At 69.1% G+C, this 46,676-nt stretch carries 41 protein-coding genes, 2 tRNA genes, 2 pseudogenes and 1 riboswitch (1 of these 46 cut by a window edge); of the genes and pseudogenes, 21 read left to right on the plus strand and 24 right to left on the minus strand.

The genetic code is table 11. The features are described from left to right. A protein-coding gene (locus tag ACFPIJ_RS46670) for a glycosyltransferase (protein ID WP_380125945.1) crosses the window boundary here: on the plus strand, positions 1-1,536 show its 3' portion. It extends 918 nt beyond the left edge of the window; only the last 1,536 of its 2,454 coding nucleotides appear in the window; the start codon falls outside the window, past its left edge; its stop codon occupies positions 1,534-1,536. Further along, positions 1,526-2,476, plus strand: coding sequence for a glycoside hydrolase family 130 protein (locus tag ACFPIJ_RS46675; protein ID WP_380125946.1), 951 nt, complete (start codon positions 1,526-1,528; stop codon positions 2,474-2,476). Before ACFPIJ_RS46670 ends, ACFPIJ_RS46675 begins: the two co-directional genes overlap by 11 nt. Positions 2,477-2,529: 53 nt before the next feature. Here ACFPIJ_RS46675 and ACFPIJ_RS46680 read toward each other — a convergent pair whose 3' ends face one another. After that, the gene (locus ACFPIJ_RS46680; RefSeq protein ID WP_380125947.1) at positions 2,530-3,387 is read right to left on the minus strand and encodes a sulfurtransferase; all 858 of its coding nucleotides are present in this window, start codon (positions 3,385-3,387) and stop codon (positions 2,530-2,532) included. Between the two features lie 4 nt (positions 3,388-3,391). Continuing rightward, on the minus strand, positions 3,392-4,159 hold the full coding sequence (locus ACFPIJ_RS46685; protein WP_380125948.1) for an SGNH/GDSL hydrolase family protein: 768 nt from the start codon (positions 4,157-4,159) through the stop codon (positions 3,392-3,394). 150 nt (positions 4,160-4,309) lie between these two features. Between ACFPIJ_RS46685 and ACFPIJ_RS46690 the strand changes: the two genes are divergently transcribed. Then, positions 4,310-4,735: a CBS domain-containing protein gene (locus ACFPIJ_RS46690; RefSeq protein ID WP_380125949.1), complete on the plus strand. Its 426-nt coding sequence runs from the start codon at positions 4,310-4,312 to the stop codon at positions 4,733-4,735. Between the two features lie 75 nt (positions 4,736-4,810). Beyond that, positions 4,811-5,245 (plus strand): SufE family protein, encoded by a 435-nt coding sequence (locus tag ACFPIJ_RS46695; protein ID WP_380125950.1) that lies wholly within the window; start codon positions 4,811-4,813, stop codon positions 5,243-5,245. Between the two features lie 14 nt (positions 5,246-5,259). On the opposite strand, the gene ACFPIJ_RS46700 is transcribed toward ACFPIJ_RS46695, so the two are convergent. From ACFPIJ_RS46700 to ACFPIJ_RS46715, 4 genes are all read right to left on the minus strand, one after another. After that, on the minus strand, positions 5,260-6,561 hold the full coding sequence (locus ACFPIJ_RS46700) for a VWA domain-containing protein (protein WP_380125951.1): 1,302 nt from the start codon (positions 6,559-6,561) through the stop codon (positions 5,260-5,262). Beyond that, a complete protein-coding gene (locus ACFPIJ_RS46705) occupies positions 6,558-7,082 on the minus strand; it encodes a YbaK/EbsC family protein (protein ID WP_380125981.1) in 525 nt (174 codons plus the stop codon). The genes ACFPIJ_RS46700 and ACFPIJ_RS46705 overlap by 4 nt, the downstream gene beginning before the upstream one ends. Further along, positions 7,082-8,788, minus strand: coding sequence for a substrate-binding domain-containing protein (locus tag ACFPIJ_RS46710; protein ID WP_380125952.1), 1,707 nt, complete (start codon positions 8,786-8,788; stop codon positions 7,082-7,084). Before ACFPIJ_RS46710 ends, ACFPIJ_RS46705 begins: the two co-directional genes overlap by 1 nt. A 91-nt stretch (positions 8,789-8,879) precedes the next feature. Continuing rightward, entirely contained in the window at positions 8,880-9,641 is a 762-nt protein-coding gene (locus tag ACFPIJ_RS46715; RefSeq protein WP_380125953.1) for an arginase family protein, read from the minus strand. On the opposite strand from ACFPIJ_RS46715, the gene ACFPIJ_RS46720 reads away from it, so the two are divergent. The 4 genes from ACFPIJ_RS46720 to ACFPIJ_RS46735 all read left to right on the plus strand — a co-directional run bounded on the left by ACFPIJ_RS46720 (position 9,640) and on the right by ACFPIJ_RS46735 (position 13,891). Then, positions 9,640-11,400, plus strand: a complete 1,761-nt coding sequence (locus tag ACFPIJ_RS46720) for a tetratricopeptide repeat protein (RefSeq protein ID WP_380125954.1) — start codon at positions 9,640-9,642, stop codon at positions 11,398-11,400. The genes ACFPIJ_RS46715 and ACFPIJ_RS46720 overlap by 2 nt on opposite strands. Before the next feature lie 116 nt (positions 11,401-11,516). Continuing rightward, a complete protein-coding gene (locus tag ACFPIJ_RS46725) occupies positions 11,517-12,053 on the plus strand; it encodes a dihydrofolate reductase family protein (protein WP_380125955.1) in 537 nt (178 codons plus the stop codon). A gap of 126 nt (positions 12,054-12,179) precedes the next feature. Further along, the gene (locus ACFPIJ_RS46730; RefSeq protein ID WP_380125956.1) at positions 12,180-13,085 is read left to right on the plus strand and encodes an LPXTG cell wall anchor domain-containing protein; all 906 of its coding nucleotides are present in this window, start codon (positions 12,180-12,182) and stop codon (positions 13,083-13,085) included. Positions 13,086-13,327: 242 nt separating this feature from the next. Then, complete coding sequence (locus tag ACFPIJ_RS46735; protein WP_380125957.1) at positions 13,328-13,891, plus strand: Uma2 family endonuclease; 564 nt, start codon at positions 13,328-13,330, stop codon at positions 13,889-13,891. A 302-nt stretch (positions 13,892-14,193) separates the two neighbouring features. Here ACFPIJ_RS46735 and ACFPIJ_RS46740 read toward each other — a convergent pair. The 6 genes from ACFPIJ_RS46740 to gyrB form a co-directional block, all read right to left on the minus strand. Next, positions 14,194-14,266: transfer RNA gene (locus tag ACFPIJ_RS46740), tRNA-Ala, on the minus strand. Between the two features lie 26 nt (positions 14,267-14,292). After that, positions 14,293-14,421 (minus strand): DLW-39 family protein, encoded by a 129-nt coding sequence (locus ACFPIJ_RS46745; protein WP_239136238.1) that lies wholly within the window; start codon positions 14,419-14,421, stop codon positions 14,293-14,295. A 1-nt stretch (position 14,422) separates the two neighbouring features. Further along, positions 14,423-14,496 (minus strand) — tRNA-Ile (locus ACFPIJ_RS46750). Positions 14,497-14,624: 128 nt separating this feature from the next. Beyond that, on the minus strand, positions 14,625-15,491 hold the full coding sequence (locus ACFPIJ_RS46755) for a DUF3566 domain-containing protein (RefSeq protein WP_380125958.1): 867 nt from the start codon (positions 15,489-15,491) through the stop codon (positions 14,625-14,627). A 3-nt stretch (positions 15,492-15,494) separates the two neighbouring features. Continuing rightward, the gene (gene gyrA, locus ACFPIJ_RS46760; protein ID WP_380125959.1) at positions 15,495-18,005 is read right to left on the minus strand and encodes a DNA gyrase subunit A; all 2,511 of its coding nucleotides are present in this window, start codon (positions 18,003-18,005) and stop codon (positions 15,495-15,497) included. A gap of 28 nt (positions 18,006-18,033) precedes the next feature. Continuing rightward, positions 18,034-19,977, minus strand: a complete 1,944-nt coding sequence (gene gyrB / locus ACFPIJ_RS46765) for a DNA topoisomerase (ATP-hydrolyzing) subunit B (RefSeq protein ID WP_380125960.1) — start codon at positions 19,975-19,977, stop codon at positions 18,034-18,036. 450 nt (positions 19,978-20,427) lie between these two features. Here gyrB and ACFPIJ_RS46770 point away from each other — a divergent pair, with 450 nt between their 5' ends. Continuing rightward, positions 20,428-20,985: a hypothetical protein gene (locus ACFPIJ_RS46770; protein WP_327007218.1), complete on the plus strand. Its 558-nt coding sequence runs from the start codon at positions 20,428-20,430 to the stop codon at positions 20,983-20,985. Between the two features lie 9 nt (positions 20,986-20,994). Here the strand turns inward: ACFPIJ_RS46770 and ACFPIJ_RS46775 are convergent, their stop codons facing one another. The 5 genes from ACFPIJ_RS46775 to dnaA all read right to left on the minus strand — a co-directional run bounded on the left by ACFPIJ_RS46775 (position 20,995) and on the right by dnaA (position 27,579). Further along, positions 20,995-21,516, minus strand: coding sequence for a DciA family protein (locus ACFPIJ_RS46775; RefSeq protein WP_380125961.1), 522 nt, complete (start codon positions 21,514-21,516; stop codon positions 20,995-20,997). Continuing rightward, on the minus strand, positions 21,509-22,636 hold the full coding sequence (recF, locus tag ACFPIJ_RS46780; protein WP_380125962.1) for a DNA replication/repair protein RecF: 1,128 nt from the start codon (positions 22,634-22,636) through the stop codon (positions 21,509-21,511). Before recF ends, ACFPIJ_RS46775 begins: the two co-directional genes overlap by 8 nt. A 2-nt stretch (positions 22,637-22,638) precedes the next feature. Then, entirely contained in the window at positions 22,639-23,511 is an 873-nt protein-coding gene (gene gnd / locus ACFPIJ_RS46785) for a phosphogluconate dehydrogenase (NAD(+)-dependent, decarboxylating) (RefSeq protein WP_380125963.1), read from the minus strand. A gap of 18 nt (positions 23,512-23,529) precedes the next feature. Continuing rightward, entirely contained in the window at positions 23,530-24,660 is a 1,131-nt protein-coding gene (gene dnaN, locus ACFPIJ_RS46790) for a DNA polymerase III subunit beta (RefSeq protein ID WP_380125964.1), read from the minus strand. A gap of 924 nt (positions 24,661-25,584) precedes the next feature. After that, positions 25,585-27,579, minus strand: coding sequence for a chromosomal replication initiator protein DnaA (dnaA, locus tag ACFPIJ_RS46795; RefSeq protein WP_380125965.1), 1,995 nt, complete (start codon positions 27,577-27,579; stop codon positions 25,585-25,587). A 247-nt stretch (positions 27,580-27,826) separates the two neighbouring features. On the opposite strand from dnaA, the gene rpmH reads away from it, so the two are divergent. From rpmH to ACFPIJ_RS46855, 12 genes and pseudogenes are all read left to right on the plus strand, one after another. Beyond that, positions 27,827-27,973: a 50S ribosomal protein L34 gene (gene rpmH / locus ACFPIJ_RS46800; RefSeq protein WP_203849339.1), complete on the plus strand. Its 147-nt coding sequence runs from the start codon at positions 27,827-27,829 to the stop codon at positions 27,971-27,973. Positions 27,974-27,999: 26 nt separating this feature from the next. Next, a complete protein-coding gene (gene rnpA, locus ACFPIJ_RS46805) occupies positions 28,000-28,431 on the plus strand; it encodes a ribonuclease P protein component (RefSeq protein WP_380125966.1) in 432 nt (143 codons plus the stop codon). Further along, a pseudogene (gene yidD / locus ACFPIJ_RS46810) lies at positions 28,428-28,699 on the plus strand (membrane protein insertion efficiency factor YidD). The gene rnpA and the pseudogene yidD overlap by 4 nt, the downstream one beginning before the upstream one ends. Before the next feature lie 11 nt (positions 28,700-28,710). After that, the gene (gene yidC, locus ACFPIJ_RS46815) at positions 28,711-29,760 is read left to right on the plus strand and encodes a membrane protein insertase YidC (protein WP_380125982.1); all 1,050 of its coding nucleotides are present in this window, start codon (positions 28,711-28,713) and stop codon (positions 29,758-29,760) included. A 112-nt stretch (positions 29,761-29,872) separates the two neighbouring features. Beyond that, a complete protein-coding gene (locus ACFPIJ_RS46820) occupies positions 29,873-30,523 on the plus strand; it encodes a Jag family protein (RefSeq protein WP_380125967.1) in 651 nt (216 codons plus the stop codon). A gap of 336 nt (positions 30,524-30,859) precedes the next feature. Next, positions 30,860-31,010: pseudogene (locus ACFPIJ_RS46825) on the plus strand (IS30 family transposase); the annotation flags it as partial. A 790-nt stretch (positions 31,011-31,800) separates the two neighbouring features. Further along, positions 31,801-31,885, plus strand: a riboswitch (ZMP/ZTP riboswitch). A gap of 12 nt (positions 31,886-31,897) precedes the next feature. After that, positions 31,898-32,764 (plus strand): bifunctional 5,10-methylenetetrahydrofolate dehydrogenase/5,10-methenyltetrahydrofolate cyclohydrolase, encoded by an 867-nt coding sequence (locus tag ACFPIJ_RS46830; RefSeq protein ID WP_380125968.1) that lies wholly within the window; start codon positions 31,898-31,900, stop codon positions 32,762-32,764. A gap of 263 nt (positions 32,765-33,027) precedes the next feature. After that, complete coding sequence (rsmG, locus tag ACFPIJ_RS46835; protein WP_380125983.1) at positions 33,028-33,681, plus strand: 16S rRNA (guanine(527)-N(7))-methyltransferase RsmG; 654 nt, start codon at positions 33,028-33,030, stop codon at positions 33,679-33,681. Between the two features lie 360 nt (positions 33,682-34,041). After that, the gene (locus tag ACFPIJ_RS46840; RefSeq protein ID WP_380125984.1) at positions 34,042-35,364 is read left to right on the plus strand and encodes an AAA family ATPase; all 1,323 of its coding nucleotides are present in this window, start codon (positions 34,042-34,044) and stop codon (positions 35,362-35,364) included. Then, entirely contained in the window at positions 35,361-36,404 is a 1,044-nt protein-coding gene (locus ACFPIJ_RS46845) for a ParB/RepB/Spo0J family partition protein (RefSeq protein ID WP_380125969.1), read from the plus strand. Before ACFPIJ_RS46840 ends, ACFPIJ_RS46845 begins: the two co-directional genes overlap by 4 nt. Before the next feature lie 266 nt (positions 36,405-36,670). Continuing rightward, positions 36,671-37,504 (plus strand): hypothetical protein, encoded by an 834-nt coding sequence (locus ACFPIJ_RS46850; RefSeq protein ID WP_380125985.1) that lies wholly within the window; start codon positions 36,671-36,673, stop codon positions 37,502-37,504. A gap of 150 nt (positions 37,505-37,654) precedes the next feature. Further along, positions 37,655-38,332: a GNAT family N-acetyltransferase gene (locus tag ACFPIJ_RS46855; protein WP_327007229.1), complete on the plus strand. Its 678-nt coding sequence runs from the start codon at positions 37,655-37,657 to the stop codon at positions 38,330-38,332. 91 nt (positions 38,333-38,423) lie between these two features. Here the strand turns inward: ACFPIJ_RS46855 and ACFPIJ_RS46860 are convergent, their stop codons facing one another. The 7 genes from ACFPIJ_RS46860 to murJ form a co-directional block, all read right to left on the minus strand. Continuing rightward, a complete protein-coding gene (locus tag ACFPIJ_RS46860) occupies positions 38,424-39,590 on the minus strand; it encodes an N-acetylmuramoyl-L-alanine amidase (protein ID WP_380125970.1) in 1,167 nt (388 codons plus the stop codon). 135 nt (positions 39,591-39,725) lie between these two features. Next, the gene (gene trxA / locus ACFPIJ_RS46865) at positions 39,726-40,061 is read right to left on the minus strand and encodes a thioredoxin (protein WP_203848192.1); all 336 of its coding nucleotides are present in this window, start codon (positions 40,059-40,061) and stop codon (positions 39,726-39,728) included. 26 nt (positions 40,062-40,087) lie between these two features. Next, the gene (gene trxB / locus ACFPIJ_RS46870) at positions 40,088-41,014 is read right to left on the minus strand and encodes a thioredoxin-disulfide reductase (protein WP_380125971.1); all 927 of its coding nucleotides are present in this window, start codon (positions 41,012-41,014) and stop codon (positions 40,088-40,090) included. 98 nt (positions 41,015-41,112) lie between these two features. Further along, positions 41,113-42,015: a hypothetical protein gene (locus tag ACFPIJ_RS46875; protein ID WP_380125972.1), complete on the minus strand. Its 903-nt coding sequence runs from the start codon at positions 42,013-42,015 to the stop codon at positions 41,113-41,115. Then, complete coding sequence (sigM, locus tag ACFPIJ_RS46880; protein ID WP_380125973.1) at positions 42,012-42,653, minus strand: RNA polymerase sigma factor SigM; 642 nt, start codon at positions 42,651-42,653, stop codon at positions 42,012-42,014. The genes ACFPIJ_RS46875 and sigM overlap by 4 nt, the downstream gene beginning before the upstream one ends. 28 nt (positions 42,654-42,681) lie before the next feature. Beyond that, positions 42,682-44,217 carry a protein kinase family protein gene (locus ACFPIJ_RS46885; RefSeq protein ID WP_380125974.1) on the minus strand — a complete coding sequence of 512 codons (1,536 nt, stop codon included), beginning with the start codon at positions 44,215-44,217 and terminating at the stop codon, positions 42,682-42,684. Between the two features lie 329 nt (positions 44,218-44,546). Then, the gene (gene murJ, locus ACFPIJ_RS46890; RefSeq protein ID WP_380125975.1) at positions 44,547-46,409 is read right to left on the minus strand and encodes a murein biosynthesis integral membrane protein MurJ; all 1,863 of its coding nucleotides are present in this window, start codon (positions 46,407-46,409) and stop codon (positions 44,547-44,549) included. Positions 46,410-46,676: the final 267 nt, after the last annotated feature.

Raw genomic sequence — 46,676 nt, forward strand, 5'->3', positions numbered from 1 at the left:
GCCCTGACGTTCGCACTCGGCGCCGGGCTGCCGGCCGTGTCGACGTCCTACAGCTACGCGGAGGACATGCTCGCCGGCGGCGCCGGCCGGGTGGTGCCCTGCGGCGACGACGCGGCGCTCGCGATCGAGATCAACGACCTGCTCACCGACGGCCGTGCGCTCGCCGCCGCGAAGTCGGTGGCGGAGGCGTGCGCCGCCTGGCTGCCCTGGCCGGCGGTTGCCGCGCGGGAGGCCGAGCTGGTCGCCGACGTGGTGCGCCAGACGCAGGCGGCCACGGCGCGCCCCGGTCACTCGACCGCGGCCGCGCCGGTGCTCAACCTCGCGCACCTGGACCGGCTCACCGACGAGATCGGCATCATCCAGTTCTCCCGCGGCTCCAACCCGGAGCTGGCATCCGGGTACTGCGTCGACGACGTCGCCCGGCTCGCGATCGTCGCGGCGGACCTGCTGGCCGTCGGCACCGACACCAAGCAGTCGGCCCAGGCCACCCGCTGGCTGCGCCAGTCGATCCGGTTCCTGACCGCGGCCTACGACCCGTCGGGAGCGATGCACAACGTGCTGAGCTACGGCGGCACGTGGCAGGACTGGCCGCACTACGGCGATCACGTCGGCCGGGCGGTCTGGGCCCTCGGGGTCCTGGTCGGCACGCCGGCCGTGCCCGACGACATCCGGCGGCCGGCCGCGGCACTGCTCGACGAGCTGGGCCCGCGCACCCACCAGCTGCCCGAGATCGGCCTGCGGACCGCCGCCTACGCACTGATCGGCCTGGCCCGGGCGGGTCGCACCGACCAGGCCGCGCCGCTCATGCGCAGGCTGGACGAGGCACTGATGACGACCTCGGCGGTGGACCCGTCGTGGCGCTGGTTCGAGCCGGAGCTCACCTACGACAACGCCCGGTTGCCGCAGGCGATGCTGCTCGGTGCGGCCCTGCTGGAGGATGACGCGGCGGCGGCGCGCGCCATCGCGGCCCTCGACTGGTACGCCCAGCACGTCGGACTCGCCGACGGCACCCTGCGGTGCGTCGGGAACCGGTGGCACCGGCGGGGCGAGTCGCCGGCGGTCTGGCTCGCCGACGACGGTGACGAGCAGCCACTGGACGCGGCCGCGATCACCGAGGCGATGGTCGATGCCTGGCAGCACACCGCGGACCCGACCTCGGCACGGCTGGCCGGTTGGGGCTACTCCTGGTTCCTCGGCAGGAACCGGGCCGGCGCACGGCTCTACGTCGACGCGACGGGCGCCTGCCACGATGGTCTGTCTGCCGCTGAACCAAATGGGAACCAGGGCGCCGAGTCCACGCTAGCCTATTACCAAGCGCTACTCAGCCTGCTCAAGGCCGGTTTGGCTGCTCTGCCCCATCCGGTGGTCGCCACGACCCCGGTGCCGACATCACTGCCGGTCACCGGTCCGTCCCGGACGACGCCGAACAAGGCACCGACGGGCACCCGGGCCGTCGGACGGGCCTCAGCCGGCTTCAGCGCGACCGCCCAGCCGCCCCGCTCGCGCACCACGGAGGGCCATTCCGATGCACTTTGACGCGGAGCTGTTCCACCGGGAAGCCACGAACCCCCTGCTCACCGCGGGGGACTGGCCCTATCCGATCAACAGCGTGTTCAACCCGGGTGCCTGCCTGCACAACGGTGACACGGTCCTGCTCTGCAGGATCGAGGACCGTCGAGGAATCTCGCACCTGACCGTCGCCCGCAGCAAGGACGGTCGCACCAACTGGGTCGTGGACGCCAAGCCGCTCATCGCCGACGACCCGACCGACCAGCACAGCTGCTGGGGAGTCGAGGATCCCCGGGTCACGTACATCGACGAACTCGGCGGTTACGTGATCGCCTACACCGCATACGGGCCGAGCGGCCCGTGTGTGGCGCTCGCCCGCACCGAGGATTTCGAGTCGGTCGAGCCGCTCGGGATCGCAATGCCACCCGAGGACAAGAACGCCTCGCTGCTGCCCCGCAAGATCGACGGCAACTACGTGCTGTTCCACCGGCCGGTGTCGGTGCTGTCGGCGCGGGCCGACGTGTGGCTGTCGAAATCGGTCGACCTGCAGGCGTGGACGACCCCTGAACCGGTCATGCAGGCACGGTCCGGTCCCTGGTGGGACGCCACCCGGATCGGCATGGGCCCGCCGCCGATCGAGACCCCGCACGGCTGGCTGTGCGTGTATCACGGCGTCAAGCAGATGGTGGCGACGTCGCTGTACCGCGTCGGCCTGATCATGCTCGACCTGGACGATCCCACGAAGATCATCCGTCGGACACCGAGCTGGGTGCTGGGGCCGGACGCCGAATACGAGCGGGTCGGCGACGTGCCCAACGTCGTCTTCCCCACCGGTCTCGTCCACGACGAGGCGCGCGACGAGCTGCGGCTGTACTACGGCGCCGCGGACCTGTGCGTCGCGATGGCGAGCGCCCGCTTCTCCGAGGTGGTCGACTACCTGGTGAGCCTGCCGCCCGAAAACGAGTGACGCATTGGTAAAGAGAACGGCGGCCCCTGCAGTGGCCGCCGTTCTCTTTGTCACTACTTCGGGCTGCTGCCTTTAACGACCGGCACCCGCACGAGGTTGCCCCACTCGGTCCACGAGCCGTCGTAGTTGCGCACGTGCTGGTAGCCCATCAGGTGGGTCAGCACGAACCAGGTGTGCGAGGAGCGCTCGCCGATGCGGCAGTAGGCGATGATGTCGTCGTCCGGCGCGAGACCCAGCTCGTCGGCGTAGATCTTGCGCAGCTCGTCGACCGGCTTGAACGTGCCGTCCTCCTGCGTGGCCTGCTTCCACGGCTTGCTGACCGCGCCGGGGATGTGCCCGCCGCGCAGCGCGCCCTCCTGCGGATAGTCGGGCATGTGCAGCAGTTCGCCCGTGTATTCACCCGGCGACCGCACGTCGACGAGCGGCCGGTCGGCGGCGATGTGCGCCATCACGTCGTCGCGGAACGCCCGGATCTCGGTGTCGTCCCTGGTCGGCACCGGGTAGCTGGTCCTGGCGCGGTCCGGCACCTCCTTGGTGACCGGCCGCCCCTCGGCGATCCATTTCGCCCGGCCGCCGTCGAGAATGCGCAGGTCGCGGTGACCGAACAGGGAGAAGACCCACAGCGCGTAGGTCGCCCACCAGTTGAAGTTGTCGCCGTAGAACACGATCGTGTCGTCGGGCCCGATGCCCTTGGCCTCACACAGCGTGGCGAACCCCGCCGCGTCGAGATAGTCGCGGGTGACCTGATCGTTGAGCTCGGTGTGCCAGTCGACCTTCACCGCGCTCGGAATGTGGCCGGTGCCATACAACAGCACGTCCTCGTCGGATTCGACGACGACGAGGCCCTGCGTGTCACCGGATTCCAGTCGCTTCGCCAGCCACTCCGTGGTGACGAGTTTTGTCGCAGACATACCTTTAATCTAGCGGCGCGAGCTCGGGCCGTTTGGCGGTCACCATGTCTCCGGACGACTTTCCGGTCAGCCGCCGCTTCACCCACGGGGCCAGGTGAGAAGTCGCCCAGCGCGCGTCGGCCGCCTTCCGCGACATCCACGACAGATCCTCCGGCGGCGGCGGCGCGGCCAGCCACGACGCGTCACACGCGACGCCGAGCGCCGTCAGCACGTGCCCGGCGACCCTGCGGTGCCCAGCCGGCGACAGGTGCAGCCGGTCGATCCCCCACAGCCGCGGGTTGAGGAACTCGCTGTCGTCCCACAGGTCCACCACGTGCGCGCCATGCTTCGCACCGATGCCGTCGACCGCGGTGTTGAGCGCGTCGACCCGCGGACGCAGGATCTTGCCGCCCGGCATCCGCCCGGTCAGGTCGGCCCAACGGAACAGGATCACGTCGGCACCGGTCGCCCGGAGCCGCTCGATCGTCTTGTCGAACCGCGCGACCAGCACCTCGGGCTCGAATCCCCGCCGCAGCGCGTCGTTGCCGCCGCCGGCGAAGCTGATCAGGTCGGGCTTCATCGCCGTGGCGAGTGGCACCTGCTCGGCGACGATGTTGTCGAACAGCCGTCCCCGCACCGCGAGATTGGCGTAACGGAAATCGGGCTGATCCGCCGCAAGACAACCGGCGACCAGGTCGGCCCAACCCCGGTAGCCCTTGCCGTCCGGTCTTGGATCGTCCATGCCTTCGGTGAAGCTGTCACCGACCGCCACGTAGCTCGTCCACCCCGCCACCGCATAACCTCCCCATGGTCTGCTGCTGCCCTGCTTCGCATCCTTTCAGGGCTCCCGGAGCCTTGGAAGCGACTTTGCCGCACGCCACACCTGGTTCAGCCTTTCCACCCGGGGGTAACAAACGGGTAGTGAACCTCTGGGAGGACAACCATGACGATGCAGACCGTCCGTGATGTGATGACCACCAATGTGGTGTACCTCCCGAGTGAGACCACACTCGCGGAAGCCGCCCGGACCATGCGCGAGCAGAACATCGGCGATGTCGTGGTCGCCGATGGTCCCGGGCTCACCGGCATGGTCACCGACCGGGACATCGTCGTGCGTGCGGTGGCGGAGCGCTGCGACCCCGCGGCGACGACGATCGGTGAGATCGTCACCCGCGACCTCGTCACCGTCCGGCCGGAGGACTCGATCCACACCGCCGCGCTGCTGATGCGGGACCAGGCCGTGCGCCGCGTCCTCGTCTGCGACGACATCCAGGGGCTGGTCGGCATCGTGTCGATCGGCGACCTGGCCGAGGAGATCGACCCCGACTCCGTGCTCGGCGGCATCAGCAGGTCCGCCCCGAACAACTGAGTCGCTTCGAAACCGGCCGCCTGCTCCTCGGAGCGGCCGGTTCCGTGGGTCTGGGGCTAGGTTTGTAGTGTGGAGATGCCCGACAAGCTTGCCGCCATCGTGGACGAGTTCGCGTCAGCGCCCCGCGACGTCGTGCTGGAGATGATGCTCGAGTTCGCCGACGCGGTGAAGCCGCTGCCCGCGTCGCTCGAGGGGCACGAGGGCATGGAGCAGGTGCCCGAGTGCCAGACGCCGTTCTTCCTCAAGGCGGTCGTCACCCCGCAGGACCGGGTGGAGCTGTACTTCGACTGCCCGCCCGAGGCGCCGACCACCCGCGCCTTCGCCGGCATCCTGAGCGAAGGCCTCGAAGGGGCCAGCGCCGAAGAGGTCCTGGCGGTGCCGTCGGACCTGTACCAGCGGATGGGCCTCGCCACGGCGATCAGCCCCCTGCGCGTGCGGGGCGGCACTGCGGTCCTCAACCGGCTGCAGCGCCAGGTCCGCGAGGCCACTGTTTCACGTGCAACATCATGATCACCGATTGCTGATCACCGCAGGATGCCGAGGCGGCGGACCTCCGGGATCCAGGTCGGAAACTCGTGGAGCAGCCGGTCGTACAGCTCTGCGTCGCTGACCGTGGCGATGTCGTCCACGGCGAAGAAGCCGACGTTGTCCACGACCCGGCCCTCCATCCGGTCGAGGCGCTCAAGAATGCCGTAGTTGCCCCGGCCGAGCCCGATGAACTGCCAGAACGTCGGCTCCTGAGCGGCGGCACGCAGCTGGCGTTCGATCTCGGCGTTGCGATGGACCCCACCGTCGGAGAAGAACAGCACCAGGGTCGGGTCCGCGGCAGGATTGGCGGCGAGCCAGCGACGGACCTGGTCGATGACGACCGGCTCGTTGTTGCTGCCGCCCACGTCCTTGGGCCGGGCCGAGACGTGGGCGGGCAACCACCTCGGCAGGTCGGCGATCGTCAGGTCGGGCAGCTGGCGGGCAAGGCTCGCAAACGACCACACCTGCATCGTGCCGTCGTCGTCGAGCTGGGCGGCGACGGCGGCCATCCGCTCCACGGCCTGGGCGACCACGCCGCGCTTGTACAGCCCGTGCATGGAGCCCGACGCGTCGAGCACCACGATGACGCGGGCCTGGATGCCGGCGGCGCCACGCTTCGCCAGGGATACCAGGACCTGCTGCTTGCGCAGGTTGAGCCGGTGCCGGTCGGCGGCGGGCAGCCGATCCTCGCCCTTGGTGAAGCGAACCCCCGCCGGAGCCGGCGCGGGAGCGGGTTGCGGCGCCGGCGCGGAGGTCGGCGTGGGCGCTGGGGCGTCGTCGACGGAGATCCCGAAGGCGGTCGCCAGCCCGGCCAGGCCACTGTCCCAGCCCTGGCCGACGGCTCGGAACTTCCAGCCACCCTGCCGGCGGTACAACTCGCCGATGACGAACGCAGTCTCCGAAGCGGCCCGCATGTCGGTGAATCGGACCAGCTCGACCCCGGCGCTGTCATAGACCACGGCGTGCAGGCCGGCGACCGCGCCGAAGGTGCCGCCGTCGGCGGAGGCCGCGATCACGACGCGGTCGACGCCCGGCTCCACGGCGCTGAGATGGACACTGACCGCGTCGAAGCCCGAGCCGCCCACCTGCTGCTTTCCATCGTGGACGACGGCGCCGCCGGGGTGCGTCGGCTGGTTGTAGAAGACCATGTCGGCGTCACCGCGGACCTTGCCGGACGCGTCGAGCAGCAACGCCGTGCAGTCGACGTCCGGCGCCCCGGGCCGCAGGTGCCAGCCGACGACGACCCGGACGGTGCCGGCCGGGATCGCAGTGTTGCCGCCCTTGGGAAGCTGGGTCACCGGGCCAGATCCGGGATGACCTCGGCCGTGGCGAGGCGGGCGAGGGCAGCGCCGGGCAGCACGATCTTGCTGCGGCGCAGGCCACTGCCGATGATGACCCAGGGCACGTCGACCACGCGCGAGTCGATGAGGACCGGCCAGCCGGCGGGGAGGCCGATGGGGGTGATGCCGCCGTACTCCATCCCGGTCGACGACACCGCGTCGTCCATCGGGGCGAAGCTCAGCTTGCGCACGTCGAGCCGCTTGCGGACGACGCCGTTGACGTCGGCTCGGGTGGTCGCGAGGATCACGCAGGCCGCGTAGCGGACCTCGCCTTCGCGCTTGCCGGCGACGACGACGCAGTTGGCCGACTGTTCGAGGCCGACGTCATACGCGGCGCAGAACTCCGCCGTGTCAGCGAGCGTGGGGTCGATCGGCGCGACCAGGATGTCCGGGTCGTTCAGTGCCGCGGTGACGAGTGCGACTGGAGCGGCCAGCAGGTCGGTGGCCGACAGGGCGGGCACCGTTTCGAGCTTCCCGATCAACGGCCGTCGTCCAGTGCGAGTGCCTTCATGAAGATGTCTCCGATCTTCGACGGGTCCTGGGCGACGAAGACCGCACCGCCGGTGGCGTCGACGATCTTCTGCATCTCGCCCTGGTTCACCTCGGAGCCGACACCGATGATGATGATCTGCACCGGCTGGTCCTTGTTCTCTGCCTTCTTCAACGAGCTGACGAGCGTTTCGAGCGACATCCCGCCCGGGTTGTTGTTGCGTCCGCCGGTGATCACCACGACCGAGTTGCCCCGGCTGGCGTCCCAGCCCTGCTGCACCGTCTGGTACGCCGCGAACACCGTGTCATACAGCCCGCTACCGCCCTTGGGGTTGGGCTTCAGACCGCCCAGGGCCCCGCGGAGCTGGTCGCGCTGCGCGTTGAGCGGGCCGATCGGCACCAGCTGCTGATGCCCGGTCGAAAACGACCAGAGCCCGACGGCCCAGCTCTCCGGGAACATGTCCAGGCCGCCCAACGCGGCCTGGACAGCGATCTGTTCCTTGCTCAGGCCGCCTGCGGACGGGACGGTCTGCTTCATCGCCGAGGAGACGTCGACGACCGCCAGCATCCGCGACGGCTGAGTGATCTCGATCCACATCTGCAGCGCCGCGTTGATCACCTTGGGATCCGGCACCGGCGTGACGGCGCTGCTGCTCGCCGCGCTGGGCCCGAGCGTCATGCCGGTGCCGACGGTGCCGTCGTTGGCGCGCAGCTGGTGCGTGGAGAGCAGGTTGCGGAACTCGGCCCCGGACAACACCGACCGGAACTGCTCCGCGGCGGCGGCCCGGTTCGGCGACAGGCGGGGCATCGCGGTGAACGGGTAGTCCAGCGCGATCGGCGCCGGATCCGGGTAGACCGCGACGAGCGGCACCGCCGGTCCGGTCGCGTTGTACGCGTGCAGCGCCTGCTCCGACAGCGGCGCCAGGGTCACCGCGGTCGACAGCGTCCGCGGGTCGGCGTCTCGGGGGAACCGTGCGATCAGCCCCGACTGCTGCTCCGACTTGCCGGTGGTCAACGCCTTGATCGCGCCGACCGTCAGCGCGTCGCCCTCGGGGCCGAACTGGTCGCGTACCGACGCCATCGCCACCATCGTGGAGATGCCGACGGCATCACGGTTGGGGTCGACGATGCCCGGCGTGATCCGGGTGTCGCCGACGATCTGCTGCAGCACCTGCTTCCAGGTGAGCTTGTTCTCCAGCCAGCCGAGTGACTTCGCCGTCGGCTCCGGCACCGCCAGCACTATCGGGCTGCGCGCCAGCGACGGCGCGTTCTGTGGCACCAGGTCCTCGCGGGCGGCGCGCATCCGCTGCAGCCAGATCGAGGAGTCCGGGATCCATACGTGTGGCACCTGCGTCTTGCCGTCGGCCTGGCCGAGTGTGTTGATGGTGACGCCGTGTTCACCGGCGATCGCCGCGGCAACCTCGGATGCACCCACGGCGACGACGTCGACCGCGACACACTCGTTGTCGACCCGCGGCTCGGTCTTGATCCACCGGGCCGCGGCGTCCTTGATGGCCGGCGCGATCTCCGGGCTCGCCGCGACTGAGAGCCGCACCGTGCCCGAGCATCCCGTCGACGACATCATCTGGTAGCCGCCGTAGACGGCACCGATGACGACGAGGGGAAGGATCATGCCGGCGGCGAGTGCGACGAACCCGTTACTCCTCAGGTCCGCCGCTGCGTGCCGTCCTCTCACGGGTACCAATATTCCCTAGATACGAGGTAAATGGGTCCAGCGTTCGGGTATTCGTCACACGGATTCGCGCGACGCGAGTACACTCCGCACTTTAATGATCACGTTGCGTCCGAAAGTTGTTCGGATCCTTTCCAAAGGCTTTGCAGACCGTTTGGACGAACGCCCTCGCCTCGGCCCCGTTTCCCGGCCGCCAGGTGCAGGCCAGGTCAACCGCGACGACCCGGCCGGTGGCGATGATCTCCTCCACCTTCGCCAGCACGGCACGCATCGACGGACCACCCGGCACCGGGAAGAGCAGTCCCGGCAACTCGGCCCCGTCCACGACGTCCAGGTCCACGTGCACCAGCAACGGACCCTCGGGCAATTCAAGATCTTGGAGTTGGTACCGCCGGATCCCCGAACCCTGGAGATACTCCGCCTCGGCCGGATCGAGATCCCTGGCGTCGACGAGCACCGCCCGGTCCTCGTCCAGCGGCCGTAGCCCCAGCCGATCGGCGATGAGCTCGGGCCGGTACCCCACCAGCACCCGCAACGGCATCCCGCCGATGTATCCCGAGGTGGTCGTCTCGAGCGTCTGCACGTCGCCGTGCGCGTCGAACCACACGACCGCCGGGTCCAGCCCCTGGCGCTGCAGGCCGGCCACCGTCCCCAACGCGGTGGTGCAGTCCCCGGAGATCACGACGGGTGACTCGGCCTGACGGACCTCGTCGGCGACCCGGTCGTACAGCACCGCCAGGCGACCCCAGATGTCACGATCCTCGGGGAACTCGGCGGTGACGATCACGTCAGCCGGCTCATCGACCAGCCCGTCGAGGCGTTCATCAAGGTGGTAGGGAACGTAGATCGTGGTCATGACGCATTTTCCCCCGCCTGCGTTGCACCCGGCCTTCTGGGTGCGACGGGACCTGCGGATCGACTGGCCGGAAGTTGCCCGAAACACCCGACAGGTCACCCCGGTCACCGTCCTGTGCGGGCGGTCCGGGGTCGGTAAGAGCCAGCTCGCCGCGGAGTACGCCCACCGCCGCACCGCCGAGGGCTGGCCGCTGGTCCTGTGGCTGTCCGCCGCGAACGAGACCAGCCTCCTCGCCGACCTCGACCGGGTCGCCGAGTCGTTCGGCGCTTGGGACGCCCGATCGGACGTGTCGCGGACGGTCCCGGCGGGGCTCGCCATGCTCCGCGAGCACCCCGGCCCGGTCCTCATGGTCTACGACGACGCGCCCGACCTGGACCTCGTCCGCCGTTGGATGCCCCGGTTCGGCGCCGTCCACGTCGTGGTCGCCACGCGGGCGGCGGTCCCGGATGCCATCGAGATCGGCGGTTACGCCCCTGCGGAGGTCCCGCCCGACCTGGCGGACCTCGCCGCCCGCCTCGATCACCATCCGGCGGCGCTGGCGGTGGCGGCCTCGACGATCGGACCGGGCCGGCGCTTCCCGACGCCCGGCGACCATCCGGCCACCGACGTGGTCCGCCTCGCCCACGAATCGCTGCCGGCCGACGTGCACGGACTGCTGGAACGCCTCTCCGTCCTCGCACCGACCGGCGCCGCGCTGCGGCTGCTCGGCTGGAAGCAGCCGCCCGACGTGCCGCCCGCGCTCGCGACGGTCGCCGACGGCCGGATCACGCTCACGAACTGGGTCCGGTGCGCGATCGCCGACCGGAGCCGTCACGACACGGTGCTCACCGACGTCACCGACGCCCTGCAGAAGGCGGTGCGCCGGCTCGACCCACGATCGCGGGCCGCGGTGGTCGAGCTGGCCCTGCACCTGTCCGCGGTGTACCTCCACAGCGCCGGCGCCGACGTCGCCATCCGCCGGCGGCTGCTGCACCTGCGCGTCAAGACCGCCGACGCGCTGCTGCGCACCTGCAACACCACGGCCGTCGACGCGCTCGGACCGGCCATCCTGGTCGACGCCACCGCCTTGTACGGCAACATCGCGCACGGCGACCTGGTCAAGATGCACTTCAACCTCAGGCAGGCCCGCGACGCCCTCGGCTACCCGGCCGACACCCTGCGGGCCGCACACGACCAGGTGGCCACCGCGGCGCAACTGCACGGCGCCCGGCATCCGGTGACGCTCGCGCACCGGCTCATGCTGGGCCGGGTGCACCGGGGGCACGGCACGCTCGAGGATGCTTTCGCGGTGCTCGCCCCGGTGCTGCACGAATGCCGGACGGTCCTCGGCCCTGACCATGCCGACACGCTGTGGGCCGCGCACCTGCTCGGCATCACGCACCTCAATCTCGGCCAGCTGGACGAGGCCGCTGCCGCGCTCGAGGGCACCTACGCCGACCGGCGGCGCGTCTTCGGCGCCGGCCACGCCGAGACCGCCTACTCCGGGACGGCGCTAGCCATCGTGCACCTGGAAACCGGCCACCTCGACGAGGGCATGCGGCTCCTGGAGCAGGTCCTCGCCGACCACCTGGCCGCGCGACCCGACCCGGCCGCCCTCGCCAACGTCCGGCACGACCTCGCCGACACGTACCGGATGGTCGGCCGCACCGCCGAGGCGAAGGCCCTGTACCGGCAGTGCCTCGCCCACTACGACCGCCACCACAAGGGCGGCGTCGCCGCGCTCAATGCCCTCGGTGGCCAGGCCGTCCTGGGTGGGTGACGAAGTCCGTCGGCAGCGTCCAGGGCATGCGGAAAATCGTGTCGGCTCCGCTGTCGAAACGGCGACAGGTCGTTCGACGCGTTGGTAGAGAACGCCTTTTACCTGGAGGAGCCATCATGCGGAAGATCGTCGCCGGGCTGCACATGTCGCTCGATGGTGTCATCGGCTCGCCGGAGCAGTGGAGCTTCGACTACTACTGCGACGAGGTCGGCCAGTCCATCAAGTCCCGCCGCGACGCCACCGGCACGCTGCTGCTCGGCCGCCGCACGTATGAGGAGTTCGCCGCGATCTGGCCCGGTCAGAGCGGCGAGATCGCCGACTTCATGAACAACACCCCGAAGCTGGTGGCGTCCACGACCTTGACCTCGGTCGACTGGTCCGGCGCGACGCTGCTGGAGGGCGATGTCACCGCCGCGCTCACCGCGCTCAAGCAGGGGCCGGGCGACAACATCACCATCACGGGCAGCGCCACGCTGGTCCGGTCACTGGTCCACGCCGGCGTGCTCGACGAGCTGCATCTCATGGTCTGCCCGATCGTGGTGGGCAGCGGCACGCGCCTCTTCGACGACACCGGCAAGCGGACCCCGTTGCGGCTCGCCGCCTCGGAAACCTTCCCGACCGGCGTCGCCCACCTCACCTACGAACCGGCCTGACCCCCACGCCTTCCTGCTCACCGGGCGGCCGGCGCGATCGTGGCGCCGGCCCCTGTTACCAAGAAGTGACATGGATCAAAGCCAAGGGGGTCAACCCCGTTCCCGCGCGATCTATACGGTTCGCCCATGCGTGCAAAGATCGCCCTTCTCGGGGCCCTGGCCGGCCTGTTCGTCGGCGGCCTCGCCGCCGCCGCTCCGGCCGCCGCTGCGGAGCCGCTGCCGGACATCGCGGTGACCGGCAGCTTCGACAAGGCAACCTACAAGGTCGACGAGGCCTTCGTCCTTACCGTCAAGGTCTCCAACAAGAGTTCCTTCGCCGCCAAGAAGATTCACTTCCTCGGCGGTGACAGCGGCGGCGCCGACATCAAAGACTTCGGCGTCCTGCAGACCGGCTTCGACCTGGCCGGCGGGGAGACGAAAACCTTCGCACTCGACGGCGTCACGACCGCCGAGGGCAAGAAGCTGGGCAAGGCCTTCGTCGCTTTCGAACTCGGCATTGACGCGGGCGACGCGCACCCGGACGACAACTACCTGACCGTCCGCGCCGCAGTCACCGGTGGCATCGGCAACATCAAGGGCCACATCTACCCGGGCGACAGCATCAGTTCCCCGGCCGAGTCCGACCAGATCGGCGTTCCCGGCGTCAAGGTCGAGATCCTCGACCCGGCCACGCGTGCCGTCCTCGGCCAGGCCACCACGGACGCAACCGGCCACTTCGCACTCAACGGCCTCCGCGCCGGCGAGGTCGAGCTCCGCTTCGTCATGCCGGCCGGGTGGCAGATCCTCAGCGGCGAGGGCCAGGACCCGGTGCGCGCGCTCATCCTCGGCGACGACACCGCCGACCTGGACATCGTCGCCAAGAAGGTCCCCGTCCCGTCCGCCTCTGTCTCCCCGTCTCCGGCCGCCGGCTCACAGCTGCCGATCACCGGCTCCAACACCGGCCTGATCGTCGGCGGTGGCGTCCTCGCGGTCGCCCTCGGCACCGGGCTGGTTCTGGTGGCCCGCCGTCGCCGGATCGTCCTGAAGGCCTGACGCCGGTCCACAGCAAACCCAACGGCGGCCGATCTGCACAAGCAGATCGGCCGCCGCCATGTTCTCCGGCCTCAGCGGGCGCGCATGCAGTGCCGGGTGCCGGGTGCCGGGTGCCGGGTGCCGGGTGCCGGGTGCACGTTCCACAACGGGTGCTCGCAGGTGGATCGTCCACCTTGGTTTCGTCACGGGGCACGCTTTGCGTGGGAGGCTGGCGGGAGCATGCGTGTGGAGGTGAGTCGCCGATGAGTGCGGATGTACTGGAGCACGTCGGGCCGTGGAGCGAGGACGAGTACTTCGCACTCGGTGAGACGCCGACCCGGATCGAGCTGATTGATGGAAGCCTGCTGGTGAGTCCAGCGCCGGCTATCCGGCGCCAGATCTTGTCCCGCCGCATCGCCAACGCACTCGACCCCGGCGCTTCAGCGGCCGGCCTGCTGGTCCTGGAAGCGGTCAACGTCCGCCTGCAGACCAGACGGATCGTCATCCCTGACCTCGTCGTCTCCGACGTCGATGACGGCACAATGATCGACGCAGTCGACGTGGCGCTGATCGGCGAAGTGGTCTCGCCCAGCAACGCCGGCACGGACCGGGTGGCGAAGATGGGCTTCTACGCGAAGGCGGGGATCGGCTGGTACCTGCTGGTGGAGCAGGATTCCCTGTCCTCGGTTGTGTTGCACCTGCTGCGACTCGACGGCGAGCACTACGTCGAGCACATGGTGGTGGGCGGCGGGGAGACCTTGACCTCGGACAACCCGTTCGCAATCGACACTGCTGCCCTGGCTGCTGGTAGGCCTTCGCCCTCCTGACCGTGACGGCCAGCGCGCTGCCCTATCCAGCCACAACGGCGCTGCATGGTGGGCGAGTCCTGCGGCGGGCGCTCACAGAGGCGCCGCCCTCACCGGTCACAAACTTGTGAAGGCCCGACCGGGTCAAGGCGGCTGCCGCACCGACCCTTCGGAAACCCCACTCAGCCCCGAAAGGGTTTGAGGGGGTGTGGGTGGAGCGAAGCTCCCCCACTAGGGAGCAGCCGAAGGCTGCGCGGGGGCAAGTGGAGCCACAACGGCGAATCGGCGCAGCCGATGAGCAGGCCGCGCCGGTTGGCGGAACGTGGAAGCGAGGGGACTCGAACCCCTAACCCCCGCCTTGCAAAGGCGGTGCTCTGCCAGTTGAGCTACGCCCCCGGGCGAGGGGAGACCCCTCGGTGTGACTAGCGCAGGTCCGGTGCGGTGGTGGCCTCGTGCCAGAGCGCGCGCTCTTCGCTCGCGGTCTTCACGCGCTTGGCGACGTAGGCAGCGGCACCGACGACTGCGACCACCAGGAGCACCTTTTTCCACATGTGGGGCTAGCTGGAATCGAACCAGCGACCTCAGAGTTATCAGCTCTGCGCTCTAACCGACTGAGCTATAGCCCCGTTACACCGATCCCCGCGAAAAGCGGGCGTATCAGCGCGACGGCCAAGGTTACCGCACCCGGCACCCAAGCCTCAAACCGGTTCCCCCCACGGCGAGCCGAGCGGCTCGCCGTGGGGAAAACAGCAGGTCAGTCCTTCTCCGCCAGCGTCAGCTCGATGCCGCCGACCAGGTCGGCACAGACGTTGTAGATGAAGGAGCCCAGGGTGGCGAGCGCGGTGAAGAGGACCACGTTGACCACGCCGAGCAGGGCGGCGCCGCCGATGACGCCCTTCGCGGTGATGCGGAAGGTGCTGTCGGCCTGGCCACCGGTGGAGCTGACGATGTCGGCGAGGGCCTTGTTGACGCTGTTGAAGACGTCCATCGCGTCAAGGGCCAGGTAGAGCACCGACGTGGCGACGATGACGACGACGAACAGCACGAACGAGACCGCGAACGCGAACTTCATCACAGACCACGGGTCGATGCGCTTCAGGTGCAGCCGGGCCCGGCGTGGGCCGCGGCCCACCGCGGAGCTGACCGTCTTGCGGGCCGCGCGGACGGCCTCGGTGACGCGGGCGGACCCGCTCACCGCCGGCGCGGCCGCGGGCGCGTTCAGCGCCTGGGTGGCGCCGGCGTTGGTCGGGCGCACGGAGGCACGGGCCACCGCGACGCTCGCCGTGCCGGTCGCCGCGCCGCTGGTGGGCGCCGCGGAACCGAGCGTCACGGGCGGGGGCGTCACGACCCCGGCCTTGCCCTTCGCGACGCCGACGGACGGCGGCGACTGGATCGGCACCGTCAACGAGTCGGGCGGCGGCACCATGCCGGGGGCACGCTGATATTTCGGCGTGCCGCCGATCGTGGTTTCACCGGGCGTGCTGGCCCCGTTGAACGCACCGGCGTCCCCGCCGGCGGCAGGCGCCCCCGAGTCAGATCCCGTCATGGCAGCCTCTCCGGCCTGCTTGGCCTCATCGGTTGCTGCCGAGGCGGTCCCCGACTTCGCCTGTGTGTCTGTCATCAACTAGTCCTGTTCGTCGGGCTCATCGGCGTTGCGGGCGATCGCGACGATGGTCACACCCTCCGGCAGGTCCATGAGCTTGACCCCCATTGTGTTCCGATCCCGCGTACGTCGTACAGGCTTCACGGGAGTCCGGATCACGCCACCATTTGAGGTGATGGCGAAAAGCTCATCATCCGGATCGATCACCACGGCGCCAACCAGGCCGCCACGCCGAGACGTGATTTTAGCCGTCAGGACGCCCTTGCCGCCGCGTCCTTGCACCGGATATTCCTCGATGGGAGTCCGCTTGGCAAAACCACCGTCGGTGGCCACCAAAACGTCCAGGTCCATCCCCTCGCGCACCACTTCCATCGCCAGCAGTTCATCACCTTCGGCGAAGCGCATCCCGATCACCCCCGACGTTGCGCGGCCCATCGGGCGCAGCGTGTCGTCATTGGCGGTGAAGCGGATCGCCTGGGCCTGCTTGCTCACCAGGAGGAGGTCGTCCTCCGGGCCGAGCAGTGCGGCGCCCACCAATTCGTCCTCTTCGCGCAGGTTGATGCCGATGATCCCGCCGGACCGGTTGGAGTCGAACTCCTCCAGCTTGGTCTTCTTGACCAGGCCGTCCTTGGTGGCCAGCACCAGGTATGGCGACACCTGGTAGTTCGGGATCTCGATCACCTGTGCGATGTGCTCGTCGGGCTGGAATGCCAGCAGGTTGGCGACGTGCTGACCCTTCGCGACCCGGCTTGCCTCCGGCAGCTCATACGCCTTCGCCCGGTAGACGCGGCCCTTGTTCGTGAAGAACAACATCCAGTCGTGCGTGGAGCATACGAAGAAGTGGCTGACGATGTCGTCCTGCCTCAGTGTCGCACCGGAGACACCCTTCCCGCCGCGCTTCTGCGAGCGGTACAGGTCGACCTTGGTGCGCTTCGCGTATCCGGTCCGGGTGATCGTGACCACGACGTCCTCGCGCGCGATGAGGTCCTCCATGGAGACCTCGCCGTCGAACGGGATGATCTGGGTGCGCCGTTCGTCGCCGCGACGGGCGACGATCTCGGCGAGCTCCTCGGAGACGATCTGCCGCTGCCGGGCCGGCGTCGCCAGGATGTCCTTGTAGTCGGCGATCTCGATCTCGATCTTCGCCAGCTCGTCGAAGATGCGCTGGCGCTCCAGTGCGGCGAGCCGGCGCAGCTGCATGTCGAGGATCGCGACGGCCTGGATGTCGTCGATGTCGAGCAGGTTCATCAGGCCGTTCTTCGACTCCTCGGCGCTCGGGGAGCGCCGGATGAGTGCGATGACCTCGTCGAGCATGTCGAGGGCCTTGACCAGGCCGCGCAGGATGTGGGCGCGCTCCTCGGCCTTGCGCAACCGGTATGCGGTGCGCCGGACGATGACCTCGATCTGGTGCGTGACGTAGTGCCGCACGAACTGCGCGAGGTTGAGCGTGCGGGGCACGCCGTCGACCAGCGCCAGCATGTTGGCGCCGAACGTCTCCTGCAGCTGCGTGTGCTTGTAGAGGTTGTTGAGCACCACCTTGGCGACCGCGTCGCGCTTGAGCACGATCACCAGGCGCATGCCGGTGCGGCCGGAGGACTCCTCGCGGATGTCGGCGATGCCGGCGAGCTTGCCCTCCTTGACGAGGTCGGCGATGCGCTCGGCGAGGTTGTCGGGGTTGACCGCATACGGCAGCTCGGTGACCACGAGGATGGTCCGCCCGCGGGTGTCCTCCTCGACCTCGACGACGGCGCGCATGCGGATCGAGCCGCGGCCGGTCCGGTAGGCGTCGATGATCGCCGACGTGCCGACGATGAGGCCCTTGGTCGGGAAGTCGGGGCCCTTGACGATCTTGATCAGCTCGTCGAGCGTCTCGGCCTCGTCGGCCTCGGGGTTGTCCAGGCACCACTGGACGGCCTGGGCGATCTCCCGCAGGTTGTGCGGCGGGATGTTGGTCGCCATGCCGACGGCGATGCCGGTGCTGCCGTTGACGAGCAGGTTGGGGATGCGCGACGGCAGGATCGTGGGCTCCTGGGCCCGGCCGTCGTAGTTGGGGACGAAGTCGACGGTGTCCTCGTCGATGTCCCGCAGCATCTCCATGGCGAGCGGGTCGAGCCGGGCCTCCGTGTACCGCATGGCGGCGGCGGGGTCGTTGCCCGGCGAGCCGAAGTTGCCGTTGCCGTCGATCAGCGGGTAGCGCAGCGACCAGTGCTGTGCCATACGGACCATGGCGTCGTAGATCGAGGCGTCGCCGTGCGGGTGGTAGTTACCCATCACGTCACCGACGACGCGGGCGCACTTCACGTAGCCGCGGTCGGGGCGGTAGCCGCCGTCGAACATCGCATAGAGGATCTTGCGGTGCACCGGCTTGAGGCCGTCACGCACGTCCGGCAGGGCCCGCCCGACGATGACGCTCATCGCATAGTCGAGGTAGGACCGCTGCATCTCGACTTCGATGCCGATCGGTTCGATCCGGCTCGCGACCGCTGAACCACTCTCGTCGGGAGTCTCCGGAGTGGTAGTCGGTTCCGTCACTCTTTATCCCTTTTCTCAGTGTTGACGGTCAGATGTCGAGGAACCGGACGTCTTTAGCGTTGCGCTGGATGAACGAGCGGCGTGCTTCCACGTCTTCGCCCATCAGGACGCTGAAGAGCTCGTCCGCGGTTGCAGCGTCGTCCAATGTCACCTGACGGAGCATGCGGGTCGCCGGGTTCATCGTCGTTTCCCACAGCTCGGGGTAGTTCATCTCACCGAGGCCCTTGAACCGCTGGATGTCGTCGGGCTTGGCATTGGGCTTGCTCTGCTGGCGCAGCGTGATCAACCCGTCGCGCTCACGGTCGGTGTAGGCATACTGCGCGTCGTCGCCCTTTTTGTTCCATTTGATCTTGTACAGCGGGGGCGCCGCGAGATACACGTGACCGAGCTCGATCAGCGGCCGCATGAACCGGAACACCAGCGTCAGCAGCAGCGTCTGGATGTGCTGGCCGTCGACGTCGGCGTCGGCCATCAGGATCAGCTTGTGGTAGCGCAGCTTCTCGATGTCGAACTCGTCGTGGATGCCGGTGCCGAGCGCGGTGATCAGCGCCTGGACCTCGTTGTTCTTCAGGACGCGGTCGATGCGCGCCTTCTCCACGTTGAGGATCTTGCCGCGGATCGGCAGGATCGCCTGGACCCGCGGGTCACGGCCCTGCTTGGCCGAGCCGCCGGCGGAGTCGCCCTCGACGATGAACAGCTCGGAGACCCGGGGGTCGTTGGACTGGCAGTCGGCCAGCTTGCCGGGCATCGAGCCCGACTCCAGCAGCGACTTGCGCCGGGCCAGCTTGCGCGCCTGTGAGGCGGCCAGCCGCGCCCTGGCGGCCTGGGACGCCTTCGTGATGATGGTCTTGACCTCGGCCGGGTTGCGGTCGAACCAGTCGACCAGCCACTCGTTGCAGACCTTCTGCACGAAGCTGCGGGCCTCGGTGTTGCCGAGCTTGGTCTTCGTCTGGCCCTCGAACTGCGGGTTGGTCAGCTTGATCGAGATGATCGCGGCCAGACCCTCGCGGATGTCCTCGCCCGTGAGCTTCTCGTCGCCCTTGAGGAACTTCTTGTCCGCGCCGTACTTGTTCACCACGGAGGTCAGCGCGCTGCGGAAGCCCTCCTCGTGGGTGCCGCCCTCGTGCGTGTTGATCGTGTTGGCGAACGTGTAGACGCTCTCGCCATACGACTCGTTCCACTGCATGGCGATCTCCACCGAGATGCCGTCGCCGTCGGAGCCGAACTCGACCACCGAACGGTGGATGGGCGTCTTCGTCGCGTTGAGGTGGCGCACGAAGTCGGCGATGCCGTTCTCGTAGCAGAAGACGACCTCCTTCTTCTCCTCCGGAACGTCGGCGCGCTCGTCGCGCAGCGCGATCTTGAGTCCGCGGTTGAGGAAGGCATACTCCTGGATGCGCCGGTAGACCGTCTCGTAGTTGAAGTCGAGGGTCTCGAAGATCGCGCCGTCGGGCCAGAAGGTCACGCTGGTGCCGGTCCGGTCGGTCGCCTCGCCCTTCTGCAGCGGGTCGGGCACCGAGTTGCGGTAGGTCTGCCGCCAGACGAACCCGTCCTTGTGGATCTCCAGGTCGATCCGCGTGGAGAGCGCGTTGACGACCGAGATGCCGACGCCGTGCAGACCGCCGGAAACGGCATAGGCCTTGCCGTCGAACTTGCCGCCGGCGTGCAGCACCGTGAGGACGACCTCGACCGTCGGCCGCTTCTCCTTCGGGTGCATGTCGACCGGAATGCCACGACCGTTGTCCACGACCCGCACCCCGCCACCCTCAAGGAGCGTGACCTCGATGGTGTCGCAGAAGCCCGCCAAGGCCTCGTCGACCGCGTTGTCCACGACCTCCCACACCAGGTGGTGCAGGCCGCGCTCGCCGGTCGAGCCGATGTACATGCCTGGCCGCTTGCGAACCGCCTCGAGCCCCTCGAGCACGGTGATCGATGAGGAGTCGTAGGACTGTTCGGGCTTGTTTACTGCCACCCTCGGTCGCTTTCTCGCACTGGCCGGCTGCGCCGCTCGGCGCCCCGGGTCTCGTGCGGAGTCGTGCGAGCACTACGGTCACGGCGCAGGCACGCCGGAGTCCTGCGCCCCACCGAGCGGGCGCCGCGACCACCGGCGGGCCGACACCGCGGACGCGTGCACGCGGGTTGTATCGGCTGGTTCTCAGAGCCTTCGCTCCGACGCAATCCTACTGTGCCCGTGCGACATTTTCGCATCGGGACGGCACCTGTAGTCCCCGTAGCGGCCCGAACGGTACGGGTTGAAGGTCCCCCTACGCGGGAGGGGTTCCGGCGGGCGATGATGGGCGGCACGGCGAGCGCTGGAAGGCTGTCCCCGGGTTCGGCACCTGCGGGGGTCGCGCAAGCGGCCGTTCGTGCCGTATGTTCCCCGCCGCGGGGGCGGGGCAAGTGTGAGAGCGAGGGGTCCGCGATGGGGTTGGACAACGTCGCCGTGCAGTGGCCGCGCACCGGACGGTTTTACGACCCGGTGGCGCCGGCCGAGTTCGTCGACTTCGCCGGGCTGGCCGAGAAGCTGCCGCTGCACGCGGGGCCGGCGGCGGCGCTGGCGGATCACGTGGCGAAGACCGGCACGGTGCGCGTGACGGGGTACACGGAGCTGGTAGACCTGCTCTTCGGGCTCAACGGCGTGCTGTTCGCGACCGATGCGGCCGCCGAGGACGAGGATCCGGTGATCAGTCCGGACGACTGCGCCTGGATCGCCGGCGGCCTCGAGCGCTTCGTCAACGGCCACCAGGAGTTCGGCGACGAGATCACGTTCGAGACGGTGAGCACCGTGCTGCGCCGCGCGCTGGAGGGCTCGCGCCTGGCCGAGCAGCAGCTGCGATGGCTGCAGAGCCGCCTCGACGCGCTGCGCGACGACACCGGCAACGCCCCGCAGTGGAGCTACACGATCGCCGAGCTGGACGTCCTCGCGAAGTTCTACCGCCGGTGCGCGAACCGTGGTTTCGCCGTCTACGCGGACTTCTGACCGGCACGATCAGCCGTAGGTGTCGCGCGGGCCGCGCCCGCGCACCCGCATCGGCCCGCGGCTCCAGGACGGTGTGCTCGGCCCCTGGATGTGGAGCTTCTTGACGACGTTGTGACCGACCTCACCCGCGATCCGGGCGATGAGCCGACCGGCGAGCATCCGCAGCTGGGTCGCCCACGCGGTGGACTCCGCCTCGACGGTCAGCTCGCCGTCCTCCAGCTTGATCGGCCGGCAGTGCGCGGCGATGTCGGCGCCGACGACCCGCTCCCACTCCCCGAACACGGTCGCCTCGGCCTTCGGCTTCTGCCAGCCGCGCGCCTTCATCATCCGTTCGAGCAGCGTGCCGAACGGCTGTGGATCCCTCGGGTCGGGCCCGGGTCCGGTGTATCCCCGCCGCCGGCGCGGCTCCCCGGTCGCCGGGTCCGTGACGGCCTTGCGGCGCGGCTGCGCCCTGCGTTTCGCGAGGGCGGCCTCGACCGCGGCCCGAGCCAGCTCGGGACCGGTTTTCTCGTTGCCGGCCTCATCAGCCACGTCGCACTTCGCCTCCGCCCACTTCGAACCGCGCGCCGCGCAGCGTCCGCGGCACGTCGTCGTCGACGGCGCACGTCACGATGACCTGGCTGGCGCCGCTCACGAGCTCGGCCAGCCGCTCCCGGCGGCCCACGTCGAGCTCGGCGAACACGTCGTCCAGCACCAGCACCGGCTCCACGCCGTCGTCCCGCAGCAGATCGTAGGCCGCCAGGCGCAGCGCCAGCGCATACGACCAGGACTCGCCGTGGCTGGCGTACCCCTTGGCCGGCAGCTCGCCGAGGGTCAGCGTCAACTCGTCGCGGTGCGGGCCGACCAGCGTGACGCCCCGCTCGACCTCCTGCTTGCGGGCCTCCCCGAGCGCGGTGAGGAGCGCCTGCTCGATGTCCGCCTGCGCAGAGGCGTCCGGCACGGGGAACGACGGGCTGTAGGCGATCCGGGCGTCGGACCGGCTGGCGCTGACGGCCGCATACGCCTTCGCGACGTGCGGGGCGAGCGCGGCGACCAGGTCGAGCCGGGCCCGGACCAGTTGCGCGCCGTGCTGCGCGAGATGGGTGTCCCACACGTCGAGGGTCGACAGGTCACCGCCGCGGTTGCCGCCCGTCTTGCGGGCCAGATACGCACTGCGCAGCAACGCGTTGCGCTGCTTGAGCACCCGGTCGTAGTCGGAGCGCACCCCGGCGAAGCGTGGCTGCCTGGCCACCAGCAACTCGTCGAGGAGCCGCCGGCGCTCGCTCGGGTCGCCGCGGATCAGGGAAAGATCCTCCGGTGCGAACAGCACGAGTTTCAGTGCACCCAGGATGTCGCGGGTGCGGGTCACCGGCGATCGGCCCAGCCTCGCCTTGTTGGCCTTGCCGGGCTCGATCGACAGCTCCACGAGCAGCTCGCGCTCCTCGTGGACGACGGCGCACCGCACCACCGCGCGGTTCGCACCGAACCGGACCAGCGGCGCGTCGGTCGCAACCCGGTGCGACTCGAGGGTGGCCACATAGGCCAGCGCCTCGACCAGGTTGGTCTTGCCGACGCCGTTCGGGCCGACGAGCACGCACGCCCCGGGCCCGAACTCGACGACCACCCGCTCGTAACTGCGGAAGTCGACGAGCTCGAGACCCCGGACGTACAAACTCAGCCCTTCTTGACCGCGTGGCCGCCGAACTGGTTCCGCAGCGCGGCCACGGCCTTCATCGCCGGCGAGTCGTCCTGCCGCGAGGCGAACCGGGCGAACAGCGACGCCGCGATCACGTTCATCGGCACGGCCAGCCGGATGGCCTCCTCGACCGTCCAGCGGCCCTCGCCGGTGTCGTCGGCGTAGCCACGCAGGCCGTCGAGGTTGGGGTCCTCGTCGAGGGCCCGGTCCATCAGGTCCAGCAGCCACGACTGCACGACGGACCCGGCCCGCCACGACTTGAACACCTCGGGGATGTTCTCGACGTATTCAGAGGCCTCGAGCAGCTCGTAGCCTTCGGCATAGGCGTGCATCATGCCGTACTCGATACCGTTGTGGACCATCTTCGCGTAGTGCCCGGCACCGACCCCGCCGGCGTGCGCGAAACCGAACTCGCCCTCGGGCTTGAGGCCCTCGAAGATCGGCTTGCAGTGCTCGACGTGCTTCTTGTCGCCGCCGACCATCAGCGCATAGCCGTTGGTCCGGCCCCAGACCCCGCCGGACACGCCGACGTCCAGGTAGCCGATGCCCTTCGTCGCCAGCCGCTCGGCCCGCGGGCGGTCGTTGCTGAAGCGCGAGTTGCCGCCGTCGATGACGATGTCGCCGGCCGACAGCAGGTCGGACAGCTCGTCGATGGTCGGCTCCGTGTACTGCACCGGAACCATGATCCACACCACTCGGGGCGCGGCGAGCTTCTCGACCAGTTCGTTGAGCGACGCCACGTCGGTGACGTCTGGGTGATGGTCGTAGCCGATGACCTCGTGCCCGGCGGCCCGAAGCCGCTCGCGCATGTTGAAGCCCATCCTGCCCAGGCCGATGAGACCGAGCTGCATGTCTGGTGCCTCCGAAACTCAGCTGCCGATGCGAACCGGCATGATCAAGTACCAGTATCCAGGGACGATTTCTCCATCATCCTTGGCGGGGGACATGACCGCAGGCTTCTTCGGGTCAGTGAACGACAGCACGGCGATCGGGGCGTCGAGCGCCTTCAGGCCGTCCAGCAGGTACTGGTGGTTGAAGGCGATCGTCATCGGCTCGCCCTCGTAGGCACAGTCCATCGCCTCGCTGGCCCGCGCGTCCTCGCTGCCGCTGGCCTCGACGACGAGGCCGTCGGTGCTGAACGACAGACGCACCGGGGTGGACCGCTCGGCGACCAGGCCGACGCGCCGCACCACCTCGTTGAGGGCGGAGACCCGGATCCGGGCCTGGGCGTTGTGCGTGTCGGGCAGCAGGGCCCGCACCTTCGGGAAGTCGCCGTCGAGCAGACGGGACGTGGTGCGCCGGGTGCCACCGGCGAAACCGATCATCCCCTCGCCGAGCTTGCCCCGGGACAGCGCGACCGACACCAGACCACCAACGGGTCCGAGCGTCTTCGCGGTGTCGTCGAGGGTGCGCGCCGGAACGAGCGCGGCCAGGCTCACGTCGTCCTCGTCGGGGCGCCACTCCAGCTCACGCACGGCCAGCCGGTATCGGTCGGTGGCGAGCAGGGTCAGCTTGCTGCCCTCGAGCTCGATCCGCACGCCGGTCAGCATCGGCAGGGTGTCGTCCCGGCCGGCGGCGATCGCCACCTGCGAGACCGCACCGGCGAACGTGGCCGCGTCGACCGTGCCGGCCAGCTCGGGCATCTCCGGCAGCGTCGGATAGTCCTCGACCGGCATCGTCGGCAGCGTGAACCGGGCACTGCCACACGTGATCTCGACGTGTGACCCCACCGCGGCGACGTCGACCGGCTTGGCCGGCAACGACTTGGTGATTTCGGCGAGCAGCCGCCCGGAGACGAGCGTGGCGCCGTCGGCATCCGCCTGGACCTCGACGGTCACCTGGCTGGACACCTCGTAGTCGAAGCCGGACACCTGCAGGCGGCCGTCACCGACTCTCAGCAGAACACCGGCAAGCACCGGCACAGAAGGGCGGCTGGGCAGACTCTTGGCTGTCCAGGCGACGGCATCGGCGAGCGCGTCGCGCTCGACTCGGAACTTCATCGCGGTCCTCCCGCGTCGTCTCGTCTCAAGCGTGGTGCTGCATCGAACCTTAGGGCTTCCACGGCGGTGCCGTGCACCGACCCCTCCAAATTTCGAGCCGAGAACTTATCCACTTGCTGATGATTGCTTTTTTCTCTCTTTTAAAGAGATTTACTTCGTAGTCATAGGTGTTGTGGATTCTGTGGACAACCCTCGTTTTAGCAGCTCAGAGCACTTATGTCTCTGGGTATGGAGTGTGTATAACCCCCTGTGTACAAGGTTGTGGATTGTGGATAAGCGATCATCCACAGGCGTTGTCCACCGGCTATCCACCGGCAATCCACAGGGTTCGTCCACGATCTGGGGATAACTCGTTCCGAACCATCCTCACGTTCTGTCGACACCTCGGTCACTCTTCGGATGTTTCCACACCTCTTCCACACGTCCTCCCCAGGAGTTATCCACAGACTGTGGACGGCGCCTGTGTGCAATGTGTAGCCGTCTCGTCACTTGTCACCGGCCGATCACCAGGCGTGGCGAAGAGTTGGCACAATCGAAGTTATCCACAGGTTCTGTGGACAAAGTCTGTGTATAACTTGGACAAACCCCACGGGGGTATATGCGCACATGTTGTGGACATCCTGGGGATGAGGCTGTGGACATCTTATGTCCATAAGCGCCTGGATCCCAGGTCGGAGGCCTGTGGAAACAGTGGATAACCGCCACAGTCCACAGGCTGTGGGCAACGCCGGTGGACAGTACATTCTCCGCATATCGCCGCACTCATGGGCAGTTACCCACAGCGGTATCCACAGGCCGTAGCTGAGCCCCGCTCACGTTCGATCGGCCGGCGGCGTCCGTACACCTGCCGCCGATGCCAAAAAAGAGGGCCGGACCGGGGCTGTCACGCCCCTGATCCGGCCCTCTCCCAGGGCGCTGTGGTCGCTACGTGGTCTGCTTGATGCGGTTCGTCAGCTCGGCGATCTGGTTGTACAGCGAGCGGCGCTCGGCCATCTGCTGCCGGATCTTGCGGTCGGCGTGCATGACCGTGGTGTGGTCCCGGCCGCCGAACGCCTGCCCGATGCGCGGCAGCGACAGGTCGGTCAGCTCACGGCACAGGTACATGGCGACCTGGCGCGCGTTGACCAGCACCCGCGACCGGCTGTGCCCGCGCAGGTCCTCCAGGCTGACCCCGAAGTAGTCGGCGGTCGACGCCATGATCTGGTCCGCGGTGATCTCCGGTCCGGAGCCGTCCGGGATGAAGTCCCGGAGCACCTCCTCGGCCAGACCGAGCTCGACCGGCGCGCGGGTCAGGTTCGCGAACGCGGTGACCCGGATCAGCGCACCCTCCAGCTCGCGGATCGACGACGCGACCCGCGACGCGATGAACTCCAGCACGTCCGGCGGCGCGAACAGCCGCTCCTGTGCCGCCTTCTTCTGCAGGATGGCGATACGGGTCTCGAGGTCCGGCGGCTGGATGTCGGCGAGCAGCCCCCACTCGAACCGGGTGCGCAGGCGGTCCTCGAGGGTCGCGAGCTGCCGTGGCGAGCGGTCGGAGCTGATCACGATCTGCTTGTTGGCGTTGTGGAGCGTGTTGAACGTGTGGAAGAACTCTTCCTGCGTGCGCTCCCGCGTCTCCAGGAACTGGATGTCGTCGATCAGCAGGATGTCGACGTCGCGGTACCGCCGCTGGAAGGCCTGTGTCTTGTCGTCCCGCAGCGAGTTGATGAAGTCGTTGGTGAACTCTTCCGTCGACACGTAGCGCACGAACCGGGCGTTGCCGAGCATCGTGGCGTACTGGCCGATGGCGTGCAGCAGGTGCGTCTTGCCCAGCCCCGAGCCGCCGTAGATGAACAGCGGGTTGTACGCCTTGGCCGGCGACTCGGCCACGGCCACCGACGCGGCGTGCGCGAAGCGGTTCGAGGAGCCGATGACGAAGGTCTCAAAGGTGTACTTGGGGTTCAGCCGGTTCCCGGCCGAGTCGCCGGCGGGCGTCGACGCGCTGCGCCGGTCCTCGCGGCCGGTGCCGGGGTTCGACGGCGGCCGTGGCGGCAGCGGGTCCTCGTCCTGCTGTGGTGAGCGGCGCAGCCGTTCGTCGCGGGCGGCCTCGAACGCGGTGCCGGAGTGCTCGGTCCGCCCCGCCGGCGTCCAGCCCGTCTCGGTCGGCAGGTCGAACAGGCGGTCGCTGCCCTCGCGGGCGGTCGGCGCCTGCTGCCCGCTGTTCTGGCTGGACTGTTCGGCCTGTGGCTGCGGTTGGTACTGGGGCTGTTGGTACTGCTGCGGCTGCTGGTACTGGGGTTGCTGGTACTGCGGCTGTTGGTACTGAGGCTGTTGATATTGCGGCTGCGCCTGATATGAGGACTGGTCCTGGTATCCGGCCGGCTCGGCCAGCTGGCCGGCGGTGCCGTTGGACCAGTGCGAGGCGGACGGGGCCGGCAGCGGCGGGGCGTCCTCCGGCGGTCGCACCGTGACGGCGACCTGGATGTCCCGGCCGAGCAGCCGGGACAGCGCCTCGGTGATGACCGGGCGGAGCCGCGACTCGATGACGTCGCGGGTGAACGCGTCAGGCACGGAGAGCAGCGCGGTGTCCTCGACGATGGCCCGCAGCCTCGTCAGCCGCAGATAGGCACGCTGCTGCGCCGAGACGATCTCGTCTGCGAGCTCGTCCGTCGCCGCATGCCATACCGCTGCGAGGTCGGTGTCAGTCACCGTTCGCGCACCCCCATCGTCGCCCCCCACCGCGAGTGGACCGTGCGCCGGAAGTTCCGCCCGTCCCGGCCCCCATTGTCCACAGGTTTTCCACAACCTGTGTATCAACGAGTCATGTGCCGTGGACGGATCGTCCTGATTCCCTCCTGCCCCGTGTCGACCTGGCGGTGTTCGACCGAGTTTGCGGAGGTTCTGCAGGTCGGATGCGGTGCCGTGCCCCCTGTGGCGCATCCGATTAGTTGCGGAAAGTCCTTTGTGTCCCGTCGCCGGTCGTCGCGGTGTCTACCGGCAACCGGGCACGTTAACAGCGTTGTCCACAACCACTCAACCGTTGTCCACAAGTAACCTGTGGATTTCGGGGCGTTCCCAGTCATCGTTGACGGTCTGTAGGGCCGCGCGTACCCTGGTTCGGCTGGGGAAGCTTTCCCTGATAAACTCCAGTGACCAGCCCTACGCCGCTACGAAGACGGAGCCCGACGTGAGCAAGCGCACCTTCCAGCCGAACAACCGCCGGCGTGCGAAGACCCACGGTTTCCGGCTGCGCATGCGCACCCGGGCCGGCCGTTCGATCCTGTCGGCGCGCCGCGCCAAGGGGCGCGACCGCCTGGCGGCCGGCTCGGCCTGAGCCGACGCGGGCTCTTCGGAGGCAGCGTGCTTGCGGCCGCTCAGCGTCTGAGGCGGCGTGAAGACTTCGCCGCCACCATTCGCAGCGGCCGTCGCGCCGGTCGCGGAGCCCTCGTGGTGCATTTCCTGCAGTCGACCATCGAGCCGGCGCCAGCAGATCAACCATCTGCACGCGCCGGCTTCGTCGTGTCTGCGCCGTCCGGTGTGGTTTCAGCCGAGCCGGCGCGGGCCGGTTTTGTCGTGTCCAAGGCCGTCGGCAACGCCGTCGTTCGTAACATGGTGAAGCGACGCCTCCGGCACCTGATCCGATCGCACCTGGCGGACCTCCCGCCGGCGTCGATGGTCGTCGTCAGGGCACTGCCGACGTCGGCCACCGCGGGCTTCGAGGACCTCGGCCGCGATCTCGAGGCAGCGCTGACGGCCGTTCGCCGTCCCAGGAGCCGGGAGGGACGTCGATGAACGCTGGAGCCCGGGTCGTTGCCGCTCCCATCGTCGCGTACCGTCGTTGGATAAGCCCGGCGTTGCCGGCGCGTTGTCGGTTCTACCCGTCGTGCAGCGCTTATGCCCTGGAGGCGGTCGGCACTCACGGCGCGATCCGGGGAATCGGTCTCGCGATCTGGCGGCTGCTGCGCTGCCACCCATTCCACCCCGGTGGGTTCGATCCGGTGCCACCGCGCCGGGGAGCCTCGCCCGAGCCCGAGTCGACGTGACTGGAGCAGTGTCGTGATTAGCAAGCTGATGGGCGGGATCTACTGGCTGATCTCGCAGGTGATGCTGTTCTGGCACACCGTGTGGGACAAGGTCGTGCCCGACCACCGCACGCTCGGCACCAACTGGCAGTGGGTTCTCGCGATCGTCTTCCTGGTGATCACGGTCCGCGTCGTGTTGTTCCCGATCTTCGTGAAGCAGATCAAGTCGCAGCGTGCGATGCAGGCGATCCAGCCGAAGATGAAGGAACTGCAGGAGAAGCACAAGGGCGACCGGGAGACCCTCCAGAAGGAGGTCATGAAGCTCTACCAGGAGGAGAAGGTCAACCCGCTCATGGGCTGCCTTCCGATGTTCCTGCAGATCCCCGTCTTCATCGGCCTCCTGCACGTGCTGCGCCACCTCAAGCCCGGCACCTCCGACCACCAGATGGAGCTGTACGGCTGGAGCATCCCCGAGTTCATGGGTGCCGTTGACGCCCGGCTCTTCGACGCCCCGATCGTCGCGAAGTTCAGCAGCAGCGCCTCGGACCTCGCCAAGATCGAGGCCAACTCGACCACGGTAAAGATCGTCGCCGCCATCCTGGTCGCGCTGATGATCACGACGACCTACCTGACCCAGCGTCAGATGATTATGAAGACCGGCTGGAACAGCGACCCGCAGCAGCGCATGATCCAGAAGTTCATGCTGTACGGCATCCCGTTCTTCACGCTGACCTCCGGCTGGTACTTCCCCATCGGCGTCATCATCTACTGGGTCACCAACAACGCGATCACCCTCGGCCAGCAGTACTGGGTCCTGCACAAGTACCCGCCGCCGCCCAGTGCCAGCGCGAACACCACCCCGTACAAGGGCGGCAAGGCGGGCACCACGTCCCTGACCAAGGGCGGCGCCCCAGCGGCCAAGCCGGCCGGTGGGTTCCGGGCGATGCTGAGCAAGGCCAAGGACGAGGCGGCGGCGCAGCAGGCGGCAGCCGCCGAAGCCGCCGCGGCCAAGGCAAACGGCAAGGCCCTCGCGCCGAAGCCCGGCGCCAAGCCGATCAACCCGAAGAAGGGTGGCGCCGCGAAGCGGCAGTCGGGTTGACGCGACCCCGCCGGCCCGCCCCTCACCTCGGGCCGGCGAGTGGCGCTCCCTGTGCACCACCACCCCTCACCGACGACCTGTGACGGCGCCTCGGCGCCCCAAACAAGCGGAGATGAGTTTCGTGACCGACACCACCAGTGATCTCGACGCGCGCGGCACCGATGGCGACGCTCTGGATCAGGACGCCAAACTCGACGCGGTCGAGGACGGCGACGACGCCGGCGATGGCGACGGCAGCGACGGCGACGCCGCGCCGGCAGCCTCCGGCGGGAACGGCCGAGCTGCGGCCGACCTGTTCCGCGAAAGCGAGATTGCGGCCGACTACGTCGAGGGCCTCCTCGACATCCTCGACTACGACGGCGACATCGACGAGCTCGTCGTCAGCGGTCGTCCCGTGGTCGAGGTCGTCGAGGGCGGCGACGGCTCCGGCCGCCGGCTCCAGGCGCTCGTCGGCCAGCGCGGCGCCACCCTTGAAGCGCTGCAGGAGCTGAGCCGCCTCGCGGTCTTCCGGCAGACGGGCTCCCCCAGCCGTCTGCTCCTCGACGTCGGCGGCTACCGGGCGCTGCGCCGCAAGGAGCTCGGCGCGATCGCCAAGAACGCCGCCGAGAAGGTGAAGGAGTACGGCGAGGCCGTGCGGCTGGAGCCGATGAGCGCCTTCGAGCGTAAGTGCGTGCACGACGTGATCAACGCGCTCCCTGGCGTGGAGAGCGAGTCGGAAGGTGTCGAGCCGGCCCGGCGGATCGTGGTGCGGCCCGTCGCCTGACGGTCGTTTCCGCCTCACGGCGGTCGGCCTTTGTTCTGCCGTTTGGCGGGGCGTCCCTCTTGGGGGGCGCCCCGCCTTCGTCTGTCCGGCCGGTGGCGCTCTCGATGGTGTGCAGAGTCGAGGTCTTTGGCGCCGTGACTCCGGTCTTGAAGCTTTGCAGATCGAAGTCGTGGGCTTGGTCGCCCGGGCGGCCGTGGGGCGACTGCGATCAACCGGTGGAACGTCAGACGGCGACGGTCCTGCTCGTCCGCCTGGTCGGCGTGTGGCTTGATCGCCGGGGTGATCGTCCACTCCGGGTGCTGTCGAACGTTGGGTGAAGCTGCTGCGCTACACCGCTTGAGCATCAGCGACCGGCCGGCCGAGGCCGAGGACCGGGCGGTGCCGGGTCATTGCGAGGGTGACCTGCTCATCGGCAGGAACGGGGAGACAGCGATCGCGACCCTGGTGGGACGCGCGACCCGGTTCGTGCTCCTCGTCGCGCTGCCCGACAGCCGCGTCAGCGAACACGTCATCGCCCAGCTGACCGCGAAGATGAACCCCCGCCGAGAAACTCAACGAGTTCCTCACCAGCGGTGTCGCAACCAGATCCTGAAACCGCCGTGGACAGCCGGTCGGCGATTTTGATCACCGGGGAGGTCCGCTCCCCCGGCGCGGCACGCGGGCAACGAGCCTGATGCAAACCTCGGCAGCTCCGGATCGGGCACCGCGCATGCGGCAACCGCTCGACAAGACCTTGGTCGTGTCCGCCGGCAGATGTCCGCCCGCTGGGTTCCTGTCCGGCAGTCGTGATTGTGGAGTGGTGCACCTGCTCCTTGAAGCGGACCACTTCGGCCACGCGGCTTCCTCGGTGCTGTTCAACCTGCCCGGCCATGTGCTCGGTCCGCGACTTTGATCTGTGAAGGACGGTGTCCGGCAGGGTGGTGGCCGCGACAGTCGGAATGACTTCCGGGGTCGGGTGCCCGTGGATCCTTCGGGTTGTGGGAATCCGGCAACAGCGCCGCATGCCCGGCGCCAGGTCCGGCACTACCGATGCCGGTGGTCGTGTGATCGAGGTCGTGGGCTGGTCGTCCGGGTGGCCGTGGGGCGTCTTCGATCGAGGTGGTCGTGATCGAAGGTGCGGAACGGTCGCTGGGCACGGGGTGATGCGTGGACGTGATCGACGGCCGCTGAACCCGGGCGAGGGAAGGCGGCCGCTTGAACCTCGTGGCGCGGTGCTCCGATTCGGTTGCCTGGGCTTTGTCCCCGCGTGGGCGCACGGTCCGGGGATCGGGGACAATGGGCGAAGACGCGACTGGCGGCACCGGGATGGGACGGACCATCGGGGAGCTCGGGTTGTGAGGGTCGACCGCCTGGGTCCTCACGTCGAGGAGTCTTATGTCCACGACCACTGCTGTTCTTCTGCCCGGCGCTCCCGTCGCCGAGCAGATCCTGGCCGACGTTGCGACCCGGGTCGCAAAGCTGCGCGAGCGGGGCGTTGTCCCGTCGCTCGCGACGATTCTTGTCGGCGATGACGATGCGAGCGCGGGGTACATCCGCATCAAACAGCGCCAGGCCGCGGAGCTCGGGTTCGCGTCGCCGCATGAGCACCTGCCCGCCGACGCTACGCAGGACGCCCTGCACGCCGTGATCGACCGGTTCAACGCGGACCCCGATGTGCACGGGTTGCTGATCCAGTACCCGACGCCGCGGCACATCGACTACGACACGGCGTTGCAGCGGGTCGACCCGGACATGGACGTCGACGGCATGCACCCGCTGAACCTCGGGCGTCTCGCCGCGGGGATGCCCGGGCCACTCCCCTGCACGCCCGCCGGCATCGAGGCGCTCCTCGCGCACTACGAGATTCCCGTGAGCGGCAGGGAGGTCGTGATCCTCGGCCGCGGTGCGACGCTCGGCCGGCCGCTCGCGATGCTGCTCTCGCAGAAGCGCCCGACCGCCAACGCCGCCGTCACCGTGGTTCACACCGGTGTTGCGGACTGGCCGCGGTACACCCAGCGAGCCGACATTCTCATCGCCGCTGCCGGCGTTCCCGGCATCATCCAGCCGGACCACGTGAAGCCCGGCGCTGTCGTCATCGGTGGCGGTGTCCGTTACGAAGGTCGCCGGCTGCTGCCCGACGTGGATGAGTCCTGCGCCGCCGTTGCGGGCGCCATCACCCCGCGGGTCGGAGGCGTCGGCCCCACCACCGTCGCCATGCTCTTCCGCAACGCTGTCGCGGCCGCCGAGCTCCGTTCCACGTGAACACGTGAACCCCGCGAACAGGTGAACCCGCGACGCTCGTGAAGCCCCGCGGCGCCATCGCCATCGCCATCGCCATCGCCGGCGCTGTCGCTGAGTGCCGTTTCACGTGAAACATCGGTCTCGGGCCGCGCACCAGTCGCGGCCCGAGACCTTGTGCACAGTGCTCCCCCTGAGAGGCACGGCGCTCCCCCCGAGCCCGGCGGCCCGGCGGGCGGGGTGGGCGTGATTTGCTTGAGTGCATGGATGGTGCTGTTCCGCTCGAGGTGTTGCCGGCTGCCGAGAAGGTGTTCGGAGACCGGCTTCCGTTGGCTGAGCGGTTCGCTCAGTTGCTCGTCACCGACGGGGTGATCAGAGGGCTGATCGGGCCGCGCGAGGCGCCTCGGATCTGGGAACGCCACCTCCTCAACTGCGCCGTCCTCGGCGATCTGATTCAGTCGGACGCCACGGTCGTTGACGTCGGCTCCGGCGCCGGGCTGCCCGGTATGGTGCTGGCAGTGGCTCGTCCCGACCTGGTTGTCACGTTGGTCGAGCCGCTCGCACGACGTACCGCGTTCCTTTCCGAAGCGGTGACGGCGCTCGGCCTCGAGCGGACCACAGTGGTCCGGGCGCGGGCCGAGGAGTGCGTCGGGAAGCTCCCCCTCGCCGATGTCGTCACCGCCAGAGCAGTCGCACCGCTGGACCGGCTTGCCGGTTGGTGTCTTCCCCTCACCGCCGTCGGTGGGCGACTGCTCGCGCTCAAGGGAGCCTCCGCTGCGGCCGAGATCGCCGAGCATGCGGAGACCCTGAGCCGGCTTGGTGCGGGTGCGGCGTCGGTACGCCTGTGCGGGGACACCGTCCTCGCCGAGCCGACGACGGTCGTCGAGATCGTGCGGGAACGAGAAATCGCGCAACGCCGGAAGGGCAAGCGCGGGCGGTAAACCGGGGGCGGGCCGAGCGTCCCCGGACACGGGGAACGCGGGGGTTCGACGATGGACATCAGAAACTGTGGCAGCGGCTGGCCGATGGCGCCGGCGAAGCGACTCGGCGGTCTTCTCCGCCGAGTCGACGGCTTTTTGGTCTTTCTGGGGCCAGGTGAGAGTGACAAGCCTGACGACGCGCCGATGAGCCATAGCTCAGGTCGCCTGTGCGCCGTAGGCTGGCCGCGCGCCGTTCTTGCGTTCCCGGCGCCGGTCACCGCGGCCAATCAAGACTTCATGTCGGGCGGTGCTCCGGAGGTGGGCACCGCGTCGCTGACGGCCGACAGTGCACATCTTTCCGAGCGGGACGGGACTGACATGGTGCGCGACAGCGGTGATAGCCCGGACTACGGCGATGCCAGTCCTCATGTTTCACGTGAAACACGGGGGCCGGGGACTGATTCGAGAGCAGAGGCGGAGACTCGCAGCGCCGAGGGAATGGAGGGCTGGGGGGTCCGCCCGCCGGCTCGGCCCGTTCCTCAGCCCCGCGCCGAGAACCCGTCCAGTACGACACGCGGCGGCACGGTGGAGTTTCACGTCAGCGGGCAGGTCGATCGCACATCTACCGGTACTGTTTACGGCCGGGGCGGAAAACCGGTCGTGCCCAAAGCCGATTCACAATCCGCTGCAGACGAAGCGAAAGCCGAGACGAGAGCCGACATGAGGTCAGAGCGACGGAGCACTCCGTCTCCCCGACCACACCCGTCCGTCGTCACCGCGGATACCGAGGGCGCAATGACTGACGCGTACGTTTCACGTGAAACCGAAGACCCCCCGCTCGCACAGGAGGCCAAGCGCGCCGTGGAGATCCTCAACCCGAGCGGGGAGATCACTATGCCCCGCCCACCACGGCGGCGCACGATGTGCGTAGCGAACCAGAAGGGCGGGGTGGGTAAGACCACCACGGCGGTCAACATCGCCGTCGCCCTGGCGCTGCACGGCAACCGCGTCCTGGTGATCGACCTCGACCCGCAGGGCAACGCCTCCACCGGGCTCAACGTCCCGCACCACTCCGGGGTGCCGGACGTCTACGACTGCCTGATCGACGGTGCCCCCCTCGATGCGGTGACCCAGCAGGTCGAGGGCATCCCGAACCTGTGGGCCGTCCCCGCGACGATCGACCTCGCCGGCGCCGAGATCGAGCTGGTCTCGGTCGTCGCCCGCGAGTCACGCCTCAAGCGGGCCATCGAGGCCGGCGGGAGCGACTACGACTACATCTTCATCGACTGCCCGCCGTCGCTGGGCCTGCTCACGGTCAACGCGCTCGTTGCTGCGGAGGAAGTGCTGATCCCGATCCAGTGCGAGTACTACGCGCTGGAGGGTGTGCAGGCCCTCACGAACAACATCGAGCTCGTCCGGTCGCACCTGAACCCGAAGCTCGACATCTCGACGGTGCTGTTGACGATGTACGACCGGCGCACCCGACTGGCCGACCTCGTCGAGCAGGACGTGCGGAACCACTTCGGGCCGAAGTGCCTGAACGCGGTCATCCCCCGCAACGTGCGGGTGTCGGAGGCGCCGAGCTACAGCCAGTCGGTGATGACGTACGACCCGGGCTCCCGCGGTGCGGTGAGCTACTTCGAGGCGGCGCAGGAGATCGCGCTGCGCGGTGCGCATGACGCGCAGGTGGGAGGAGTGGCATGAAGTCCAACCGACGTGGAGGTCTCGGGCGGGGGCTCGGCGCTCTCATCCCCACCGCCGCGCCGGCCGAGAACGCGGCGAGCGGCACCGCCACCGCGCTGGCGACTCCCCCGGCCGCGACGGACACCCCCACGAACGGCGTAGTCGCGGCTCCGGTCGAGCAGCTCGCCCCGGTCCCCGGCGCACGCTTCGCCGAGATCTCGGTGACCTCGATCGTCCCGAACCCGAAGCAGCCACGGCAGGTCTTCGACGACGAGGCGATCGAAGAACTGAAGACCTCGATCCAGGAGGTCGGGTTCCTGCAGCCGATCGTCGTCCGTGAGCTTCCCGAGCCGGTGGAGGCCGGCGGCGACGAGGCCGACGCGGGCGCGACGAAGAAGTACGAGCTCGTCATGGGCGAGCGTCGGTGGCGTGCCGCCCAGGCGCTCGGCAAGGACGTCATTCCGGCGATCGTCCGCGAGACGCGCGACGATGCGATGCTCCGCGACGCGCTCCTCGAGAACATTCACCGCGCCAACCTCAACCCTCTGGAAGAGGCGGCGGCGTATCAGCAACTCCTCGAGGAGTTCGGTGCGACGCACGAGGAGCTGGCCCGGCGGATCGGCCGGAGCCGGCCGCAGATCTCCAACACGATCCGGCTGCTGAACCTCCCCGCACCCGTCCAGCGTCGGGTAGCGGCGGGGGTGCTGTCCGCCGGGCACGCCCGCGCGCTGCTCGGGCTCGACAACTCCGAGGAGCAGGAGACGCTCGCGCACCGGATCGTCGCCGAAGGGCTGTCGGTCCGGGCCACGGAGGAGATGGTGTCGCTCGCGGTGTCGGAGGGCAGCGCGACGAAGAAGGCTCCCCCGCAGCGACGCGCCAAGCCGCACGCGCCCGCGCTGTCGGATCTGGCGGACCGGCTCTCGGATCGGTTCGACACCCGGGTCAAGGTCGACATCGGTCAGCGCAAGGGACGGATCACGATCGAGTTCGCGACCGTTGACGATCTGGAGCGCATCGTGGGCATCATCGGCGTTGACCAGAGGGGTCAGCGGGAGCAGTAGGCGCTCGCTGGTCGTACCAAGGCGAAAAAAGGCGAATCAGAACGGCCGGACGGTCAAAGTCCGGCCGTTTCGTTTTGCTCTCAGGATGGCTCTGGGCGCACTTTATCCACAGGGGTTATCCACAGGCTCGCCGTTTCACGTGAAACCACGTGGTAGGAGGCCTGAGTGCCTGTGGATGAAGGTCCCGATGGGTGCACTGTCCACAGGGTGCGGACACCGGGGCCCGGTTCGGCTAGGGTCGGCTCGTGCCCGAGACGCCATCGCAGCTGCCCTCGTTTACTTATTGGCCGACGTTCCCGTTCGAGGGTGACCTCCGGGTGAAGCGCCTGCTCGATCCGGTGCCGATCGAGCCGCCGCGGCACGGTGACAACCCGGCCGAGTGCCGGGCATGCGGGGCGCCGGACGAGGCGTACATCTGGGTGAGTGATCGGTGGCGCGTTCGCAGTCTCGACCGGCCGACCGGGCTGCCGGCGGTGCTGATCCTCGAGTCGCGGTCGCACCTGGACCTCGGCGACCTGCCGAACATGCTTGCGGCCGAGCTGGGCGTGATGACCGTGCGGCTGGAGCGGGCCATCCGGTCGCTCGACGGTGTCGCGCGGGTCCACGTGAACCGGTGGGGTGACGGCGCGGCGCATCTGCACCTGTGGTTCCTGGCGCGACCGTATGGGCGGCTGCAGCTGCAGGGCACGTTCCTCGCGCTGTGGGACGACATCCTGCCGCCGATTCCGGAGGACCAATGGCGGGAGAACCTGGCGCTGGTCGCCGCGTGGCTGGCGGAGTTCGGTGGACGGCCGCTCGCCGAGCCGCCGCGGATCAACTGGACGGCACCGGCGCGGTTCCGCGAAGAGGCGCGGACGGTCGACCCGGACGCCGCGCTCGGCGACGCGGGGATACACGTGGAACCACCGGAGCCGGCCGCGAGCGACAACAGCACGGACAGCGGCACCGGCACGGACAGCGGCACGGACAGCGGCAGCGTCGAGCCCGCTGCACAGCTGGCCGCCGCCGTCCCCACGCCGGCGCAACCAGTTGTGGCCGAGGTGCCGGCGAAGAATGACGCAGCCACACCGACCAAGGACTCAGCATCCGACACACCGTGACGGCGGCGCATCGCACGATGTGGGTGGGGTAGCTGAGCAGCGGCGGCCACGCGGAGTGAGGAACTCTGACGGGATGACTCCCGTGGCCGATGATGGGTGCGTACCATCAGGACGGTTGACCGAACGTAAGCAGCGCGCGGAGATGGGCCAATGTCGCGACGTCTCGTAAGTCTGACGCTTGACACTCTCGAGGATCTGCCTCGATCGTGCCGCGCCTGCGTCTTCTGGGAGCTTGATCCGGTCGCCGCCGACAGAGCGTGCGCCAACGGCGACCCGGGCCTCGAGAAGGAGGCCTGGGTGTCGCAGACGCTGCTCGAATGGGGCTCCTGCGGCAAGCTGGTCTACGTCGACGGTATGCCGGCGGGGTTCGTGATGTTCGCTCCCCCGGCGTACGTGCCGCGGTCCATGGCGTTCCCCACGTCGCCGGTCTCCCCCGACGCGGTGCTGTTGATGACGGCGCACGTGGTGCAGCCGTTCGCCGACGGTGGGTTGGGCCGGATGCTGGTCCAGGGCGTGGCGCGGGACCTGACCAAGCGCGGCGTGAAGGCGATCGAGGCGTTCGGCGACGCGAAGTTCGGCGAGGTCGACGAGGCCGGCCGAAACGAGCGGGGCTGCCTCGCGCCGGCGGACTTCTTCACGTCGATCGGGTTCAAGACGGTCCGCCCGCATCCGCGGTATCCGCGGCTGCGGCTCGAGCTCCGCACGGCGCTGTCGTGGAAGTCGGACGTGGAGTACGCGCTGGAGAAGCTGCTCGGCTCGATGAGCCCGGAGTCGCTGCTCCGCCCCGTGCTGCCGGTGCGGCCCGCGACCCGGAGCATGCAGCCCTGAACGTGCAAGCGGCCCGCAACCATGCGAGGGCCCGAACGTGACAGCGCCCCGGCCGCACACGGCGGCCAGGGCGCTGTTTTGCAGTTGAAGGTCAGACGGCGTTGTTGGTCAGCGCCCGCAGCAGGCTGACGTCGATCGAGCCGGTCGGCACGTCGGCCTCGACGGGCAGGTACATCCGCTGCACCGCGGCCATCATGGCCTCGACGACCCGCTCCCGGAACGCGGGGTCGATGAGCCGCTCCCGGTCCGACGGCGACGTCAGATAGCCCACGTCGACCCGGACGGCCGGCATCCGGCTGAGCCGCAACAGCTCCCACGTCTTCGCGTGCGTCTGGCAGTCCCGCAGGCCGGTGCGCACGACGATCTCGCGCTGCACGAGCTTCGCCAGTCGCTCACCCACGATGGACGTCGGCCCGGAGACGGTGCCGTAGTGGTAGGTGGCGACGCCGCCGGCCTCGGGGTTGCGGTGCCCGTCGAGGTGGATCGAGATCAGGAGGTCGGCGCCGAGCTCGTTGGCCAGCTGAACCCGGTCACGGTCGCTGAGAGCCGCTGTAGGCTGCGGACCCCTGGTGAGGTTCACCCGCATCCCCGCGGCCGCCAGACGGCCTTCCAGACGGGCTGCGAGGTCATATACGAGGTCCGCCTCGGTCCACCGGAGCGGCCCGTCGGGCACCACGTTGCCGGTGTCGGGTCCACCGTGCCCCGGGTCGATGACGATGCGCTTGCCCAGCAGCGTCGGACCCGATTCGCGGAAGGTCTCCGCCTCGCGGAGCAGCTGCGGCCGGCCGCCGATGACCTTGCGGCCGAGGCGGCGGAGCGCGCCGACGGTCGCCGGTCCGCACTCACCGTCGGGACGCAGCCCGACCTCGCGCTGGAACTGGGCGACGGCGTGCGCCGTGCGGCTGCCGTAGATGCCGTCGGCGCGGCCGGGGTTGAAGCCCATCTCCAGCAGCCGCTCCTGCAGCTGCCGGACGTCGTCGCCGATGTAGGGGTCGCCGACGGTGTGGAACAACGCCCGCTGCCCCAGCCGCCAGCGGGCCGCGTCCAGCGACCGCCAGGTCTCGTCGCCGACCTCGCCGTCCACGGTCAGCCCGTGGCTCTGCTGGAACGCGCGGACCGCACGCTCCGTGTCGGCGTCGAACTCGGGATCGGTGTCGAGCCCAGGAGATGGTGCGTCGACCAGCAGGTCCAGCACGACAAGAATGCTGCGGATCTCGGCTACTGCCGCGCCCCGCGCCCCGCGCCGGATTGCCCGCATGTGTCCTCCTGAAAGTGCCTGCGATTGCACCGCAGCGTACCGCTCACGGCTCAGAGACGCGTCATCACGCGGCCTTTGTGGAAAACGCGCCCCGCCTTGGCTGAAGGCGGGGCGCGTCAATGCTTGGTGCTGCGCTCAGGCGGGCTCGAGCGCCGACTCGATCAGGCGCACCAGGGCGCTCTTCGGGCTCGCGCCGACGACTGACCGGAACGGCTCGCCGTCCTTGAAGACGGTGAGCGTCGGGACGGAGAGCACCTGGTAGGCGCGAGCCGTCTCCGGGTTGCTGTCGATGTCGACCTTGACGATCTTCACCTTGTCGGCGAGGTCACCGATGGCGATCTCGTTGAGCATCGTCTCGATCTTCCGGCACGGCTGGCACCACTCAGCCCAGAAGTCCACCAAAACCGGAATATCGGACTTGAGGACGTCAGCCTCGAAGGTCTTGTCGCTGACCGGCTGGATGGCTCCCATACGCACTCCCTCTACCTGTGTTGAAACTACAGCGTCGCGATGTAGCGCTCGGCGTCCAGCGCCGCCGCGCAACCGGTGCCGGAGGCCGTGATCGCCTGCCGGTAGGTGTGGTCGACCAGGTCGCCGGCGGCGAAGACGCCCTCGACGTTGGTGCGGGTGCTCGGTGCGGCCACCTTCACGTAGCCGGCGTCGTCCAGCTCCACCTGACCGCGGAACAGCTCGCTGCGCGGGTCGTGGCCGATCGCCACGAACACGCCGGCGACCTCGAGGTTGGTCTCCTCGCCGGTGTTGACGTCCTGCACCCGCAGGCCGCCGACGCGGCCACCGCGGTCGAGGACCTCGGTCACCACACTGTTCCACTGGACCTTGATCTTCTCGTTGGTGAGGGCCCGCTCCGCCATGATCTTGCTGGCGCGGAATGAATCCCGCCGGTGCACGATGGTGACCGACTTGGCGAAGCGGGTGAGGAACGTCGCCTCCTCCATCGCCGAGTCACCGCCGCCGACAACCACGATGTCCTCGTTGCGGAAGAAGAAGCCGTCACAGGTGGCACAGGACGACACACCCCGGCCGAGCAGCTCCTGCTCCCCCGGGACGGAGAGCGGGCGCCAGGCGGAGCCGGTGGACAGGATGACGGCGTGGGCACGGTATTCGGTCTCGCCGACCCACACGCTCTTGACGGGGCCTTCCAGCGCCACCCGGGTGGCGTCGTCGGTGACGAACTCCGCCCCGAAGTGCTCGGCCTGCTTGCGCATGTTGTCCATGAGCTCGGGGCCGAGAATGCCGTCGGGGAAGCCTGGGTAGTTCTCCACCTCAGTGGTCGTCATCAGCGCCCCACCGGACGTGACACCTTCGATCACCAGCGGCTTGAGGTTGGCCCGGGCCGCATAGACGGCAGCCGTGTACCCGGCGGGGCCGGACCCCACGATGATCAGGTTGCGGACCTCGTCCACGGTCGACTCCTCGAGTTAAGCCTGTGCCAGCAAAACGTCATCCTACGAACCGATGATTCCCGGTGCGGGGTGACGCGTGTGCCACATCACCACTACGGTCAGGCAACGCCACGGTACAGCTCGTCGGCGATCGCCCCACCGATACCGCAGTCCGGTCCGACCGCGATGACCAGGCGTTTGCCCGCGCCCAGCCGGGTGCCGTCGACGATGACGACCAGCGCCGGTTGGCCTTCGAAACGGGCGTAGTCGACCAGTGTCACCTGCCCACCGTATTCCCCGACCACCGCGTTGAGGCAGGCGGCCCTGGCCACCGGGTCCCGCAGGCGGCGCAGCTCCACGGGCACGTCCTCGGGTTTCGCGCTCTTGCTGGTGTCGGCGTTGCCGCTGCCCTCGCCGGCCATCGCCGCGGCCGGTGGCGACGCCTTGGCCAGCTGCCCGACCGTGCCCGGCCCGTAGTCCTGTCCGGAGGCCACCAGGGCGGCGTCGGACCGCATGGACGACCTGGTGCCACCCGACGCGGGGGTCGGCGCCGACTGCGGGGCCGCCTCGTTCTTGCCGCCGCCGTCGGCGGACGAGGTGACCGTGTCTTGCTTGGCGTTGTCCCCGTTGACGACCAGCGAGATGCCGAACCCACCGCAGATCAGCACGGCGGCCGCAGTCGTCAGGCTGATCGCCCACCGCTGCCGACGCTGCCGGCGGGCCTCGCGGGCCCGGGCCAGGTCCAGCACGGCAGCGCCCGGCTGGGGAGCGACCACCGCGTCCTGCAGCGCGGCGTTCAGCCGGTGCGCCACATCCGCGGGCACGGGCAGCGGCTCGGCGCCCAATGCGGTCAACCTGTCGCGGACGGCGACCTCGGCGGTCACCAGCGCGCCATACGCCTCGGCCCAGGCCTCGTCGGTGCTGACCAGGCGGCGCACGTCGTCGGCCTCGGGCGTGCCGTCGAGCGCCCCGCCGACGAAGTCGGCGAGCAGGTCGAAGTCGGCGTCGGAGAAGGTCGTCACCCGCCGCCCTCCTTCCTGTTCGCTGCCGCCCCGGTCGCTGCCTCAGCGCTGTCCGGGGATGGGACGCCGCCGCTGCCGACGGGGTTCCGCAGGTGGCCGAGCATCACAGCGAGGCGGGCGCGCCCGCGGGCGCACCTGCTCTTGATGGTGCCCTCTGCGACGCCGAGGATCACTGCGGCCTCGGCCACGGAATACCCCTGGACGTCGACGAGCACGAGCGCGGAGCGCTGATCGACGGCGAGTTGCTGCAGCGCCTGCCGCACGTCCATGGCGGTGTCGCGGTCGGTGACCGGAGCGGGTGTGATGTCGGTCTCGGGCAGCGGCACGGTCGGTCTGGACTGCCGGCGCCGGATCCGGTCGAGGCAGGCGTTGACCACGATGCGGTGCAGCCAGGTCGTGACGGCCGACTCGCCCCGGAAGTTGCCGGCGGCCCGGAACGCCGACAGCAACGCGTCCTGGAGGGCGTCAGCGGCCTCCTCGCGGTCGCCGAGGGTCCGCAGGGCGACCGCCCACAACCGGTCCCGGTGCCGCCGGACGATCTCGGCGAAGGCATGGGGGTCACCCGCGGCGTGGGCATGCAGCAGGGCGGTGTCATCCGGCGTTTCACGCACGCCCGGCTCCGCCTCCACGGCTGGCACCTTATCGACCGCGAGCGACTTGTGGGGGCTACTGGACTCGAACGGTTATCTCCGCGACCGAAACCCGGTAGCGACCGCTGCTGCTTTCCTTCGGCAGCTTCGTGATCCAGACGAGCAGGTAGCGGGTCGGTTCCGCCGGGCCCGAGTACAGGTTCGTGGGGCCCATGACGTCCTTGGCGGTGCCCTCGATCACCTTGTACTGCTCGACCGTCTGCTTGTCCTGATCGGCGCCGCTGCCCAGGTCGGCCGTGCCGGTGCGCAGCTCACCGCTGGCGCCGGGGGTGGCCAGGTCGACCTGCACCGAGACCACCTGCTCGGCCTTGCCGAGGTCGATCCAGATGCCCATGCCGTCTTTGAGACCACCGAAGTTGGCCTTGCCGGAATAGCGGTCGGTGCTCCACACCGTCGCCGGGTTGCCGTCGACCACCTTGCCGGCGTCCTCGGTGTTGTCCCGCTGGCCCTTCGGGCTCACGATCCGGACCTGCGACGCGTTCAAGGTCAGCACTCTCGGCTGTCCGGCCGGCTTGACCGGCTGCGGCACGCCGCTGCTGGTCGTCGACGGCGGGGTCTCGCCGGGCACGGCCGGGTCGCCGAGAACCTTCGCGGCGGCCAGGGTGCCCGCCAGGGCCAGCACGAGCAGGCCGACCACGCCCACGGCCAGCTTCCGCCCGGCGGGCTTCGGCGGCGCGGTGGACTGCGACGCCGCGTCGAAGGCCTCGAAGTCGAGCGCGCTGTCCCCGCCGCCGGATCCGGCATCGGCGAGGTCACCGTCCTCGAACTGCCCGAACGAGGCGAGCTCGCCGGCGAGGGACTCCGCGGATGGCAGCGGCAGGTCGGGGTTGAGCAGGTCGGTCACAAGCGAGTCCAGGTGCGTCGGCACACCGGCGCGCACCTGCCGCGGCGCGGCGAGCGCGCCGGAGTTGTCGCGCACACCGTCCGGCACCGAGTAGGTGCCCGCCTCGCGGTGCGGCCAGTAGCCGGTCAGCGCGCAGTAGAGCACGGCGCCGATCGAGCGGATGTCGGTCTCGGGGGTCGCCAGGTCGTCGGCCCGGGCGTCGGTCAGCACGACCCGCCCGTCGTGCGCGACGAGGACCGTGCCGGGGTGCACGTTGCCGTGCGCCATGCCGGTGCCGTGCAGCGAGGCCACGGCGTCCGTGACCGCCCAGGCGATCGCCACGGAACGGCCGGGGTCCAGCGGACCCGAGGCCACGATGTCGCGCAGCGCGATCCCGTCGACCCACTCGCGGACCACATAGGCCCGGTGGCCCTCGTCGATCGCGTCATAGACGCCGACGAGGTGCGGGTGGACGATCCGGCTGGCGGCCACGGCCGCGCCCAGCATCTCCTTGGCGCTCTCCCCACCGGGATAGCGCAGGACGACCGCCACCGGCCGCCGCAGGATCACGTCGATCCCGCGATACAGCTGGCGACCCAATGAGTCGTTGCCGATGTGCTCTTCGAGCTGGTATCGCTCGGCAAGGATTTCACCGACGGATGGGGTGCCGAAGGTCAGGACCTGCGGAATTCCTCCCGAGGTCTCCAGCCCTTCGTCGAGCTCAGCCACCCGTCCTCCCTTCCGATCCGTGTGCTCACCTGAGGCGTGCGTCGTAACGCGAGTCGCAGTCACTAAGCCTAAGCGCTCCGGCGGGGCGTCGAGGTTGACCTTACCGGTCAGCTCTGCGGGTTCCGACACGTCATCTTCTCCGGACCACCCGGGGCGATGCCAATTGATCACCCATGCCAGGACATAGCGGGCATATACCTTTCACCCAGATTCCGCTGCTTCGCCGAGCACCGGACGGGCCGTCCGCCGGCGCGGAAACACCCGCGGCCCGTGTATGGCGGTGAGCTCGTCGCTCCCCCGCGCGGGAGCGTAGGAGTGCGCTGTCTGGATCATCGGCCGAGCTTGCCCTTGATCAGACCGGCGAACTGGCGAACCTCGGGCACGCGCAGCGCCAGCGCCACCACCGCGTAGGTCACCAGGAGGACGGCGCTGCCTGTGATGAGTTGCACCACGCCGAGGATCTTGCCCGGGTCGAGCACCTTCCCGATCCCCCACGAGACGGCGAACGCCAGGACGCCGCCGGCCGCCGCCGCCCCCGCAAGACGCACCAGGGTGTCGGCGATCTTCGCGAGGCCGAGCCGGCCCAACCGCACCCGCAGCAGCCAGTAACCCATCACCAGCGCCGCCACGAACGACAGCGCCGTGCCGAGCATCAGCGATGCGGTCACGGCCGCGATCGGCAGGATGAAGTAGAACGCGACGTCCAGCACCAGCCGGATCCCGACCACACCGATGTTGACCAGCGCCGGTGTCCGGGTGTCCCGCATCGCATAGAACACGCTGGTCTGCATCTGGCTCAGCGCGAACGGCAGCAGGCCCAGGCCCGCGGCGCTCACCACCCAGCCGGTGGCCAGCGCGGTGTCGTAGTCATACTGCCCCCAGTCGAACAACGTCACCGCGAGCGGCTGGCCCAGCACCACATACACCGCGGCGGCCGGGATCAGGATCACCGAGGCCAGCCGGGTGCCCTGCGACAACTGGTCGGTCACGTCGCCGAAGCGGCCGTCGGCCGCGGCGGAGGAGATTCGCGGCATCAGGGCGGTGATCACGGACACCGCGACGATGCCGTGGGCCATCATGAAGATCAGGAACGCGTTGTTGAACACGGCCGGGCCGTCGCCGCCGCGCACGGCGTTGTTCTTCGCCAGCGCCATCACGATCGTGATGCCGATCTGGTTGACCCCGACGTAGAGCAGCATCCAGGAGCCGAGCCTGCCGAGCTCCCGCAGATTGAGCTTGCCGAAGTCGAAGCGCCACTTCCAGCGGAAGCCGGCCTTGCGCAGCGCCGGCCAGAGCCCCAGCGACTGCACCACGATGCCCAGCGTGGTGCCGATGCCGAGCACCAGAACCTGCGCCAGCGTGATCTTGTCGGGGGTCGGCAGCGCGGGGCCGGGAACCAGGAAGAACACGCCGGCCGTGGCGATGATCACGACATTGTTGAGGATCGGGGTCCACATCGGCGCGGCGAAGTGGCCGCGCACGTTGAGGATCGCCGCGAAGATGCCGGCCAGCCCGTAGAAGAAGATCTCGGGCAGCAGCAGATATGCCAGGAACGTGATCAGGTCGCGGTCGGTTGTGGTGACCTTGTCGTTGCCGAGCGTGTAGACGGCGGTCAGCAGCGGCGCGGCCAGCACAACCAGCAGCGTCGCCGCGCCGAGTGCGACCACCGCCAGGGTCAGCAGGCGCTGCGCATATGCCTCGCCGCGGTCCGGCTCCTCCTTGCGGGCCCGCACCAGCGTCGGGATGAGCACGCTGGCGAGCACGCCGCCGAGCAGGAGCTCATAGATCTGGTTGGGCAGGTTGTTGGCGAGCGTGTAGTCGTCGCCGACGGCGAACCCGCCGATCGCGGCCGCGATCGCCGCCGCGCGGAGGAAACCGGTGGCCCGGCTCACCAGGCTCAGGATCGCCATCGTGCTGCTGTTGCGCACGACCGTGCCGGTGCTCTCGTCGTCACCGGGCCCCGGCGGCGGTGCAGTCTGCTCGATGCTCGGCGCGTCGGCCACGACCTGGGGCCTCGGTGTCACGAGTGGCAGGTGGACCGTCGGCGCGTTGGCGGGGTCCGTCAGCCGTGGGTCCAGCGGCTGCGTTGGCAGCTCGCCATGCGGATCCGGCGCCCTGTGCGCGCCCTCACCGACCGGACGCAGCACCGCGGTCGGCTCGTTGCTCCAGCGCCCGTCGTCTGCCGGGTCCATCCGCCACACCCCAACTCGGCCGTGCTTCAGCTCGCAGCACAGACCATAGTGGCACCCTCCGACATTTCCGCCGTCCCACCGTTGCACCGACAAATCGCGCGACCTGACGCCGACACGGCCACTACCCTCGGTGTCCGCTCCTTGCTCACCGTTCATGCCGCCACCTCCGCTGCGCTCCGGCGTCGGCCTGAGCCAAGAACTGCAAATGCTGGTGAGCGGCCCGAGCCGCTGCGCTGGCCGCTCAGGCCGCCACCTCCGCTGCGCTCC

The organism is Dactylosporangium cerinum (genome assembly GCF_042653625.1).
In the GTDB taxonomy this organism is placed as follows: Bacteria; Actinomycetota; Actinomycetes; order Mycobacteriales; family Micromonosporaceae; genus Dactylosporangium; species Dactylosporangium cerinum.

What these genes read in the sequence shown, in the direction of transcription:
- ACFPIJ_RS46675 (WP_380125946.1), top strand. Translation starts at nt 1,526, where the DNA reads ATGCACTTTGACGCGGAGCTGTTCCACCGGGAAGCCACGAACCCCCTG.
- ACFPIJ_RS46680 (WP_380125947.1), bottom strand. Translation starts at nt 3,387, where the DNA reads ATGTCTGCGACAAAACTCGTCACCACGGAGTGGCTGGCGAAGCGACTG.
- ACFPIJ_RS46690 (WP_380125949.1), top strand. Translation starts at nt 4,310, where the DNA reads ATGACGATGCAGACCGTCCGTGATGTGATGACCACCAATGTGGTGTAC.
- ACFPIJ_RS46695 (WP_380125950.1), top strand. Translation starts at nt 4,811, where the DNA reads ATGCCCGACAAGCTTGCCGCCATCGTGGACGAGTTCGCGTCAGCGCCC.
- ACFPIJ_RS46720 (WP_380125954.1), top strand. Translation starts at nt 9,640, where the DNA reads ATGACGCATTTTCCCCCGCCTGCGTTGCACCCGGCCTTCTGGGTGCGA.
- ACFPIJ_RS46715 (WP_380125953.1), bottom strand. Translation starts at nt 9,641, where the DNA reads ATGACCACGATCTACGTTCCCTACCACCTTGATGAACGCCTCGACGGG.
- ACFPIJ_RS46725 (WP_380125955.1), top strand. Translation starts at nt 11,517, where the DNA reads ATGCGGAAGATCGTCGCCGGGCTGCACATGTCGCTCGATGGTGTCATC.
- ACFPIJ_RS46730 (WP_380125956.1), top strand. Translation starts at nt 12,180, where the DNA reads ATGCGTGCAAAGATCGCCCTTCTCGGGGCCCTGGCCGGCCTGTTCGTC.
- ACFPIJ_RS46735 (WP_380125957.1), top strand. Translation starts at nt 13,328, where the DNA reads ATGAGTGCGGATGTACTGGAGCACGTCGGGCCGTGGAGCGAGGACGAG.
- ACFPIJ_RS46745 (WP_239136238.1), bottom strand. Translation starts at nt 14,421, where the DNA reads ATGTGGAAAAAGGTGCTCCTGGTGGTCGCAGTCGTCGGTGCCGCTGCC.
- ACFPIJ_RS46755 (WP_380125958.1), bottom strand. Translation starts at nt 15,491, where the DNA reads ATGACAGACACACAGGCGAAGTCGGGGACCGCCTCGGCAGCAACCGAT.
- ACFPIJ_RS46770 (WP_327007218.1), top strand. Translation starts at nt 20,428, where the DNA reads ATGGGGTTGGACAACGTCGCCGTGCAGTGGCCGCGCACCGGACGGTTT.
- gnd (WP_380125963.1), bottom strand. Translation starts at nt 23,511, where the DNA reads ATGCAGCTCGGTCTCATCGGCCTGGGCAGGATGGGCTTCAACATGCGC.
- dnaN (WP_380125964.1), bottom strand. Translation starts at nt 24,660, where the DNA reads ATGAAGTTCCGAGTCGAGCGCGACGCGCTCGCCGATGCCGTCGCCTGG.
- dnaA (WP_380125965.1), bottom strand. Translation starts at nt 27,579, where the DNA reads ATGCGCCACAGGGGGCACGGCACCGCATCCGACCTGCAGAACCTCCGC.
- yidC (WP_380125982.1), top strand. Translation starts at nt 28,711, where the DNA reads ATGGGCGGGATCTACTGGCTGATCTCGCAGGTGATGCTGTTCTGGCAC.
- ACFPIJ_RS46820 (WP_380125967.1), top strand. Translation starts at nt 29,873, where the DNA reads ATGAGTTTCGTGACCGACACCACCAGTGATCTCGACGCGCGCGGCACC.
- ACFPIJ_RS46830 (WP_380125968.1), top strand. Translation starts at nt 31,898, where the DNA reads ATGTCCACGACCACTGCTGTTCTTCTGCCCGGCGCTCCCGTCGCCGAG.
- ACFPIJ_RS46845 (WP_380125969.1), top strand. Translation starts at nt 35,361, where the DNA reads ATGAAGTCCAACCGACGTGGAGGTCTCGGGCGGGGGCTCGGCGCTCTC.
- ACFPIJ_RS46855 (WP_327007229.1), top strand. Translation starts at nt 37,655, where the DNA reads ATGTCGCGACGTCTCGTAAGTCTGACGCTTGACACTCTCGAGGATCTG.
- ACFPIJ_RS46860 (WP_380125970.1), bottom strand. Translation starts at nt 39,590, where the DNA reads ATGCGGGCAATCCGGCGCGGGGCGCGGGGCGCGGCAGTAGCCGAGATC.
- trxA (WP_203848192.1), bottom strand. Translation starts at nt 40,061, where the DNA reads ATGGGAGCCATCCAGCCGGTCAGCGACAAGACCTTCGAGGCTGACGTC.
- murJ (WP_380125975.1), bottom strand. Translation starts at nt 46,409, where the DNA reads ATGGACCCGGCAGACGACGGGCGCTGGAGCAACGAGCCGACCGCGGTG.